Raw genomic sequence first — 57,164 nt, 5'->3', positions numbered from 1 at the left:
GTCTGGCGAGTCGGACCGCAAGCCCATGCGGCCATCGTCAGCGTCCTTGGCGAAGCCACTACGAGCGCCGACAGCATTCGTGAACGTCTTAAACCAGTGCACGAAGTCAGCCACCTGACGGTCGAATTTCGACCGGCCTGATCCCGCACCTCCCCACTCTTGTCTCCAAAGGAACCCCGAATGCCACCAGGCAAACGTGAACTGGCGCGGATCGAACGCCGGTTGATCACCACGCTCACCGAAGCGTGCGAAACCGCAAAAGGTGAAATCAAAGGCTTTGCCTGGCTCACCCACACCGCTGACCTGAATGCGTTGGCTGAAACCCTGAAGGTCATCTGGGTGTTCGAAACCCTGGCTGAAAGGCAGCTCGCCCAGGCTGATGCGAAGGCGCGCATCCTTGAGTTGACGGCCATCGCGTTGAATGAGGCCAACATCGACCTGACCCCTTCAGACCGCAATGTCCGTTTCGACTCTGAGGAGGAGTGCCAACGCACTCACGCTGGTGACTGGAAAAATCGCCTGGCTCAATCACGGGTGGCCAAAGGTGACTGACAATGGCTAAGGAAATCGAAAACCCCTGCATCTCGGTTTGCCAACTCAGTGGTGATCTGTGTGTGAGTTGCGGGCGAAGCAAGGAAGACATCAGAAAGTGGAAACGCATGAAGCGGCCTGAAAAAATGGCCGCTGTGCAACGGGCGAATGTGCGCTTGAAAGGGCTCAGGAAAGCACTGGGTTAACCAAAAAGCGTATTGCGTGTCGTTGATCTCAACGTTTGAATGCGCGCTTTGATCAAGCGCGCTGTTTCAAGGTTTTCTTTTGCAATGTAACTCGAGCGCACCGTATCCCCACGTGATTGTCGTCTCGGCCTGATGCTCCCAAAGGGTCTCATTGCGCCCAAGGTATTTTATGCCACTGCCGCCTGGCTGCTGGTACATCAGCGATACGCTATCGCCACGCTCTGCGATGAGCGTCGGCGGATCGGTTTTGAAGAACGTGGCCGAAACCTCATTAGCCGGGTTGCCGTCGCACTCGTAGTAAACAGGCCCTGTGCCCGATACCAGTCGGTACCGTGCCTGCAACTCGGCGATGCGCCGCTGGTACTCCAGGCGTACGCATGCACCCACGTCATCGCTCTTCCAGCAGTCATCGCGCCCCTTGATCCATCCACGTTGCTCTGCTTTCAGCGTGGGAGGATGCTCGTTGCCGGCCTTGATACTCGCACTGGCATACACTTGCGACAGCTTGCGATCGAGTGCGGACAAGTCCTCGTCCTTACAGATCATCGCTTCAATACCGCCGGGCTCCACCTTGGTGCAATCGTAGGAAGGGCCAGGTGGAACATTGACCGTCAGGGGTTTTCCGGCGTCGCTCCCGTTCGCCCCCATCGCCTTGGTCTGCTGATCAATGTACCTGCACCACTCTTCGGAGCTTCGTTCAGGGACGTTTGCCCCACCGCGAACCCCTAACTTGAATTCGATCACCGATTTCCATTCGTCGGAGCCCATATCCGGCCCGTGCCCTTGCGCATCGGCCGTTTGCAGTCTCTTGTCGATCGCTTGGTACCAGGCGTCAGAGCATAGGGATTGCGCCTGGGCAAATCCCGTGGCGCCAACAAGAAACAAGGCAAGATACTGGGTCATGTGCAGTCCTTTTAGATCCGGGCAGTCGTCAAACAACGGCATGGGCGGTTACTCCATTAACGAGCAGATCTTTGCGAGTTTCGCAGATCATCCGGCGGGTCGACCACAACGGGCTTGTTATAATCAGCAAGAACCAACAGAACCCCGACAATTGAATACCTGACCGCCAGCGCTGGAATGAAGCACTCAATGAAGCGTCCAGGGTTAAAAAGGACTTATCGCGGAATGTGGCCATATCTTGCTCCGACCCTTCTGACGTGCATCCTCCAACTGCTGGCAGCGAGCGCCAACGCCGCACAGCAGACGCATGAAACGCTGACGATCATGGTAGAAGATGCCGCCGCCCCCTGGTCAAACAGCGACGGTACAGGGTACGCCAACGACGTGGTCCTCGCCGCCTTCAAAGAGATGGCCGTGGAGGCCAGGTTAAAAGTGGTGCCCTATTCACGCTGTAAGTACATGGTGCTCAGCGGCCAGGTCGCCGCTTGCTTCAACATGAGCTGGCAACCCGAATTCCAGGGCAAGATCAAACTGGCGGCGCGACCGATATTCAAGGTCAGTAACGATGTTTTTGAATCCATCAAGGCGCCCTTGCCGAAGCCCCCGGACGGTCAATGTATTTTGCCGCCCGGCACCGTCGTCGGCATCACCAGAGATTACGAATACTCAGCCCAGGTCATCGCGCTCCAGACCTCAGGGGTCGTGTTCGAGAACTCCCTCTCAGACTTGACCAGCCTCCAAAAACTCGCTGCTCGACGCTTTCAGGCAGCCGTGATCATGAGCAATGACCTCGAGGTCAGAAACCGAAAGGCTCAGCAGTCAGGGACAGAAGATACCGTGCGCTTCGCCTTCAATTGCGGTCTGGTGAACTCGACGATAGGTTTTAGCCTGTCCCATCCAGACGGATTGCGAGCACTGGAGATGTATGACGAGGGCTATCGACGCATCGAGGCCAACGGTGTGCTTGAGAGGCTTCACCGGCGCTGGTTTCCTGAGTAGTGAATTGCCCCGTGTTTCATGGAATGAGGTTCTTCACGCATCCCCGGAAAACTGTAGGAGCCAGCCTGCTGGCGATGGACTCAAGTGCGCCGCGCTCATCCAGACCACACGCGTTATCGTTAACGACCATCGCTGGCAAGCCAGCTCCCACAAGGGACCGTGCCCACGCTGAAACTGTAGGAGCCAGCCTGCTGGCGATGGACTCGAGTGCGCCGCGTATATCCAGTTCACCCGCGTTATCGTTAACGACCATCGCTGGCAAGCCAGCTCCCACAAGGACTCTGCCCACGCTGAAACTACTGTAGGAGCCAGCTTGCTGGCGATGGACTCCAGTGCGCCGCGTTTATCCAGCTCACCCGCGTTATCGTTAACGACCATCGCAGGCTTCGCCAGCGCCTACAAGTGACCTCCAGCCCTGGCCACTACAAACCTTCATTGAAACGGAACGAAGCGCCATAAGCCGACGCTGGCAAATGGTTCGAACCGTCACCCCTTAACCGCGAGCGAAAGGTACCGCTTTGCGGTTGGGTCCGGTAGAGCCCACGTTTCTGCAATTCAGGGATCACCAGTTCTACGAAGTCCTCAAGACTGCCCGGGCTGATCAGCGGATTGATCATGTAACCGCTGGTACCGGAAATTCTGGCGTGTTCCTCAATGCGCTCGGCCACCTGTTGAGGGGTGCCCACGAGAATAAGATCACTGCCTCGGGTGACGTTGGCAAAACGCTGTTTGACGTCGCCTGCCGTCAACGGTTTGCCACTGCCATCGGGATGCATCACATAGGAGGTCATGCCCTCGGTGTAGGTGGAAAGCGCCTCACTGTCGGCATAGCGGCCGATATCAATGCCGGTGTCGCCCGCGTAACTGACCAGTTGCGCCTGCAAGTGATAGTTGCTTTGCAGTTCGTCGTACTTGCGCTGAGCCTCAATCTCGGTTTTCGCGGTGACGATTCGCAGCACTGTCAGGGACTTCACATCCTCACGCTGACGGCCACGTGCCTGGGCCTTGGCCCAGATTTCCTCCAGCCCCAGGCGAATTTCCTGCGGGTTGGACTTGGCAATGAAGATCAATTCGGCGTGCTTGGCTGCGAACTCACGACCGCGCCCCGACCAGCCCGCCTGAATCAACAAAGGCGTCCGTTGTGGCGAGGGGGACGTCAAATGCGGCCCGGCCACCCGGTAATGCTCACCCACATGATTGATCGGGCGTACGCGCTCGCCCCGAGCGTAGAGCTGGCGTGACTTGTCCGCGACCACGGCGTCGTCGGCCCAACTGCCCTCCCAGAGTTTGTAGACCACATCAAGAAACTCTTCGGCACGTTCATAGCGGTCATCGTGCTTGATCATCTGCTCCAGGCCGAAGTTCCGGGCGGCGCTGGACAGGTAGGAGGTGACGATGTTCCAGCCGACCCGACCGTTGGTGAGGTGATCCAGCGTGCTGAAGCGTCGGGCATGGGTAAAGGGATGTTCGTAGCTGGTGGTCACGGTAACGCCAAAGGCCAGGTTTTCCGTAACGGCGGCCAATGCCGGAATGATCATCAGCGGATCGTTCGCCGGGGCTTCCACGGCCCACTTCATCGCCGCATCGGCGTTGCCACCAAATACATCGTAGAAGCCCAGCACATCACCAAAAAACAACATGTCGAGGTGAGCCTGATCGGCAATGCGCGCCAGGTTCGACCAATAGCCCAGGGAATTGATCGCCAGTCGTTCGTCAGCGGGATGCGTCCAAAGGCTTGGCGCGCCGCCACAGCCCACACTGGCTTGCTCATAGAGCGCAAACAAAAGAGGTGTTGGATCGGACATCGTGGTTCCTGTAGATAAAGTCATTAAACGCGGCGGTTCACCGCTGATTGTTGAAACCTTTGCCGTAGTGGCGCTCAAGGCGGTGCTGTATCAATTCCAGCCCGATGGAAAGCAACCAATAGATGACCGCTGCGGTGGTGAGCATTTCGATGTAGCGATAGGAAGACCGCCCATAGGACTGCGCCAGAAACATGACCTCCCACACGCCCATCACCGAAATCAGCGATGAGTCCTTGAGCATTGAAATGAACTGGCTGGTTGTCGGCGGAATGATCGTGCGCATGGCTTGCGGCAGGATGATGTGCACAAAGGTCGCCCTCGGCCCAAGCCCCAGCGCCTTCGCCGCCTCACGTTGCCCGGGTGCTACCGCCAGGATGCCGGCGCGAAAGATCTCGCTCAGATAGGCACCATAGTTAAGCGAAAGCGCAATGATCCCCGCGCTGATTGCCCCGGGTACAACGCCCAACTGCGGCAAGCCCAGATAGATCAGCAGGATCTGGATCAGCAGCGGTGTACCGCGAAAAAAAGACGCATAGAAACTGGCAATACCGAATGCCACTGCGCTGCGTGACAGGCGCGCCAGCGCCGTCACAAAACCAAGGAGCAATGAAAGCCAGATCGAACAGAAACACAGGAACAACGTCAGCGCGGCGCCTTGCAGGAAACCGTTTGGCCCAAGGTGCAGGCCGACCAGATTGGGCCATTTCTCCAGGATGATCGAAAACTTCAAATCGAAGCTCATGAAGAACAGGACGCACAATCCAGACAACGCCGCCCAGGTCAAATACAGGCGAGTGCGAAATCCAAACAATTGGCTAAGGCGGCGCGTCTCGATTTCGGGGGCGGCAGTTGCCTTGGCCGGGTGTGGGTTGAGGGCTGTCATTGGCTGATGTCGGCACCGATCCACTTCTGCGAAATCTTGCTCAGCGTACCGTCAGTCTTGAGTTGAGTAATGACCTCGGTGACTTTGGCATTCCATTGCGGGTCGCCCTTTTCAATGGCCACGACGTTCGGTTCGGCATACAGCGTATCGCCGGCTATCTTGAAGCGCGGATCCTGGGCAATCCGCTCGCGAGCGGTGATGAGGTTGGTGACCATGGCATCAAGGCGCACGCCAGTGCCCAGCGCCAGGTCCTGGAAGGCCACTGTTTCATTGTCATAAGGGGCCACCTGGACGTTATCGAACGGATAGTTCAACGGCTTGTCCTCGGCACCCTCGATCACCAGATCCTTGTTCAAGTAGGCTTCGTAAGTCGACGCGCTGATCACACCGACTTTTTTACCGGACAAGTCTTTGCCCGCCGTGATGTCTTTGTCCTTGGCATTTACCACGATCACTGCCGGCGACTGGTAATACTCGACCGGAAAATCAAACACCTCGGCCCGTGCCTTGCTCGGGGTCATCGAGCAGACGCAGATGTCATAGCGCCCGCTCCAGCGGCCAGCAGCAATCACATCCCAGGACGGTGTTTCCAACTTGAGTTTGACCCCGAGGCGTTGCGCAACAGCCTTGGCAACATCCACGTCAAACCCGTCAAGTTGGTTCTGATCATTGAGAAACGAGAACGGCGGATAACTTTCCATCAGGACGCCGGTCAGCTCGCCTTTTTGTGTCACGCGATCCAGGGTCGCACCCGCGAAGGCCGTTGAACAGGTAGCGAGCAACGCCAAGCCAAGGGGTAGAAGCGCCATAGTTTTCAAAGACAAATGCTCCAATCAATTCAAAAAACCTGAATAGATTAAAACGCACTATAAAACGCATTTGTACTTTCTTTATGGAATATAAGGCTCGCTTCAGGCTATATCGAATCAATGGCCGGAACGTTCACGGGGCAGGCCTATATTATGTTATACAGTAACCAATCGTACTCTGTCGGTGGCTACTGGCAGAGCTCTCCACTCCCTGCCTGCGACTTTCGATGACACACTTCAATCAGATTCCGCCCACCACGAGCGTAAGCCAACGCCTGCTATCCATCGATGCCCTCAGGGGATTGGTGATCCTGTTGATGCTGCTCGATCACGTGCGCGAGACGTTCTTTCTACACCGCCAGGTAGCCGACCCGATGGCCATCGACACCACCGAACCGGCGCTGTTTTTCAGCCGGACTCTCGCCCATTTATGTGCGCCGGTGTTCGTTCTGCTCACCGGATTGTCCGCTTATCTGTACGGCGAAAAACACCAGGGCAAGAAAGCCGTGTCGATGTTCCTGTTCAAGCGTGGTCTATTCCTGGTTCTGCTGGAGTTCACCCTGGTGAATTTCGCCTGGACATTCCAGTTGCCGCCCAATGTGATCTACCTGCAGGTGATCTGGGCGATCGGCCTGAGCATGACGGCCCTCGCTGCACTGGTCTGGCTGCCTCGGCCGTTCCTGTGTGTGCTGGGCCTGGTCATCGTCGCCGGGCACAACCTGCTCGATTCTCTGCACTTCCCGGTCGGATCAGCGATGCACCTGCCCTGGGCAATCTTGCATGACCGCGGCTGGATCGAATTCTCCGACAGCTTGCGCCTGCGCACTTCCTATCCCCTGCTGCCGTGGATCGGTGTCATCGCCCTGGGTTACTGCATCGGCCCCTGGTTCGCACGCTCAGCCTCGGCCACCGTGCGTCAGCGCTATCTGCTGCTGGCCGGGGCCGGCGCATTGACCGGTTTCATCGCACTGCGCCTGGTTAACGGTTATGGCGAGGCACATTGGGTGCACTATGAAAGCGCCACACACACCCTCATGAGTTTCTTCAACATCACAAAGTACCCGCCTTCCCTGCTGTTCCTCTCGCTGACGCTAGGGGTGGGCCTGTTGCTTCTGCCTGGTTTTGAGCGGGCTCGGCAACGCAAGTGGATCAGCACTCTGGCGGTATTTGGCGCGGCGCCGATGTTCTTCTACCTGCTCCATCTTTACGCGCTGAAAATGCTGTATCTGACCCATGTGGCGTTGTTCGGTTTGAATCAGGGCAACTACTTCGGTTTCGACAGCATGTGGATGGTGTGGCTGACGGCAGCGCTCTTGGCTACAACGCTGTATCTACCTGTGCGCTGGTTTGCCGCATTGAAGGCTCGTCGTCGTGATATTGGCTGGCTCAAATACTTCTGATCGGGGTACAGGTTCGCCGCGGGCGGCCGGTAACAGCGCGTAGACAGCGACTCGCTATCAGGCGGCCCGCTCCAGTGCATCCAGCAAGCCCGCGTACTCCAGCGAGAGCTTGTGGCGCGGGGCCAGATGCACGATGGGAACAGACACTTCGTGAGACTCGCGCATCTTGACGGAACTGCTGAGATAAACCGGCAGCACTGGCAAGCCTTCGGCCAGCAGCTCATTGACGAGACTCTGGTGAAAACCGGTGTGTCCGGTGAACTGGTTCACCACCACCCCTTCCACTTCAAGCGACTCATTGTGATCGAGTCGCAGTTCCTCCACTTGAGCGATGACCCGGTACATCGCCTGGCGAGAAAAGCTGTCGCAATCGAATGGAATCAGCACCCGGTCTGCCGCCACCAAAGCGCTGAAGGTGTAGAAGTTCAGCGAAGGCGGCGTATCGATATAGATGCGCTCATAATCCTCGGACAGTTCAACCAGCAACTTGCGCAGCTTGTTGATCTTGAACTTGCTCTCGAGTCTTGATTGCAGGTCTGCCAGATCGGGACTCGCCGTCACCAGGTGGAGGTTGTTGTAATGGGTCTCGGTGATGGAAACCCGATTGCGCCTGCCTTCGAAACCGCCGGACAACGTCTGCTTGAAGAAATCGGCTATGCCTGCAGGAATAAGCTCGTCGCTCAGCCCCGTGAGGTAGTGAGTCGAGTTGGCCTGGGGATCGAGATCAACCAGCAGCGTTCGGTACCCTTCGGCAGCACTCACAGCGGCAAGATTGCAGGCGATGCTGGATTTTCCAACGCCGCCTTTTTGATTGAATACGACACGACGCATAAGGCTTGCTCATCCATGAAAAGGCCAAAGGCCATCTGTAGTAAATGTAAGCAGTCATGTCAATTCTATGACTGCATTATTACAGTTTCACGACAGTGGTTGCCGGAAGGCACGGACTAGAGCATTCCAACTTCCATTCACGACTTGAATCGTACTGCCGACTATTCTGAAGCCAAGTCTGATTTCAACCGCGCGACGTCTGACCTGAAGCTTTACTCAGGTCTCTGGGAAACCGATATGACAAATCCGCAAGATAAAGCCGAATCCGACGAGGGTTTAGCTCAGATGCTCATGGGGAAAGGTCCCTGCACCTATCTGTTGCTGCTCTTGCTGGGATTGATCCTGCTGTTTCCCTTTCTTGAGCAAGGTCTGTTTGCTCGTACGTTGCTTGGCATTCTGTTTTCAATCGTGCTGCTCGTGGGTGCTTTCGTCACCAGGCAGACTCGGCGGGGATTCATTCTCAAGCTGGGCCTGGCGTTGCTTGGGGTTGGCCTTCAATGGACGGCGTTGTGGGCTCAGAGTATCGCGATTCTCAACCTTGCCGGGATCGCTTATACGGCGTCTCTTGCCGTCTCGTTCAGCGGAGTGCTTCGCTATATTCTCAATCGCGGGCCAGTTTCTGCCGACAAGCTGCATGGCGCGCTTGCGGGTTACATCATGCTGGCCTTCGTCTGGTCCTTCGTATATGCCCTGGTCGAGATATCCAGCGCTGGTTCATTCGGCCCCGGCCACTTCGACTTCGAACAACCCGGCACGTTCTTCAAACTGATTTATTTCAGCTTCACGACGCTCACAACCACCGGTTACGGTGATTTTATCCCGATGACCAACCATGCCCGCTCACTGGTGATGGTCGAAGAATTTTCAGGCGTTTTTTACGTGGGTGTGGTGATTGCGCGGTTCGCCGGTCTTTATCCCTCGAACCAGGCCAAGTGACGCCTGTTGAAGCTGGCAACTCTGCCTTGCGCAAGCCCCGCTACCGACCTTGCCCGGTAAAAGAACCGAATGCATCAGGCTTTTTCGTCTAACGTGAATTGAAGCGTTTGCATGATCTATTCCCCTGAAAATGGAGTTCGACGATGAACACTATCGCTTCCTGGCTGTCGGTTACGTTTCTTGGGTTGGTGCTCGGCGGCTGTTCCGCGGTCGGTGCCGGGAGCGGAGGCGCTGGTGAGACGGAGATTCGTTCGGGGAAAATCGAGCAGATCTCACTCACCCAGATGCAGACCAATCACGATAGCGGCGTCGGCGCCATATTGGGCGGTATTGGCGGTTTGGCCTTGGGAAGCCTGGTTGGCCAGGGAACCGGTCGGGATGTCGCGATGGTTGCCGGTGCCCTCGCCGGCGGGGTGGGCGGCAATTACGTCGAAAAGAAAAAGTATGATCAGCCCGTGGAAGCTCAGCAGATCATCGTTCGGACCCAAAGCGGCGTACTGGTCCAGGTGACCCAGCCAATCAATCCGGCGCTGACAAAAGGCCTGAAGGTTTATGTCGAGGGCAGCGGTAACGAAGCGCGGGTAGTGCCGCAAAGTTAGTGGCGGCACCGTCCGAATGCCGCTCGACCCGCCCGCGATGAAAGTCGGTGTCATCTCCGACACCCACGGCCTGCTCCGCCCCGAAGCCATCGCCGCCCTGCTGGGCTGCGATTGCATCATTCACGCCGGCGACATCGGCAGCGCGCACATCCTCGAGCAATTGGCGGCCATTGCCCCGGTGCACGGGGTGCGTGGCAACAACGACCTGGACGCGCCCTGGGCGCGCGAGCTGCCCGACTGTCTGCGCCTGGACCTCAACGGCTGGAAGGTCCTGCTGGTGCATGACATTGCCGACCTTGCAATCCATCCAGTTGAGCGTATCGACCTGGTGATCAGCGGTCACTCCCATAAACCAGGCATCGAATGGCGCGGCGAACGACTGTTCCTGAATCCGGGCAGCGCCGGGCGTCGCCGCTTCAAGCTGCCGGTCACCCTGGCACTGCTGGACCTGTCTGCACAGTCCATCGAACCTCGGCTGGTGTCACTGCTCGACTGATTCATCTGCCAGGCACCTGCGCACGGGTCATACAGCGCCAAACCGAAAAATTGAAACATTGAACAATGACTGCCCCCTCGAACGCATGGGCCATCGATTCACGACTCGTCGGCAACCACTCTGACCCTGTGGCAGTCGGCCGGTCCAAGTTTCTGGCCGCTCGAGGAACGAACTTCAATCGGCATCAGGGTCTGGCCGCGCTCATTGTCCAGCAGCACAGAACGCGTCTCTTCGCGCTTGAACAGGAAACGCTCACCCCACTGCCGCAGGCTGACCACCACCGGAAAGATCTCCCGTCCTTTTTCCGTAAGGACGTACTCCTTGTAGGCACTGCCGTCTGACGCGGGTTGAACCTCGAACACACCGACCTCAACCAGGGTCTTCAAGCGTGATGCCAGTATGTTCTTGGCCACGCCCAGGCTTTTTTGAAATTCGCTGAATCGGCGAATGCCGTCGAATGCGTCGCGGATGATCATCAGCGACCATCGATCCCCAATGGCCTCCAGTGTTCTGGCTACCGGGCATTCGCTGCTGGGCGGTGAAGTGTCTTCGACCATCGTATTGACCTTCTGGATAAGGATTGCCGGGCCTGCCGTGCAGCTCCGAGCAAAGTGGTTGCAATTTAAAACCTGATTCGATAACAATTCAATCCAGTTTTTAATTAAAACCAGTTTAGCGCCACGGAGGCTCATGTGACAGCCGATTCAGCCACCCGCCCTTTCGCCACACAGGCTCCGGGCCTGCCCCCTACGGATAATGGAGAAAGTGCCCGCGCAGGCGGGTCTGCGGGGCTTTCTCCGTCACTTACGCTGTTGTTTTCCGTCACCTGCGCGCTAGCAGTCGCCAACGTGTATTTCGCTCAACCCCTGCTCGACTCAATGGCTCAGAGCCTGGGGGTTGCCTCATCGATGATCGGGATCGTGGTGACGGCTACCCAGGTCGGTTACGCGCTGGGGTTGCTGTTCATCGTCCCGCTGGGTGACTTGTTGAACCGCAAGGGGTTGATCCTGACGCAAGTGCTGCTGTCTGCGGTTGCACTGGCAGGAGTCGGTGCAGCGCAGCAATGGCTGACCCTGTTGGGCGCCATGGTCATCGTGGGATTGCTGGCGGTGATGGTTCAAGTGCTGGTGGCCTATGCCGCCGTGCTGGCAACGCCGTCACAACGTGGTCAGGCCGTGGGCACCGTCACCAGCGGCATTGTCCTGGGCATTCTCCTGGCGCGGTTTACCTCTGGGCTGATCGCCGATCTGGCCGGCTGGCGCGCCGTGTATTTCCTTTCGTCGGGCTTGATGCTGGCCCTCGCGGCGGTGTTCTGGAAAGTGCTTCCTGCCACAGTGTCACCACGCAACCGAAATACCTACACGGCACTCATCCGTTCGATGTTCAGGCTGTTCATGACCGAACCGGTCTTGCGCATCCGGGGCTTGCTGGCCTTGTTGATCTTTGCCGCGTTTTCGGTGTTGTGGACATCCATGGTGCTGCCACTGAGCGCGCCTCCGCTGTCGCTGTCGCACACAGCCATCGGCCTGTTCGGTCTGGCCGGCGTCGCCGGTGCCCTCGCCGCCAGAAGAGCCGGTCGCTGGGCCGACCAGGGGCTGGGGCAACGCGTGACCGGCATTTCGCTGGTGATCCTGACGCTGTCCTGGTTGCCCATCGCGTTTGCGCAGACATCACTGATCGCGCTGGTGTGCGCAGTGGTCCTGCTCGACTTCGCGGTACAAGCCGTACACGTCACCAACCAGAGCCTCATTTTTGCCGCACGCCCCGACGCCCAAAGCCGCATGGTGGGCGCCTACATGTGCTTTTACTCGGTGGGCAGCGCACTGGGGGCCGCGGCCGCGACCCAGGTGTATGCGCAATGGGGCTGGATCGCCGTCAGCCTGCTGGGTGCCTCGATCAGTGCGATGGCCTTGGTGCTGTGGTTGGTCACCTGGCGTAGGCACAGGTAGCGCTACGCCAGATAACCTCAGTGCCTGGTTTTGCGTTCGAGCATGCGCACGCCAAGTGAAAGTGGATAACACAGGGCAAAGTAGATCGCACCGACCAGGATGTAGATTTCCAGCGGCATGAAATACACCGAACTCAGATCCTGCGCCCGCAGCATCAAGTCCGGTGCCGCGATCAGCGAAGCCACGGACGTATCCTTCAACAGCGAGATCGCGACGTTGCCTATGGGCGCCAAAACGATGCGGATGGCCTGGGGCAACACGACCCAGCGCAGCACCTTGAGCTTGGGCATGCCAATCGCTTTCGCCGCTTCCACCTGTCCCTTGGGCACGGCCTCGAGCCCCGCACGGTAGATCTCTGCCAGATACGCCGCAGCGTTCAGTCCCAGGCCAATCATGGCAGCCTGGAACGAGCTGAAATGAACGCCGATTTCGGTCAGGCTGAAATAGACGATGAACAACTGCACCAACGCCGGGGTGCCACGGAACAGCTCGATGTAATAGAGCGCGGCGCGCCGCAATGCGAGGTTGCCGGAAAGTCGTGCCAGCGCCACCAGCAAACCGACGATCAAGCCGATGACCAACGCACCGAACGCCAACTGGAGTGTGGCCCAGGCGGCCGCCAGCAATTCGACATGGGTCGCGTCCCACAACTCGCCATAGCCCATCTCAATTCTCCTTGACGACTTTGAGGCGGCGTTCGGTGCGCGCCGCCCAGTGGGAAAGCACCAGGCTCAGGATCAGGTAGATCATCGCCAGCAGGAAGTAGATCAGGTTGGTCTGGTAGGTTTCGCTGACCAGCATTTTCGCCTTGAACGTCAACTCCGGCACCGCTGCCGCCGACGCCAGGGAGGTGTCCTTGAGCAGGCCGATGGCGAAGTTGGCCATCCCCGGAATCGCCACCTTGAACGCCTGTGGCAGCACGATAATGCGCATCGCCAAAGACCGGGTCATGCCGATGGAGAACGCCGCTTCGCTTTGGCCACGGTCAATGGTGCGGATGCTCGACCGGAAAACCTCCGACAGAATGGCCGCACCGTTCAGGCCGAAACCGATGATCGCCGCACCGATGGCCGGCAAGGTAATGCCGATATAGGTCAGGCCAAAGTACAGAATGAACAACTGGGTCAGGATCGGTATGTTGCGAAAGATCTCCAGGTAAACGCTGGCGATCAGGCTCAGGAAGCGGCTGCGCGAAAGCCGCATCAACGCCAGGCAAAAACCCAGCAACGCCGCTACTACAAACGCAGCAGCCGTCAGGCCGATGGTAGTCAGCGCCCCGACGCCCAGTACGTTCAGAAAGTACGGCAGCATCTCGATGGCTTTGTTCAGCGCAGTGGTATCGAACATCGATCAATGCTCCTGCACGGCGCGGATGAAGGAGCGGGTACGTTCGATCTGGCTCTCGCGGAAAATCTGTCGCGGCGGACCCTGTTCGACGATATTGCCGTCGGCCATGAAGATCACCTGGTCGGAAACGCTTTCGGCGAAGCTCATTTCGTGGGTGACGATGATCATCGTCATGCCCTCTTCCGCCAGTCTGCGCATCACGCCCAGCACTTCCCCGACCAACTCCGGGTCCAGTGCCGAGGTCGCCTCGTCGAACAGCATCAACTTGGGCTTCATCGCCAGCGCCCGGGCAATGGCGATCCGTTGCTGCTGCCCGCCCGACAGTTGCTCGGGAAAGGCATCGCGCTTGGCGAACATGCCGACCTTGTTCAGCAGGTCCTCGGCCAGCTCCACCGCTTCGGCGCGATTGCGCTGCTGCACCTTGAGCGGACCGAGGATGATGTTTTCCAGCACCGACAGGTGCGGGAACAGGTTGAAGCGCTGGAACACCATGCCGATTTCGGCGCGCATCCGCGCCAGTTCCTTATCGCTCATGGGCACTTTTCGACTGCCCACCAGGCGCTGGCCGATCAGTTCGTTGTCAATGTAGATGTCGCCTTTGGTCGGCTCTTCCAGGTAATTGACGCAACGCAGCAAGGTGGTCTTGCCCGAGCCGCTGGGGCCGATCAGCGAGATTTTCTGGCCCTGCTGCACGTTGAGGTCGATGCCTTTGAGAACGTCCAGGCTACCGAAGGACTTGTGCAGCCCTTCGATACGCACCAGTGGAGTGGATTCAACCATGGGTCAGGTCCTCGATTCAGGCAAAGGCCTGACTGAAATCACGGGCTGGATGCTCGAAGGGTCCAATGACATTGCCCTTCTCGTCGCGGTCCACACCGATGCGCGGGTCCTTGGCGGGCGGTACGAGGTAGTCCGGGTTCTTGATGCCGTACTTGGCCAGCACCGGTTTGATCTGATCCGTGGCTTTCAACCAGCGCAGCCCCTGGTTCACCCCATCGAACAGGTCCTGGTTCTGCGGATGAACGCCCCAGATCGCCTCGAACTTGGCGGTCAGGCTGGGGAATTTCTCGTCGTAGGCCATGGGGATCTGCTTGAGCTTGAGGCTGGGGTCCTGAAGGATCATGTAGTCGATGGTCGGCGCATCCAGCACGGCAAAATCCAGGCGCCCGGCGCGCACGTCGCGCAAGCAGGAATCGGTGTTGTCGTAGAGTTTGACCTCCTTCACACCCTCGATTTTCTTCATGTCGGGGATGGTGAAATAACCGGTGATGGCGCCGATGGTACGGCCCTTCACATCATTGACCGTGATCGAGGTATCGAACGGTTCGCTATCGCGCATGATCACGTAGGCACCGGTGTAGAACACCGGGTCGGTCAACAGCAGGATTTTCGAGCGCATGGGGTTCCAGGCGAAGTTGCCGCCGAACCAGTCGGCACGCCCGGACCGCACGGCTTCGACCACCGCCGGGAAGCCCATGGTCAGTACGTCGAGCTTGAGCTCGAGGCGGTCGGCAATCAGCTTGAGCAACTCCAGATCGGTACCGACCGGGACGCCTTCGCGCAGCGCGCCCAGGGGCATGTCGCCCAGGCAAGCCGCGGTCAGGTAACCGGGGCGTACGGTCTTGATCGGTTTGTCGGCAGCGAACGCGAACGACATCGGGCCCGTGGCACTGGCAGCCATTGCCGCCAATGAACCGTAGCCTGCGGCCTTGAGCACTGCGCGCCGGGAAACACCCTGGGTATTGAACTTGAAGTCGGACATACATCACCTATAGGCAAATTATTGTTGTGACCGGTACAAGCCTTGCTACTCAACCGCCGTCCGTGGCGCGATGCTTCCCGTGATTTATGACCGTGTCGGCAGACCCGCGAGGATGTCGATGGCATTGACGTGGGGGGTGGCGGCGGTTTGCCGTTGGCGCCTGAGGACCAGGTAAGCGACGGACACCACAGCGAGGCTGACGAGGCTGGCGAGGAACTGTGTACGCAAGGATTCCTGGAACGCCATGGCCAGCAAAACACCCGCAATCACTGCCACCACAGCATAGGACAGCCATGGGAACAGCCACATCCTGAGGGTCAGCCGCGCCGGCGCGGTGGCTTCGACCTGGCGTCGAACCTTGATCTGCGCCAGGGCTACCGCCAGGTACACGAACAGCATCACCGCACCGGAAGCGTTGACCAGGAACAGGAACACGCCCTGCGGAGAAATGATCGCCGCCATGATCGCGATGTAGCCGATCACACTGCTGAGCAGTACGGCGGCCCTGGGCACTTTGCGCCCGGTCAGCACCGACAGTTTTGCCGGGGCGTCACCGCGCTGGCTGAGGCCGAACAGAATCCGCGAAGACACGTACAGCCCGGAGTTCAGCGCCGACAGCACCGCGACCAGCACCACCGCCTGCATGATCATCGCCGCCCCTGGAATGCGCATGACCTCCAGCGCCGCCACGAACGGCGAATGACCGGCGACGATCTGGCCCCAGGGCACCACACAGACAATCAGGAAGATCGAACCGACATAAAAGGTAATGACGCGGAAGATCACCGAACGGGTCATGTTGGCGACGTTCTTCGACGGATCGTCGGACTCGGCGGCGGCAATCGTCGCAATCTCGGCGCCGCCGACAGCGAAGATCACCGTAGGCACGCCGGCCAGGATCGCACTCACGCCGTAAGGCATGAAGCCGCGGTCATTCACCAGGTTGCCCAGCAGCGCGCTGGTGCTCGGCGCGAACCCGAACAGGTAGGCGCCCACCACAAAGATGAAGACGATGATCGCGAAAACTTTCAATGAGGCGAACCAGTACTCGAACTCGCCATAGGACTTCACCGACAGGCAGTTGATGGCGGTCATGATCGCCAGCAGGCTCAGCCCGATCATCCAGGCCGGCAGCGGTATCCACTGTTCAAGGATATTGGCGCCGACCACCGCTTCCACCGCCACCACGATCACCCAGAAGTACCAGTACAACCAGCCACTGGTGAACCCGACCCAATTACCCAGGCCGATACGTGCGTATTCGGTAAAGGAGCCGACGCCGGGCAGCGCCACGGCCATTTCACCGAGCATGCGCATCACCAGCATCACCACGATGCCGGCAGCGAGATAACTCAGAAACGCGGCGGGCCCGATTGCCTGGATCGTAGCGCTGCTGCCGACAAACAGGCCGGCACCAATGATGCCGCCCAGGGAGATCATGGTGATATGGCGTTGACGCAGTGCCCCGCTGAGGCGTTGCTGGCCGGGTGTTGTCTTGCTTGGCTGGGCGTTGCTCATCGGAGGACCTCCGCTGCGGTGGATAGGGTCGATCGACCGGATAAATTCATCGAAGACTTTGCGCGAGGGGGACAACTCACCGGATACTCTGTGCCGCCCACTCTCGGGGGCAAGAGGCTTTGGTGTCGGGTAGCCAGGGCTGAGCCCGGCTGGAAAGTTTTATGAGTCATGTGCTTACCCGTTTGGGCTGGTCATCGCCAGCCATTTTCTTATTGTGTTGCATGACAAGCATTACAACTTACACACTAATCACGGTTTTTTAGCTTGTCAATGGGCTTTGTATCGGATAAAAAGCAATACAAATTCGCTTATTGTCTGGCTCAGAGCATGACAAGCAGGGATAAAGCACCATGAGTCAATTCGAACAACTGCTGGACGAACTCAAAGCCAGCGCGGCGTTGCAACGCGACAAGGCAGAAACCCTTTATGCCCAGCTGGCCGAATCGCTGGCCGAAGCGATCGGCAACGGCAAGCTCAAGCCGGGCGAACGCCTGCCACCCCATCGCGATTTCGCCAGCGCACTGGGGGTGAACATCACCACGGTCACCAAAGCCATGGCCGTGCTGCAGCAAAAAGGCCTGGTGGAAAGCCGCCCGGGACGCGGGACGCAGGTTGCACAGCCGCGGCATCCGGCGGCGCAGTTTCAGTCGGCCCCCAGCAATGACCCGGGCACCGTCGACCTGAGCGTCAATCGCCCCGCCACCCATGGCTTCAATCGGGTGTTGGCGCAGCTGTTGCCACGCCTGGCCAGCGATCCGCGTTTTGCCGACATGAAGGACTATCACCCGTCCGAAGGTCCGCTGTGGGCCCGTGAAGCGGCGGCGCAATGGCTGCGCCACACCGGCGTCGAGGCCCAGGCCTCGCAGATGCTGATTTGCGAAGGCGCCCAGCACGGGATCGCCAGCACCTTGCGCAGCCTGACCAACAGCGGCGATACCGTGCTGGCCGACAGCGTGACGTATCAAGGCATCAATGCCTTGTGCCGTTCGCTGGGGCTGATTCTGGTGGGGGTCGACGCCGATGAGCGCGGCATGTCCCCCGAAGCCCTGCGCCAGGCCTGCGTCGAACATCAGCCACGCCTGTTGTTTCTGGTGCCGTCGATCCACAACCCGACCGCCATCACCCTCGATGCCGAGCGCCGCAAAGAACTGGCGACAGTCATTCGGGAAACCAGCCTGTTGGTCATCGAAGACGATGTCTATCGTCCCCTGCTGGACAAGTCGCCGGCGCCTTTCGCCGCGCTGCTGCCGGAACGCACGATCTATATCTCGGCCCTGTCCAAATGCATCGCGCCGGGGCTGCGCATGGGTTTTGTCATGGCCCCGCAACCCCTGGTGCAGGACATCGCCGCCATGCAGCGCATCGACTGCTGGAGTACGTCCCCCCTGACGGCGCTGATTGCCGCCCGGTTGATCGAGGACGGTCATGCCGAGCAGTTGGTGGCGGAACAGCGCGAAGAACTGCGCATTCGCCAGGCACTGCTGGCCACGCACCTTGAAGGCCTGGAGTTCCAGCACAGCGCCACCGGCACCCACGCCTGGCTGGTACTGCCGGAGCCCTGGACCGGCTCGCGTTTCGCCCGCCTGTGCCAGGACCGCGGTGTGGTGCTGCTGGCCGGCGGCGCCTTCACCTTGCGTCCGGAACTCTCGCCGCAAGCCGTACGCATCAATATCTCCGCGGCCCTGTCACGGGAGCAGTTGATCAAAGCCCTGACCATCATCAGCCAGTTGGCACGTCAGGGTCACCTCCACATGCACAACCGGATCTGAGGACATGACACAGCCCGTTCATTGCGAAATTGCCGTTATCGGTGCCGGCGTTGTCGGCGTTGCCACCGCACTCTGGCTGCGCCGCCAGGGTTACCAGGTCGTGTTGCTGGAGCGCGACGCGATTGCCAGTGGCGCGTCCTATGGCAATGCCGGCACCCTGGCACCGTACGGCGTGATGCCGATTGCCCAGCCGTCGCTGCTGAAGGCAATTCCGTCACTGCTGTTTTCCAGGGAGTCGCCCTTCGTCATCAACTGGGCACGCCTGCCAAGGTTGATGCCCTGGCTACTGCGGTTTCTCAATGAATGTCGCGCTTCGCGCTGCGAGGCCAACACCCAGGCCCTGAGCAGGATTCTCCAGCACACCTACAGCGGCTATGCGCCGCTGCTGGCCGACGCTCCGCTGGCCGACCGGCATTTGCGTCACAACGGTTGCATCTATGCCTACGGCACCGAGCAAGGTCTGGCCGGTGCGCGACCGGCGATCGAACTGCGCCGCGCCCTGGGCATTGCCCAGCAAGTGCTGAACGCGGCGGATGTCGAACAACTGGAGCCTGCGCTGGCAGGCAAGGCGGTCGGCGGCATTCTGTTTCCCGAGTCGTCGCACATGGATGACCCGCGCGCCTTCATCGAAGCGCTGGCCGCGCCACTGGTCGCCGAAGGCGCAGTGCATCAGGCGACGATCACCACCGTGCAGCGCAAGAGTGACGGCCTGTACCTGGGCAGCGCCGAAGGGAAAAGCTGGCGCGCCGATCGCGTCGTGCTGTGTGGCGGCGCCTGGTCCGCGGCACTGGCGCGTCAGGTGGGTGATCACATTCCACTGGACACCGAACGCGGCTACCACATCGAATTCGATCTGCAGGACACCCTGCTCAACCGCCCCTGCTGCCCGGTGGAAAGTGCGTTCTACATGACGCCCATGGCGGGACGCCTGAGGGTCGCGGGCACGGTGGAACTGGGCTCGATCAATGACCCGGCCAATCCGCAACGCTTCGACTACCTGGAGCGCCACGTACGCCGGGTCATGGGCCTGACCCAGCCGGTCGCGCGCAAGTGGCTCGGGTTCCGCCCTTCCCTGCCTGACTCGTTACCGGTCATTGGACCGTCACCCAACGAACCGCGATTGATCTATGCCTTCGGCCATCAGCATCTGGGCCTGACCCTGGCCGGCGCGACGGGCCAGTTGGTGGCTGACTGTATCGCCGGCAAGGCGCCCCAATGGCTGGACAGCTTTTCCGTGCAACGCTTCTGAGCAATGCCTTCCAAAGGAGTGCAATTGATGCAAACAATCGAACGCAAGCAAACCAACCAGCGCATGAGCCAGATCGTCATCCACGGCAATACGGTGTATCTGGCCGGGCAAGTGGGGGAAGCGCGTCACGACATCACCGGTCAGACCCGCGATGCCCTTGCACGGGTGGATGACTTGCTGGCACAGGCCGGTTCATCACGGGAGCAGATGTTGCAAGTGACCATCTGGCTCGCTGACATGGCGGATTTCGCCGCCATGAATGCCGTTTGGGATGCGTGGGTACCGGCGGGCCATGCCCCCGCCCGCGCCTGTGGCGAGGCGAAACTGGCAGACCCGGCGCTGCGGGTAGAAATCATCGTCTGCGCCAACCGGGGCTGAGTCGGGACGGTTTCAGTCAGCCCCTTTGCGCACTGCCTGCCTGACCTCGGCCTGTATGGCATAGGCCGGAGCCTCCACGGCATTGAAGTCATGGGTATAGCGCTGGGCAAATCCCTGCACACCCCATTCCTGATATTGCTGCACATGTTTGAGCTCGTGAGCCCAGAGCGCGACGTCCGTTTCTGCGGCTTGGGGGTCGCGAAAGAGGATGATGTCGATCAGCGTCACGGCACCGACATCGGGGTTCTGCAGCATGGCAGTGGCGGCACTGAACTGGCCGTTGTCGCTGATTTTGTAGCGCGCGGCATCGAGGACGCCGGGATCGTACCAGGGCAGCAGTTGCTCACGGACGTGCGCAGGAATGGGTTGGGTGCCGGCGATGGCCGCTTCATCGCGGGCCTGGGTCAGCCACAGCGCCAGGGCCGGCGTCGCGATCTGGTAAACGTCCTCGGGTACCACGTCCGGCAGGCAGATGCAGCCGTCCAGGCACACCTGTCTCTCGCCAGCCGGGCAGTCGCTGGTCTGGGCCGGCACTTCAAGCGCCAGGCAAAGCACAAACAGCGCCACCAGGGGCGTGGTGATGGACGGCATTTGGTGCTCCATGCAGCGGACAGTGGTGAACCGTCTCCGGGTCAGGCATTGACCTGGAGTTCATGCAGAAGAAAACCCAATGATTCCGGGGCTGCGCAATGACTTCTTTCAGAGCGTTGTTCATCCCATGGCATCGCGTCTTCGGTGCAGAAATCGCCAATGCATTCCATGCTCAGCTCGGCGTCGAGCAGTCCGAGCGGAATCCAGAAATAAGGTGTTTCGCGAAGAACATTCGGCACGGTCGAGCCACATCGCGAGCAAAAGTCATTTCTGTAGCCGCTGGATTTGCGCCAACCGGTGATCGCCTCTTGCCCTTCTTCCCATCGAAAGTCGCGAGCATTGACCAGTGTGGCGAGATTATGGCCGACACCGGTTTGCTTGCGACACAACGTGCAATGGCAGCGATAGAAAAATCGTGGTTCTACCGCCAGGGAAAAGCGTACCGCCCCGCAAAGACATTGCCCTGATGCCATGAATCTCTCCTTGAAAAATGTTCATCCATATTGGGTTGCGCCATGAAGTCCGCTTGATCACTGGCGGCCGAGCAGTTCACTCGCCAACAGCGCTTTCAATGCCATCGGCCTGGCAAAGTGATAACCCTGGGCCTGCCCTGCACCCATTTCACGCAGCAGTTCCAGTGTCGCCTCATCCTCGACGCCTTCGGCCACCACACTCAGGTCCAGCGACTCGGCCATCCGCACGATCGCCCGGACGATCGCGCGACTGCGGGAACTGCTGGTCAGTTCGAGGATGAACGACTTGTCGATTTTCAAACCGCTGAAACGGTACTGATGCACATAGCTCAGGGAAGAAAACCCTGCGCCGAAGTCATCGAGCACCACCGACATGCCGTTGTCGGCCAGTTGCTGCATGGTCTGTCGGGCGATCGCCGGCTCGGCGACCAGCGCCCCTTCGGTCAGCTCCAGACAGATCCGCGACGGCGACACCTGGTGCTGCGCCAACAGTTCCAGTACCTCACTGGCGAAGCCGGGGCGCGTCATGCTGTAGCTGGAACAATTGACGTGCACCGCAGGCCAATTGGCGTGCTCGGGCTGCGCGAGGATCTGGGCAATGCTGGTCAGCATGTACAGGTCCAGTCGACCGATCAGGCGCAAGCCTTCGACGTCCGGCAGGAACTCGCCCGGCGCGATCACCCGGCCGCCCGGCTGATGCCAACGGATCAGCGCTTCCAGGGCCAGCAGCTCGCCGGTTTCGACGCTGACGATCGGCTGGAAATACGGCAGCAGTTCGTCAGTACGCTTGAGCGCGTTGCGCAAGGCCCCTTCCCGCTCGACCTGGTCCGAGACTTCACGGCGCACTTCCTGGTTGAACACCGCGTAGCTGTCGCGCCCGGCACTCTTGACCCGGTACATCGCTGCATCGGCATCGCGCAGCAAGTCGGCGGGCTCGTGATGGAACTGACTGTCGGCGCTGACGATACCGATGCTGCAGGACGAAAAAACCTCGTAGCCGTTGATGAAAAAAGGCAGGTCGAATGCCACCAGGATCCGTTCGGCAATTTCGATCATCACGTCCAGCGGGGCCTCGGGCGCCAGTACCGAAAACTCATCGCCCCCCAGGCGTGCCAGCATGTCGGTCTCGCGCAGACAACCGCGCAAACGCTGGGCCGCCTGCATCAACAGCAGGTCGCCAAAGTGGTGGCCGAGGCTGTCGTTGACCATCTTGAAGCGGTCCAGATCGATGAACATCACCGCCAGGTGCCCGCCTTCGCGGCCGAACCGCGACCAGGCCAGGTTGAGGCGCTGTTGCAGGTAGGTGCGATTCGGCAGCCCGGTCAGCGCATCGTGGGCGTTTTCGTGCTGCAACTTGGCGTTGGCGTGATCGAGTTCGCGGGTGCGGCTCTGCACCCGGGCTTCCAGCTGGAGGTTGGCGGCATGGATCGCTTCAGCGGCCGTGCGTCGCGACAGCGCCGTGTCGATGTGCCGCGATACGAACGTCAGCAGTTCCTGGTCACGCTGGGTATAGCGCACCTGTGAGGTATAGCTTTGCACCGCCAGCACGCCACGCACCGCGTCGTCTTCGAACAAGGGAATGCCCAGCCAGGAGTAAGAGCGTACAGACTCATGGGCAAGTTCGATTTCACCCTGCGCGGACAAGCGTTCGGCCTCGGCGACGTCAATCAGGCAAGGTCGGCGCTGACGGATCACATACTCGGTCAGGCCCCTGCGCCCTCGCCGTGCCGGCGGGCAGGTCGTCTGCCGCTCATCCACGTAATAGGGAAAGGTCACTTCGCCGGTGGCGTCGTCGAACAGTGCAATATAGAAGTTCTGCGCGAACAGCAGATCACCGACGATGCCATGCAGGGTCTTGAACAGCTCGGCCATGTCACCGGGCTGGCTGGACAGTTCGGCAATCTGGAACAGCGCGCTCTGCAGATGTTCGGCGCGTTCCCTTTCCGCCACTTCCTGGCGCAATGCATCGTTGAGTGCGGACAGTTCCAGGGTGCGACGCATCACCGTTTCTTCCAGGTCCTCCCGGTGCAGGATCCGGTCCAGCGCCATGGCCACGTGACGGGCGACCACCAGAAACAACGCGCGGTCTTCAGCGCTGTAGACACGCGAAACGTCGTAGACCTGCATCGCCAGCATGCCAAACACGTCGTCCGAGGCATTTTTCAACGGTGCGCCCATCCAGAACTCGGGACGATCACCCACGCAGTGGAAACGGTTTTGTGCCTGGGCCGCGAGAATGCCGGCGGCGTCGATCAGCAATGGCTGGCCACTGGTCAACACCTGCCCGGTCAACGACAGGCGCGAAGGGTCAAGGTATTCATAGTTTTCCGATTCCAGGGCATCGACGTCGATGATGTCGACGTAATACGGGTAATCGATCTTGCCAGTGTGCGGGTTATACAGCGCGAGATAGAAGTTCTCGGCGTCGATCAGGCTGGCCAGCAGCCGGTGAACCCCCACCAGGAACACTGAACGGTCACGGGTCGAACTGGCCAGATAGGTAATTTCATACAGCACACGCTGGGTGATCTGCGCACGGGCCAGGGTATTGGTCTGTAGCTCGATGCCCAGGCGCCGGGCAAAGTCCGCAAACGCGGGTTCAGCAGCTTCATTGACGGGTGCGAGCAGCCAACCCAGCTCACTTTCGCCTCTGCCGGTCGGCCAACGATGCAGGTTCGACGTCAGGCAAAAAGCTTCAAACGCCTCATTGGCAATGCTCGAAGGCCATTGCGCCCGCGGGTCGCCTTGCCCGACCCAATGCATTTGTTCGCCGGCGCGGTAGAACACCCAGGCAGTGCTGTGGGCCCAGTTGCGCGCCGAGTCCAGCACGTGTTCGATCGAGTCGTCGTTGCCAGCGTAAGCCATGCCGACCGTATCCGGATTCACTATGGGTTGGAGTGCGGTCTCTTCGCAATGGCTCGAATGCCGCCGGGAGTCGGTCAATGTACGAAAACTCATCAGGGCTCCCTTAGCCAAAAACCGCCGACACTCACTGACTGATTGCTAGCAATATGCCATCTATCATCTTATTTATAGCTTATAGCGTTTTTTTCAATGATTTGTTCACTTTAGTGCCAGGTATGAGACGGGCTGCAAATTATTCGCTGCGTATTGCCCGGGCCAGCGTCTCTACGGTGATACGTTCCATCAACCGGCCCAGACAAAGAAACGCCACTCTAGCGAGTGGCGTTCCTGTATTGCTGTCTATGGAGGGGACCATTGATCAGGCAATGTTGGCCTGAGGTGGCGCATCAACAAAAAACTGTCGATACCACTTTCTCAGTTCGAACAGCTGACCGTCCGCCTGGCACAACAGCGGCGACTCGCGATACACCTTGTTCTCCCAGATTTCGACATCCTCGTAGAACGCCTTATGGGCAAACCCGGCGTACTCCTCGGCAATGGCGTCAATATCCGCAATCGCATGATCATGGCGCAGCTTCAATCCGTAGCAAAGGTCCAGACTCTCGTGATCGACCGGCGTATGGAAGTTGACCTGGCGGCTTTCGTGGGTACCCTGCATTTCAACGTGCATGACGCCGGGTCCGAAGTAGGTGGCCACCGTCTCCAGTTGACTGCCCAGTGTGGGGTGCTGGCCAATCAAGGAAATCTGCCGCGCGATGTGCCTGTCGTATTCAACGGTGATCTTGTCGATGGGCGACTGGTGAACGATGGCGAAGTGCGGGGTATCCACCAGGTTTTCGATGATCTCCTTACCCTGGGTCTTGATCCTCCAGCGCTTGAAGTACCAACGCGTCCAGCCCTCCTCCCCGCTCATTTCGGCTGACCGCGGAACCTCCCATTCGGGCTCGCCACCTTCAGGGTCGAACCAGAGATGAATCATCTGGTTGAGTTCGCGTACGGGGTGCCATTTCAGGGCGCCTTCCTTCGCCTTGGGTGGAATACGCTCCGAGTACGGGATGGCGGTGCACTTTCCCTCCTGATCGAACTGCCACCCGTGGAAGGGGCAGCGAATGGTATTTCCTACGCAACTGCCGCCGCCAAGGTGGGCGCCAAGGTGAGGGCAATGCGCATCGAGTATCGCCACTTCCTGGTTTTCACCCCGAAAAGCCACGTAATCCCGATTGAAGTACTTGAACGATTTTATTTCCCCTGCGGCCAGCTCACTTGAAAAGAGCACACCAAACCATCCCTTGGGGAATCGTTCAGAAAAAAAGTCTTTTTTCACGGTTGTATCTCCAGGCTTTTATTGTTTTTTTGCGCGCCACCCTATGCGTCAGAACCAGACAGCAACCCCTCCCTTTGGCTGACTGCCTGGCCATCGAGCCCGACACCATGAACATCCAGAAGCCATTGCGCCGTATCCTCTCTTTCGCGAGAAACAAACACTCTTTTCTCGATGGACTTAAGGGGCACTTGCTCACGGTCCAGATAAAACTGGTCATACCATTCGCGCAACTGATATACCGGCCCGTCCCCGCCGCATAAAATTGGATTGTCCACGCGTTTTTTGTTATCCCAGATACGCAGATCCTGAAAGAAAGTTTCCTGCCCGTTGGCAATGTATTCAGCAATGAGCTTTTGATTCTCGGAAAAAGACAAGCACTCCAGCGCCCGCACTTTCATCCCGAAGTGCATCATGAAGCGATCATGATTAATCGGAACGTTACCAATCATCATGATGCATTCGAGCTTATAGCCCCACATTTCGGCTTCCATGTCCGCTATTACATAGGACGGCCCATAATAATAGGCAATACTGCGTAGCGAATCGCCCGTACCAATCAACTGATTTCCGCCCGTCAGCATCTGGCAGTATGTATGTCCTTGCGAAACATTGAGGTAACTACTGACGGGTGAGCCGTGGACCGGTTCAAAGTGATACACGTCGGCAAGGTTATCGATCAGTTCCCGGCAGTTGGTATTCGCCGGCTTGCTGATAACGGCCCAATCCGACCAGCCATCTTCAGTACAACATCTGTGAGCCGGTATTTTCTGTTCAGCAATCGGCCCCTGACCTTCGTGATCGTGCCAGATAAACAGAAGTTCGTTTTCGACCATGCTTTCCCACTGCCGGATCCGTGCTTTAGGCGGGATTTTTTCACAGTAAGGAATCTTTTCGCAGTAACCGCCATCGCCCCACTGCCATGAGTGAAACGGGCATTCCAGGGTATTTCCCTTGACGGTTCCGTTTGCCAGGTTCGCTCCCATATGGGGGCAGTAAGCATCGAACACCCGAATCTGTCCGTCCTCACCACGGAACGCCACCAGTTCTGTGCCAAAGGCCTCAAGAGAAGTTATTTCGCCCCGCTTGATATTTCTTTCAAGTCCAAAGCAATGCCAGCCACGTGCATAGCGATCAGGCAACTTCGAGATTATCCGTGCAAAATCAACCATCTTCCTTCCTCTATGAAGTTCACTTCCAGGGCCAACTGCTATACAGATGAACGTGAAGAAAACTAGTAGTGCAAGAATGCTGTGTAAAGGTTCAAATTTGCACGCAACAGTGCATTCTCGCACGCTGCAATCAAGTTGCCTTAATGCAGGCGTACACCGCAGGCGCCATGAGGCTACTTTGAGTTCCGGGTTTCCCGAATGGTTGATCGCTGCACCCATACGTGCTTTTATGCACAGCCTCGCCCCCCGTCAACCAGATACTGATCAAGCACAAGTAAACCCGTGTTTGAGGGGAAAGATCGGAAACACTATTAGAACAAAAAGGACCATCAAGAATGCTGGACTGGGACGATCTACGTTATTTCCTCGCCGCCGTTGAAGCGGGTTCCTATTTGGGTGGCGCAAAAGCGTTGGGGGTTAATCGAACAACTGTAGGCCGTCGTGTCGAAGCACTGGAAAAACGCATCGGCAGTCCACTCTTCAAACAATCGGCGTCCGGATATCATCCAACTGAAGTAGGCGTCAAAGTCTTGAAGTGTGCTAAGCAACTCGAAAAGCATGTCGCGCAGTTGTCAACCACACTCGTCAAACAACAAGGCGCACTGGAGGGGCATGTTCGCGTTGCCGTCGCAGCGGAACTGGGCAGCGACCTGCTCCCCGACATCATGCGTTTTCAACAGACCCATGCCGAAGTGACCGTTGAAGTTTCAAGCGTACGCGACCCGGGAATCGCTCTGACCCAACGCAAAGCCGACATCGCCCTGGGCGTCTTGAGGGCAAGACCTGAGTATTTGACAGGGCTTTGCCTGGGTAGATTGTCACTCGCGGTTTATGGCGCCGCGAGCCCCCCTCGTCCCCGTGTGGACCCGGAGCACTCAACCTGGGTTGGGTGGTCTGAAGACATGAACGGCTGCATGCTGGCAAGCTGGATGACCCGTCATCTCAAGGAAGACGCCCGGACCGGTAGCTGGGTAGACTCCTGGGCCGCGCTCAAGGCGGCCACTCAAGCGGGTCAAAATGTCGCGCTGATGTGGCAAGCCTTTGCCGAGTCCGACCCCGGGCTTGTTCAGCTTCCGGGGTTCATGACGGGGACAGGGCAAGGATCGGATCTCTGGCTTCTTTCACTCGAAGCGATTCCGCTGGATGCCTGCAAGAAAGAAATGTTCGATTTTCTGTTCTCCAGCCTCAGGCACAAGCTGCGCGGTGGGCCAGGTTTCACAGCAGCTCCCCACTAGCCCCCCCCGCATTTCAATGCGACCTGTCAGTCGTCATTGTCATCGCGATCACGGTAGCGACGGTGATCGCGATCATAGTCGCTTCGATCATAGCCGCGACGATCATAGTCACGGTCATCACCTCGATCATCGTTCCCTCTCCAGTCGTCACCACGTCGATGATCATGATCGTGATATCGCCCGTACCGTTCTCCGTCATCCCAATGCGGGCCGCAGCCTCCCAACAACACGGCGCTGGAAATGGCCAAGATCAAGATTGCTGCGCGATTCATGAAAACGTCCTGAATGTCGGAATTATGGAAGGGTCACGGCTGCTCGAAACGTTCATCCGGGCAGTGCTCAGACAGGCTTATGACCATTCTGTAACTCAATGATTCCGTTGGGAATTACAAACAAGTGACGGTCACTCTCAGCGACCACGCCATCAAGACCGACCGGACCTGTCATCAATAGCCAAGGGGCTGTCGTCGAATGAAAAGCGTCTGTGATGCGTGGGGCTTTTAATGGTTCCTCACGCAATCCCGTGAAACGCAATACCTGTAGGAGCCAGCTTGCTGGCGATGGTCGTTAACGATTACGCGTGTGAACAGGATTAACGCGGCGCTCTTGAGTCCATCGCCAGCAGGCTGGCTCCTACAGCTTTCCGGGAAGAAGTTGCCTGGAACACCAGGCAGGAGAACAACAATATGAAATTCGTGAAAAGTCTTCTGGCTGCCGTACCCCTCATGGCGCTGGCCATCGATGCCCACGCCTATGTATCGAACCAGGAAGCCGCCCGGCTGGGCAGCAGCCTGACGTGGGTGGGCGCCGAAAAGGCCGGTAATGCCGATGGCTCCATTCCGCCCTACAGCGGCGGCCTGACCACTGCCCCGCCCGGCTACAAGTCCGGCGACAGCATGCGCCCGGACCCCTTTGCGGGCGAAAAACCGCTGCTGGTGATCAACGGCAAGAACGTCGATTCGTACAAAGGCATGCTCACCGCCACCACCGTGGCATTGGCCAAGCGCTACCCCGGCTTTCGCATCGACGTGTACCCGACCCACCGCACGGCATCGCTGCCCCAGGCGGTACTGGACAACAGTCGCAGGAATGCCACCAATGCCAGGTCCCTCAACGGCGGGATCGCCATCGACAATGTGATGCCCGGGGTGCCGTTCCCGATCCCGCAATCGGGCGCCGAGGCGATGTGGAATTTCCTGCTGCGCTACCAGGGCGTCAACATCCACTCCAAGTACGACTCCTGGACTGTCGACACGGCCGGCGTACCGAGCCTGGCAGTCACCGGCGAGGCATTCGTCTCCTTCCCGATCTACGAGAACATGTCCAAGCCGTTCAACAGCTCGGACATTTATTATCAGTTGAAACTGTCCTATACCGGGCCTGCGCGCCGAGCCGGCGAGTCGATCATGCTCAAGAACGCCACCAATCCAACGGAGTTTCCTGGCCGCGCCTGGCAGTACATGCCGGCCCAGCGCCGGGTCAAACAGATTTCGATCCTGGCCTACGACACGCCCAACCCCGGTACTGCCCGTGCGCTCGAGCTGTATGACTGGACGCTGGTCGGCAAGCAAGAAATGATCGTGCCCTACAACACCTACAAGCTCACCTACGCTCGCAACGCCAAATCCCTGACCACGCCCGATTTCATTGCCCCGGATTTCGTTCGCTGGGAAAAGCACCGGGTCTACGTCGTGGAGGGCAACCTCAAGCCCGGTGCAAAGCACATCTACCAGAAGCGCCGCTTTTACCTGGATGAAGATACCTGGGCTGCGGTGGCCTCCGATCAGTACGACACCCGTGGCCAGCTGTATCGCGGCTCCTTCGCTTTCTTCAGCCAGAGCTATGACCAGCAAGTCCCGGATGCCACGCCCTTCATGACGTACGACCTGTCGAAAGGCACCTACAACATCAATGGCGTGGTGGGCCCTCATGGCGGTATCCGCTACATCGAGCCGCTATCGACGGCGCAGTGGGTGCCGGAGTCCATGGCGGGTGCAGGTATTCGCTGAGTTCGTGGTGGCAGAGCCCCCTTATTGGAAAAAGGGGGGCGTGAGCTGCGCGGATCAGCTCTCGCTGGTAACAACCGGGTCTTGAGCCGCTTCGGCAGCCAGCTTCAATCGGTCAGCCTTGCTGATGTACTTATCCTTGCTTTTCGGTGCCAGTTTGGCACTGGCCTTTTTGGCGTTAGCCTTTAACAACTGATTTATTTTCTTGCGACGATTCATGCTGTTCTGCTCAACCGGTATTTCTTGAATGATATCAGCTTAAACATTCAGACCGGGCTGCCACGTTCCCCATAACTGGGGTCCTTCACCCACCCTTCCGGGTAATCACCACCAAATTGGAGGAATATCCCCCGCTTCTGCTGCTGGACACCCAGTCAACAACCCGTTCATTTACCTGAGTTTTTTCTTTTCCCCGGTGATGGCTCATTAGTTGCACTCCCCCACTTGTGCCCACAACAGCGGTCGTCCCGGACATGGAGACGACGGGACATCAGCCGAGGGGTGAAAAAAATGAAAAGCGCGACACCACCATGCAATTCCTTCGACCGGCTGCGCAGATCAAGCCTGCCTTGTGCGATGCTCCTTTCCCTGGCCACGGCAGACGCCGCGCCGCTGGATGATTTCGGCCCGCCACCACCGACGGACCCCTCGGCGTTTACCAATCCGCCGGCCGATCCCCAGGCCGCGCTGGATGCCATAGAGGCCATGCCACCCACCAACACGGGCGCCTTCGCCCTGCCCAATGGCGTGTATGGTACCCGCACCACGCCGACGACCGACAACGTGCTGCCGCCAGCGCTGCAGACATCGTTCAAGATCCCCACCAACGGCAAGCCCAGCCCGTTGTTCGGGGCGCAGCCGTACACTCAGCAACTGCTGTTGTTCGAAGAATTCGGCACGGAAAAACTCGACCCGACACTGCCGCCGCCCACCCTGACCTTCCCGTCTCCGACCGTCGGCCCGGCGCCCGTGCAGGACCCGAACAGCATCGCCCGCAGCGGCCCTTCGGCCGCAGCGCTCGAAGCCTTCATGCGCCAGCCCGGGCTGTACCCGTTTCCGTCACAGTATTCCAACGTGCTGGACCGTAACCCGTGGAAAGCGCAGGTAGAAGCCTTCCTCAACCGCCATCCGGTCGGCTCGCCGGCCGAGGGGCGTCCGCCAGGAAAAGGCTGGTCGCATCAGCGCTGGAACGAGTTCTACCCACAGGTCGCCTTCAAGACCGCCCAAGCAGGCGCCAAGCTCAACGGCGGCATGCGCGACCGTCGCCAGCTGCACAACTACGCCGTCGGTGAGTTCGGGCCGGGCGGGCTCTACAACCAGACCTCGGACAACCCGATCATTGCGGGCACCACCAAAGGCATCGATACCCGTTTCCACCCCAACATGCCGATCCAGAACCACAAGGCGCTCTGGACCTTCGACGGCACCTTCCCGCCAAAACTGCTGATGGTGCGCTACGGCCAGCCGGTGCTGATGCGCCACTACAACGCCCTGCCGATCGACCCGGCGGCCAACATGGGTTTTGGCTTGCACACCCTCAGCACCCACGAACACAACGGCCACTCCCCGGCCGAAAGCGACGGCTATGCCAATGCGTTTTTCTTTCCGGGGCAGTACTACGACTATCGCTGGCCGATTCAGTTGGCCGGCTATGACAGCATCAATACCACTGCGCAGGATTCGCGCGCGGCGTTCCCCTGCGCCCCGGGTGAAACCCTGTACGTCAACGATGCCACGCCGGGCCTGAAGACCTGCAACAACGGCACCATCAAGATCCGTGGCGACTGGCGCGAAACCATGAGCACCCACTGGTTCCACGACCACATGCTCGATTTCACCGCGCAAAACGTCTACAAGGGCAGCGCGTCGATGATGAACTACTACAGCGCCATGGACCGCGGCAACGAAGCGCTGCAGGACGGTGTCAACCTGCGCCTGCCCAGCGGTTCGGCATTGCCCTGGGGCAACCGTGACTACGACGTCAACCTGATGGTGGCCGACAAGGCCTGGGATGCCAATGGCCAGTTGTGGTTCAACCCGTTCAACACCGATGGCTTCCTCGGCGATCAGATCCTGGTCAACTGGCAGTACCAGCCGCGCCTGAACGTGCGTGCGCGCAGCTATCGTTTCCGCATCCTCAATGGCTCGGTGTCGCGCTTCTTCAGGATCGCGCTGGTGCGTGAAGTCGCCGGCACCGGGGGTGAATTCCCCGGCCCGGCAGGTTCGGGCCTGTCCTATACCCGCGTGCCCTTCCACATGATCGCCAACGACGGCAACCTCATGGAACACGCCGTGCCGTTCGACGGCAGCATGGACCTGGACGCCGACGGCGATGTGCAGGACCACAACGCGATACTGCCCACCCAGGGCATTGCCGAGCGTTTCGACATCATCGTCAACTTCTCGAAGTACGGGATCAAGACCGGCGACAAGCTGTACTTCGTCAACCTGATGGAGCACCACGACGGCAAGGGTCCGGAGAATATTGCGCTGAGCCTGGCCGATGTGCTGTCCGGCAAGTACAAAGCGGTGCTCAAGCTGGGCAGCAAGGGGTTGGAATGGGACTTGGGTGACCCGGCGGTGGGCAAGTTCATGCAGATGGTGGTCCAGCCATATTCCGGCCAGGACGTGAGCATGAACCCCGCCGACTACGAACCCGCCAAGCCGGGCAAGCCGGTGGGTAAAAGCATGATCCCACTGACCCTTAACCGCGATGATCCGGTGGTGCAGGCCAAGCTCAAGGCTGCGCGCCATCGCGAGTTCATCTTCGGTCGCTCCGACGGCACCGACGAAGAACCCTGGACGATCAAGACCGATGGTGGTTTCGGCTACCAAATGGATCCTCGGATCGTCAGCGCCGCTCCGCAACTGGCCACCGGTCCGACCCCTGCCGGGTTCTCCGGCGATGGCACCCTGGAAGTGTGGAAAATCAGGAACGGCGGCAACGGCTGGAGCCACCCGGTGCACGTGCATTTCGAAGAGGGCATCGTCCTCAACCGCGACGGCAAGGCGCCGCCAGAATGGGAAAAATGGGCGCGCAAAGACGTCTATCTCATCGGTCAAGGCATCGACAGTTCGGTGGACGTTGACATTGCGATCCGCTTCCGCGAGTTCGCCGGGACCTACCTGGAGCACTGCCACAACACCCAGCACGAGGACACGTCCATGCTGATGCGTTGGGATGTCGAGCACCCCGGCCAGTTCCAGTTGATGCCAACGCCCCTGCCCGGCTGGGACGGCGTCACCTACGTCAATTCCGCCGCGCTGCCGACTTTCCGCACTGGCGATGAACGTGTCGAAGACCTCGCCAACCAGAAACCTGTCGCCAACCCCGACAGCGCCATCAGTAACACCGGCCAACCGGTGACCATCAACGTGCTGGCCAACGACAGCGACCCTGACGGCAACGTGCCACTTAAAGTGGTGGGTCTGGAGCAACCGGACTCCGGCAAGGGCTCGGTCAGCACCGACGGTTTGCGTGTGATCTACACACCACCGGCCACGATCCCCGCGCCGTTCACCGCGACCTTTACCTATAGGGCCAGCGATGCCAAGAACGCGGAGTCGGCACCGGCGACGGTGTCCGTGGCGGTCTCGGCAGGGGTCGTCGAGAACCTGATCGTCACCAGCGCCACCGTCACCGCCCGCAGCAGCGGCCGCTGGTATTGGGTGCTGTCGGGCACCACCTCGCGTGGCGCGGGCAATACCATCACGGCGACTGCCACGACCACAACCGGCACAGTGAACCTTGGCACCGCCACCTTGACCACTACGCCTACAGGCGCGCGCTGGAATATAGCGGTGACAACCGTCGGCAGCGGCCCGGCGGCTGCCCCGACGGCGACCATCAAGTCGGCGTTCGGCAAAACCGTGACGGTGCCGGTCGTGAAGAACTGAGTTTCAACCTGGCTTTAGCGACGAGGGCCTCAACGGATCTGAGGCCCGAATCGGTCAGTTCGGTGGGTCCCGTTCAACTTTGCGGCGCGATGATCCTGAGCCATGGCCAGCGAGCCTGATAACTTCTGGCCTTCTGATCGAACAAGTCCGGCCTGGGATTGCCTGGATTGATTCGAAGCAGCCCGTGCTCTGTGTCGGCCAGGCCGTTGGGGGCATAGACCTCGCCGGTGGCGACATCCCAACCTATGCAGGTACCGGCAACCAGGTAGCGGTCGATCCCGTCTCTGGCCGACTGAAGCCTGGGATACTCCCCGCCGAACCGCTGGCTGTACCACAGGTGTACGCGAGCCTGATTCTTCACCTCAATGTTCACGTCGAGGTCGTTGAACAGATGCCGGGCTGACTGGATGACCTCATTCTCTGCTTCCCAGGACAGATCATCATCGAAGTAAAAGACGTCGTAATCCTTCACGCCCCATTCTGGCGGTCGCTGCGACTGATGATTCCAGACGGCCTGGAACAGGCAACCGGCCGTGAGCATGCATTGGTTCAAGCCAAGCTCGGGCAAGCGTGTGTAAATTTCTGCGTTGACCGGGTTGGTCATTGCGATCCTGACCAGGCTTTCGGCCGTCAATGTCATCTTCATCCCTTCCCTATCGATCTGATCCTGGCGACCGACAATACCCCCGGCGCTTTACAAGTTCACGAAAAACACGGCCCGTTCCCTTATCCGGCCAATCAGGTGCCATTCAGCGTTATCTCGTCGGTACTGACTACGTGGATGACACTTTTGAAGTGAGCCGGCGCCGTGCCTGCCCCGATAATCGATAGCTTACTGACGAACTGTCGAGGTCAAGCATGACGAGCGCAAATACGGAACAAGTCAGCCCGCAAACACTGAGAAGAGTGATTGTCGCCGCCGGCATCGGCAATTTCGTCGAGTGGTTCGACTTTGCCGTCTATGGCTTTCTGGCCACCACCATCGCCCAGCAATTTTTCCCCAGCGGCGATGCCAGTGCCGCGCTGCTCAAGACCTTCGCCGTGTTCGCCGTGGCCTTCGCGTTTCGGCCCCTTGGCGGGATTTTCTTCGGCATGCTGGGGGACCGGATCGGCCGCAAGCGAACCCTGGCGATGACCATCCTGCTGATGGCAGGCGCGACGACCCTGATCGGTCTGCTGCCCACTTATGCGGCGATCGGGGTCACCGCGCCGATTCTGCTGTCGCTGATCCGTTGCGCCCAGGGCTTTTCCGCCGGGGGCGAATACGCAGGTGCCTGTGCCTACCTGATGGAGCATGCACCGAGTGACAAACGCGCCTGGTACGGCAGCTTCATCCCGGTGTCGACATTTTCCGCCTTCGCCGCGGCCGCCGTGGTGGCCTACGCGCTCGAGGCGTCATTGTCGGCCGAAGCCATGGGCAGTTGGGGCTGGCGCCTGCCGTTCCTGATCGCTGCGCCGCTGGGCCTGGTGGGGCTTTACTTGCGCTGGAAGCTCGACGAGACGCCGGCATTCCAGGCGGTGACCCAGGAACATGCGGTCGCCCACTCGCCACTCAAGGACACCTTGCGCAACCATGGGGCGGCGATCTGTTGCCTGGGGGCCTTCGTGTCACTGACCGCCCTGTCGTTTTATATGTTCACCACCTATTTCGCGACTTATCTGCAAGTCGCCGGTGGCCTGAGTCGCGCCACGGCGTTGCTGGTGTCACTGATTGCATTGCTGTTCGCCGCGGCGATCTGCCCGCTGGCCGGACTGTATTCGGACCGGGTCGGGCGTCGCATGACGGTGATGACGGCCTGCGCGCTGTTGATCGTTGTCGTGTATCCCTCATTCTTGATGGCCAGCTCCGGCTCGTTCGCAGCGTCCGTCGTCGGCGTCATGCTCCTGGCGATCGGCGCGGTGTTGTGTGGCGTGGTGACGGCGGCCTTGCTCTCGGAAACCTTCCCGACCCGCACTCGATACACCGCCTCGGCCATCACCTACAACATGGCGTACACCCTGTTCGGCGGCACCGCGCCGCTGGTGGCGACGTGGCTGATCAGCACCACCGGCAGCAACCTGTCGCCGGCGTTCTACCTGATCGCGATCGCATTGCTCGCGCTGGCGGGGGGACTGGCATTGCCGGAGACCTCGAGGATTTCCCTGCATGACGTGGCGGTGCAGGAGAAAGCCGAAGGCGTGGGTGCCTCCGCCTGACACACGAAACGGGCCGGCAGGCGTCAAGTCAGCGAGGTTTCCCTCAGAGGCCTTTGACTGGCAAGCAAAACCCTGCACAATCGCCGGCTGTTTTTGGGGCTTTCACTGGTTTGGAGGCCGCGGGCTTGCCAGCGATGGTCGTTAACGATAACGCGTGTTAACCGGATGAACGCGTTCCCATGTAGGAGCTGGCGCAGCCTGCGATCTTTTGGCGGGCTTGAGATCAAAGGATCGCAGCCTGCGGCAGCTCCTACAGACACACCCGATACCTTGGAGCTGGCCTGCCAGCGATGGTCGTAAACGATTACGCGTGTGACCTGGATGAACGCGGCGCGCTTGAGTGCATCGCCAGCAGGCTGGCTCCCACAGTTTCCCGGGAATGCGTAAAGAACTTTTTTCGACAGGACGTCACTCGTGCAACGGATTGTTATTCTGGGCAATGCCGGCAGCGGCAAATCCACCCTCGCCCGCGCCCTCGGCAAGCATCTGGGGCTGCCCGTGGTGCACCTCGATACCTTGTTCTGGGAGCCCGGCTGGATCGAACCCGACGCTGAGCAGTTCCGCGCGCGGGTCAGCGCAGCGATTGCAGCGGATAGCTGGATTTGTGAAGGCAACTATGCCCGGCGCACCTTCGACCTGCGCCTGCCCCGGGCCGACCTGATCATCTGGCTCGATACGCCGCGCCTCACCTGTTTCGCCCGGGTGATCCTGCGCAGCCTCATGAACCGTCCTCGCCCTGACCTTGCAGCCGGCTGCGCAGAGAAGCTCGACCGGGCGTTCCTGACGTTCCTTGAGTTCGTGTGGAATTTCGATCGAGGCTACCGCCCGGGTATCGAAGCGGTGCGCCTGGCCATCGGCCCGCGGATTCCCGTGGTGCATTTGCGCAATGGCCGGCAGATTGCCGCCTTTCTCCATGGCTTGCCCGCCATGCCTGGAACCTGCCTCGAATAGAGAGGCGACGACATCCGTCACCGGAGGTTATGCCTCGCGCCCCGAAACTCACTCGATTCGACGTCACCCATGATTCCACAGCGACATCGTGGATTTGTCATGAAATGAAAAGAAATTGTCGTCGAATGAATCTCCGTCAGCCTCCCCCCTCCATAAATTCCTCTTCGGGCCCGCGCGCGTTGAATCCCGCGATCTGACGGCGGGTCCGTTCTGGTTTACAGGCTCAACATCATAATAATAATCCGAGGGGCCGCATTGTATGCGCGTGAATTTACCCGTAACCGAACATGAAAGAGTATTTCCCGCCGAACAACGATTGATCTCCACGACCGATCTCGATAGCCGGATCACCTACTGCAATGAGGCCTTTGTTGCCATCAGCGGTTTCACCTACGACGAATTGGTGGGCCAGCCCCATAACCTGGTTCGACACCCCGACATGCCTCCCGGGGTATTCATTCACATGTGGCACACCATCAAGCAAGGCAAGCCCTGGATGGGCATTGTGAAAAACCGCGCGAAGAATGGTGATTTCTATTGGGTCAGTGCCTACGTCACGCCCATCCATGAAAACGGACGCCTGAGTGGCTACGAGTCGGTTCGTTCGCTGCCCAGCCGCGACCAGGTTCGTCGGGCAGCAGCACTCTATGCACGGATGCGGGCCGGCAAGCCCATCGTTTCGCTGAGCACGCGGATTTCCCGGCCGCTGCAACACGGGTGGCCGTTGCTGATCGCTGGCGCAGTTTCATTGCTCGCCGAGCAGTGGCTGCCCAATGCGGCGGCACAGGGGCTGATGGTGGCGAGCCTGTGTATGGCCTGGTACCTGATCGAGTCCCGGCATCGCAGAGACATCGAGCGCACCCTGGCCGAGCATCCGAAAGCTTTTTCCGATCCATTGGTCGCGCTCACCTACAGCGACAACCATGGTCCCCAGGGGCGCCTGGACATGGCCATGGTCAGTGAGGAAGCGCGCTTGCAGACCGCCCTGAGCCGACTTGTCGATGCCGGGGTCAATGTCAAGGCCAAGGCCGCGCAGTCATCCGAACTCTCCGGTTCCCAGGCGCAGTCGCTGGATCGTCAGCGCAGTGAAACCGATCAGTCTGCCGCCGCCATCTCACAGATGGCCGCCACCATCCAGGAAGTCACCCAGAACGTCATCAGCACCGCGCATGCCGCGTCGCAGGCGGACCAGTTGACGCGTGAGGGCAGTGAGCTGGCCCGGCAAAGCCTGAGTGCCATGGAAACCATGCATGAGGCGGTCAACGAGATCGGCAAGGCGGTCAACGCATTGGCCAGTGAAACGCAATCGATCGGCAGTGTCGTGGATGTCATCACGTCCATTGCCGAACAGACCAACCTGCTCGCGCTCAATGCGGCGATCGAGGCGGCCCGGGCCGGTGAGCAAGGTCGCGGCTTTGCCGTGGTGGCCGACGAGGTGCGCTCCCTTGCACAACGCACTCGCACCTCCACCGAACAGATCCACGGCATCATTGCCTCTCTGTACGACGGTGCCGATCGCGCAGTGTCCACGGCCAGCCGTGGTGAGCAGATGTCCCGCGAAAGCATGCAGCGTGTCGAGGCAGTGCAGTCGGCGCTGGTCGGCATCAGTCAGGCCGTCACCCGGATTACCGGAATGAGCCAGCAGATGGCCTCGGCGTCTGAAGAGCAAAGCCACGTGGCCGAAGACATCAATCAGCAGATCACGCGTATTGCCCAGCTCTGTGATCACAGCGCCGGGCAGGCCAAACAAGGTGCCGCAATCAGCCAGGATCTTGAAGTCATGGCCGAATACCTGCACAGCCTGGCCGAGCGTTTTAACCGTTAGTAGCGACAGGGCGATTCCTGCTTCGCCGTGGTCCTCGCCCATTGATGCTGATCATCTGTAGGAGCTAGCTTGCTCGCGAAGGTCGTCAACGATAACGCGTGCTCACTGGCTGAACACGGCGCTCTTGAGTCCATCGCGAGCAAGCTCGCTCCTACAGTAGCAATATGTCGGCGGACGGCCCGTTGCCAATGATTTCACTAAGGCAATGCATACACCCTGAACAGTCTCTTCACGGTAAGGTTGCTCCCGCCCAGATACTGGTCGTAGGCCTTTTCCACAAAGCCCGAGTAATAGGCTTCACTCAGGGCCGTATCGACCAGCAGGCGGAAGTCTTCGTCGTTGCGATCGACCATCATCGCCACCGGCGAGTACTCGAAGATGCGGTCCAGGATCATCAGGTTCTGCGCCGCACCTCCCTTGGCGATTTCGTTGCGCAGCAGCATGCGTTCGGAGAAGAAGGCATCGGCCTTGCCCTCGGCGACCAGCTTGACGCCCTCGTCATTGTTGGCCACGGTCACCAGCGAGGCGATCACATTGAGCAGGCGCATCCGTTCGCGAATCCAGTCTTCGGTCACCCCGCCCTCGAGGGTCGCGTAGGTCTGGTTGGCCAGGCCATTGTTGATGCTGGCACGCCAGGTCGGACCGCTATTGGCGACCTTGCCATTGAGCACATTGAGCAAGGGTTCGGCCGCATCGTTGCGCACCACGACCGAGAGGCCGGCGGTGTAGACCGGGATGGAATAGCTGATCATCTTGCGCCGTTCCAGAGTGGGCGCAGTCGGCGTGCAGAGGATATCCACCTTGCCCTGGCTCACGGCACTGACCTGGTCCGCAACCGTGACCGGCAGGTAGTGCACTTGCAGGTCGGGCAGGCCCAGTTCGCTCTTGAGCTTGTCGGCGACTTTCAGGCACAGGTCGATGGCATAACCGCTGGCCTTGTCGCCTTCCTGCTTGCTGAAGGGCGCCAGGTCCGGCAAGTAACCCAGGTTAAAGGTGTGGCTGCTGCGCACGCGTTCAAGGGTGTTGGCGCCGGCCATCAGTGGCAGCGTCAAGAGTGCGAAGGCAAGCAGCAGTCTGGTGGTTGTGGCAAATGGTACGTTCATGTCCGGTTTCCCCGTATGCAGATGTCTGTGCAGTCCTGATGGCTACGCCTGAGGGTTTGCAGGCCTGGCCTGGCTGGCCGCTGGCACTTCGGTGAAGCGCTTGGCGAGGAATCCGTAGAGCAGGTAGCCGACAGCGAGCACCAGGGTGCCGCCCATCACCGCGTCCTTGCCGCAGGCATACAGGGCGTACAGGGAGTACGTGACGGCAATCAGCAAGACCACCACGTTACGCGTGCGAATCGCTGATGAGACCCCGGCCTTGTGCATGATCACCAGCAGGCCGGTCAGCGCAGTGATATAGGGAATCAGATTGGTGACCGCCGCCAGGCTGACCAGCTTGCTGAACTGCGCGGCGGCGTCGGGGGAGATGGTCGACAGGGCCATGAGGGTTTGCAGTACGCCGCAGACGATCATGCCGACGACGGGCGCATTCATCGAGTTGACCTTGCTGAACAGCTTGAGGAACAGGTTCTGGTCAGCCGTCATCTTCGCCGTTTGCGCCAGGGTGAATTGCCAGCCCAACAGCGAGCCGACGCAGGCCATGACCGCCAGGGCCATGACGACATTGCCCACCATCGGACTGAATATCGTGGCGTAGACCAGCGCGAAAGGCGCCGAGGACTTGGCCAGTTCGGCATTGGGAATGATGCCCTGGATGACAGTGGTCGACAGCACATAGACCACGGCGGCACCGAGGGTGCCGAACAGGCAGGCCAGCGGCACATTGCGCTTGGGGTTTTCCACGGCATCGGTGGCCTGGGCCGCCGACTCCATGCCCAGGAAAGCCCACAGGGTCAGGGGAATGGCTTTGCTGATGGCTTCGGAAATCGGCAGGCTGTTGGGGTTCCAGGCGGCGGCCAGCACATCGGGCTTGAACCAGAACCAGCCGATGATGCTAAGGCCGGCTACCGGAATGATCACGCCCCACACCGTGAAGGCGCCGATCTTGCCGGTGATGCCAGGACCACCGAAGTTGGCGAAGGTGGTCAGCCAGATCAGCGAGATCGTGCCGATGCACAGTGGAATGGCACCCGTGCCCAGCCAGGGCACGAAGGCCGTCATGTAGCCCACTGCCGAAATGGCCACGGCCACGTTGGCGATGGCCAGGGACAGGAAGTACAGGTACGAGCAGAGGAAAAAACCCGACTTCGCATGGGCTTCTTCGGTGTAGGCGGACAAACCGCCGGAACGTGAACAGAAGACTCCGCATTGGGCAAAGCAGTAAGCGATGGCCATCGAGCCGATCGCGGTGAAGATCCATGACAGCAGCGAGACGGCACCCAGTTGAGCCATGTTGGTGGGCAACATGATGATGCCCGAGCCCATCATGTTGACCGTTACCAGCGTCGTGAGCCCCATCAGGCCCATTTTCTTGCTTGAATCAGCCATCGCAAACTCCTTGCCTTGTTCAGTGTTTTGAACCTGGGCCTGGCGACGTGCAGCACGGGGCCGGACAGGGCCAATGCTTGATCAGACCTTGAACCTGTAAACGCACCGCATTGCTGGCAGGGATTCTCAAAGCGTTCATCACCAGAATTTCTCGGTCTGTCCGACGTTGAAGTTCCTGGGATGAATATCTGGGGAGGCATCATGTCCCGGGGCCAGGAGCGATTGCCCTATTGGGTATAGTTCAAATTTACAATCTGTTACTTCTTGCTGATTTTTTCCTGGGCCTTTTGGGCATGGCGCATGGCGGTCAGACGCCCTTCTTTATCCAACCTATGGGGGGGGCACCCAACCTGGCTCACGGTGAGAAGGCTCCGGCGGAAGAGTTGGCGAGACCTTTTTATTTGAGCCTATCGACCTGTAGGAGCTGCCGAAGGCTGCGATCTTTTGATCTTGATTTTTGAATTGTGAAGATCAAAAGATCGCAGCCTTCGGCAGCTCCTACAGTGGGCCGGCAAGGTTTGAACGCTTGCCTGCGAAAACCCGTCCATGATTCTCAAGTGACGCCGGGGTGGATGACTTATCCAGCGCCCCTCGCTACCCTTTCGCACCCGGGTGCCTGACAGCGATTCAGGCCAGACCACACTCCATCCAGACGAACGAATAATGAAATCCTCCGCAGGTTTGCTGTTGTCGGGTATCGAACTGGACCGTGCCAGTTCCATCCCCTTGTACCGCCAACTCTACTTGCAGATTCGCAAACAGATTCTCAGTGGCAGGCTTCAGGGCGGCGTGCGCCTGCCGTCCACCCGGACCCTGAGCAAGGAGCTTGAGCTGTCGCGAATCAGCATTCTCAATGCGTTCGATCAACTGATTGCCGAAGGTTTCCTGACGTCGCGGACCGGGGCCGGGACTTACGTCGGCCATGAATGGGAAGGCCGCGGCATTGAAGACGATGAGCACAAGCGCCAGCCGCCTCGCCTGTCCGACCTGAGCCAGTCGATGCTGTCGCTGCGCAGCGATCATTTTCGCGGTGTTTCCTATGCTGACTGGGCGACCGGCAGCCCGACCTCGTTCCTGCCCAGTCACAGCGCTTACGATGCGTTCCCGCAATCGGTCTGGAAGCGCCTGCTGAACCGCCACCTGCACAAGCCGACCAAGGCCATGCTCGGTTATGGCGAACTGCAGGGGTTGCTGGCCCTGCGCGAGGCGATTGCCGAGTACGTCTTCGATGCCCGCGGCATTGATTGCAGTGCCGATCAGGTGGTCATCGTGTCCGGCGCCCAGCAAGCCTTCAACCTGCTGGGCATGCTGTTGCTCAATCCGCAGGACAGCTTCTGGATGGAAGATCCGGGGCATATCGCGGCGCGCATTGCGCTCCAGGCCCAGGGGGGCCAGGTCGTGCCTTTGCGTATCGACGAACAGGGGATCGATGTCCGGCAAGGCCTGGCGTTGTGTCCTGACGCCCGCCTGGTGTTTACCACCCCTTCTCGCCAGCATCCCCTGGGCGTCACCATGAGTTATGCGCGACGCCAGGAACTCATCGACTGGGCCGCCCGGAATCAAAGCTGGATCATCGAGGACGATTGCGACAGTGAGTTTCGCTACAACGGCCGCCCGCTGCCAGCACTCTATGCCATGGACCAGTGGGCCCGGGTCATCTACGCCGGGACCTTCAGCAAGGTGCTCTTCCCCTCGCTGCGACTGGGGTACGTGATACTGCCGAACGCCCTGGTCGAACCCTTCTGCACCTTGCGGGCGGTCATGGATCGCAGCCCGCCCACCCTGCTTCAGGCCGCCACGGCGGACTTCATGCGCGAAGGCCACTTCCTCGGCCATATTCGCCGGATGCGCGCCCTGTACCAGGCTCGCCAGCAGGCACTGGTCGAACAGCTGCAGAAACAGCTGGGGACTTTCTTCAGGATCACCCCGGTGGAAGCCGGCATGCACCTGATCGCCTGGTTACCCGCGCATCTCGACGGCGACGCCCTGGCCAGGGAACTCGGCCAGCATGGCATTCACACCTATCCCCTGAGTGACTATTGCCTGGAGCACGTCTTGCCGCCGGCGCTGCTGATCGGCTTTGCCAGCACCCCCGAAGACCAGGCCCAGGCGCGGGTCGAAGCGCTGGCCCAGGCCCTGGACACCATGGGCTACCTGCAATCGGCCACCTGACACCGGGCAAGTGGTCTTATGATTTAACTGATAATGGATCTATCGAGAGTTCCTGACTGGCGCGATAAAGGCTGCGCCGGTAGACCCGGTGTCTGAACCAGGAACGACTCGAATGAACAATAAGATCCAGGAACGATTCAACGCCTTGCTCAGCCATAAGGCTGTCGAGGCCGAGGCTCCCCCGCTACTGACCGAGGCACTGGCCCGCCAGTTGCTCGACCGACTTGGGCAACTGCGCCTGTTTGCCCATGCCTACCCCTTGCTGACCAACCTGACCCACGGCCGTGTCACCCCGGGCGACCTGCTGGACTTCGCCTATCGCCACGAACTGCAGGGCCTGAGCCTGCACCTGCTCGACGGTGAGGAAAACAGCCTGAGTCAAATGACGCCTACGCAGCTTCAGGCGTTCGCGGCCAAGGCCAATGCCCTCGGGCTGGACGTGCACCTGGAAATCAGCAGCACCCTGAAAAAAGATGTCGATCAAGTGATCGCCATTGCCAAGGCGCTGGGCACCCGCAACATCCGTGTCTACTCACGCTACGAAGGGGCACTGTCCCGGGTCATGGACGTGATCGAGTCGGACCTGCACTACCTCGCGCAACAGGCAGACGAGCACGACCTGTTCTTCGACTTCGAGCAGCACGAGGAACTCAAGAGCGGCGAAATCGCGCAACTGCTGAGCCGGCTGAACCATCCGCGCCTGCACGCCCTGTTCGACTTCGGCAACATGATCAATGCCTGCGAGCAACCCCTTGCGGCACTGCACGCCCTGGCCCCGTACATACGCCAGACCCACCTCAAGGGTGTGCGCATCGTGCCTGAGCAGAACGGCTTCGGGCATTACGGCGTGCTGCAAGGCAGTGACGAAGACGACCTGCCCAGCGCTCGCATGCTGTTCGAACTGCTGATGCTCGGCGAATCAACCCCGCAAGTGATCGCCTTCATTCTCGAGCAGGAAAACCACTACGTGGCACCGGCGTTCCGCCAGCTCGACGAAGCCGCCGACCCGTTCATTGCGTACCGGGAAATGAGTGAAACAGCGCTGCCGCAAGGCTACTCGCTGGAGCGAATGCTGGCCGATGAACACCGTTGGGCAAACAACCAGGTCGCCTATGTACGAGGTCTGCTGGCCGATTTCCGAACCCTGGCCGAGTTGACCCTGGCCCATTGCGCTGACGCCTGAACCTGACGTGCCGAGCGGCACTGCCTCCCCCAATACGCCTGGAGAACAATAATGACATCCCATGACAAGGCCAAATGGCTCAGATTCCTGATTCTCATCCTCGGTGGCGGCACCATCTACAAGCTGGCGAATCTCAAAGACGCCTTCTACATCCCCATGCAGGAATTCATGGGGCTGTCCCACACTGAAATCGGCGTGCTGCTGAGCGCCAACGCCATCATCGCCACCGCGCTGTTCGTAGTGGGCGGCATGCTCGCCGACCGGTACGACACGCGCAAGCTGATCCCCCTCGGCCTGATCGGTACCGGCGGGCTGGGGCTTTACCTGGCGACCTTTCCGCCCTTCAGCAACCTGCTGGTGGTGTTCTGCCTGCTGGCCGTGTGTGCCGATTGCCTCTTCTGGCCTTCGCTGCTCAAGGCCATCCGCAACCTGGGTGACGATAAGGAACAGGGGCGCCTGTTCGGTCTGCTCGAAGGCGGGCGTGGCGTCATTGATACCCTGGTCGCGTTTTCTGCGCTGGGCGTTTTCGTCGCCATGGGCTCCGGTGAAAACGGTCTGAAGTCGGCGATCCTGTTCTACTCGGTCATCGACATTCTTGCCGGTACCCTGACCTGGCTGTTGCTCAAGAGCGGCAAAACCCAGTCGACCGTCAAGCCGAAGAACGGACTGTCGAACCTGCTCGAGGCGATCAAGGTGCCGGGCATCTGGTTGGTCAGCCTCAACGTGTTCATGGTCTACATCGTGTACTGCGGCCTGACCTATTTCATTCCCTACCTCAAGGAAATGTACGAACTGCCCGTGGCCCTGGTGGGCGCCTACGGCATCATCAACCAGTACTTCCTCAAGATCCTCGGCGGCCCCGCTGGCGGCTTCATTGCCGACAAGCAGTTCAAGAGTTCCAGCCGTTATCTGAAGTGGGCATTCCTGGCGTTGTTGCCGCTGATGGGCGTCATCATGCTCATCCCGAAAAACCCGGGTTTCATCTACGCAGGCATGGCGGCCACCCTCTCCTTCGCGCTGATTGTGTTTTCCATGCGCGGTGTGTTCTGGGCACCGATGGGTGAAGTCGGCATTCCCCAGCACATCACGGGCTCGGCCTTTGGCATTGGGTGCCTGATCGGCTATGCGCCGGGGATGTTTGCCTACGTCATCTATGGCGCGATACTCGACCACTTCCCGGGTCAACAAGGCTACAACTACGTCTTCTCGTTGATGAGTCTGCTGGCCATTGTCGGGTTCATGGTATCGAGCCTGCTGTATCAAGCGGTCCGCAAGAACGTCGCGGTCACTGGCGAGGTCAGCGCCGCGCAAGCCTGAACATAGGTCGGGTTTATCCAATTCATACGCGTAATCGTTAACGACCATCGCAGGCAAGCCAGCTCCCACAGGGGACCCTGCCCACGCGGAAACTGTAGGAGCCAGCCTGCTGGCGATGGACTCCAGTGCGCCGCGTTCATCCAGTTCACACGCGTAATCGTTAACGACCATCGCAGGCAAGCCAGCTCCCACAGGGGACCGTGCCCACGCTGAAACTGTAGGAGCCAGACTGCTGGCGATGGACTCCAGTGCGCCGCGTTCATCCAGTTCACCCGCGTTATCGTTAACGACCATCGCAGGCAAGCCAGCTCCCACAAGGGTACGTGCCCACGCTGAAACTACTGTAGGAGCCAGCCTGCTGGCGATGGACTCCAGTGCGCCGCGTTCATCCAGTTCACACGCGTTATCGTTGACGACCATCGCTGCGATGCGGCGACCCGACAAGCCAGCTCCCACAGGGGACCCTGCCCACGCTGAAACTGTCGCCTCGACATGCAGTGAACTACTGTCAGTCATGGGCCTGGCGTCAATCTCGGGATTTGCGTTGAACTGCCGGGTTTCCAGCCGACCTGTCTCGATGATCAGGGAGCCGGACCTATGGCAAAAGATGCAAAAGTCGAATCGGAAAACCAGACGTTTCCCGCGCAGGAGGCCGGGGCGATGGACGAACCAGCCCCTGTTAGCGATGCAAGTCGCAATGGCCTCTGGCGTACATGGATGAGGGTCCGGGCACACAGGCTGAGTCACTCGACCCAGTTTGTCATTGCCGCTGCGGTGATCCTGGGGCTGACCATGTTTTTCGTCGGCAATCTGGTGAGCGTACGCATAGAAAGTGCCGCGGTTCATAGCGCAGCAGAAGCAGGCGCTCAGTACATGGATACGTTTCTGGAGCCCTTTGTGCAGGAGTTGAGCCGGGACAACACCCTCTCGGCAGCAAGTGTCCAGTCCCTGGACCGCCTCACGGAAAGTCGTTCGCTGAAACAGCACATTGTCTCGATCAAGATCTGGCGAGCAGATGGCACCGTGGTCTACAGCACGAACAAAGACATCACCAACGTTCAATTCCCGCTGGATGAGATCACTGAGGCACTCAAGGGCAAAGTGGTCACCGATCTTCAGGAACTGACCCAGGATGAGAACGCGTTCGAGCGCACGCTCAATGTGCCGCTCTATGAAATCTACGCGCCCCTGCGGGATTCACGCTCCGGGAAAATCATCGCGGTCGGCGAATTTTATGAAAAGGCCGATAGCCTCAGGCGCGAGATCAATCGGGTCCGGGAGGAAGTATGGGGGGTTGTCGGCGCCGCGACACTGGCCATGCTGACCCTGCTTTTCTTCATCGTGCGACGCGGTGACAGGATTATCCAGCAACAACAGGTGGCACTGCACTTGCGGCTGATAGAGCAAACCCGTTTGCACATCAGCAATGCTGAACTGCAGCACAAGATGGCAACGGCTACCCAGGAGTTTTCCCGAGTCAACGAACTCACCTTGAGGCGCATTGGCGCAGACCTGCACGATGGGCCGGCGCAGCTATTGACCTTGATTCTGATCCGGCTCGACGACCTGGCCGAAAACTGCACGGCGGTCGATCAGGAATCCCTGGAAACCATCCGTGGCGCCGCCACCGACGCATTGCGTGAGGTCCGGGATTTATCACGAGGCCTGGCACTTCCGGAAATCAACGACGTGAGTCTGGTGGAAGAGTTGCAACTGGTGGCGCAACGGCACGAGCAACGCACGGGCACCAAGGTTACATTGACCCTGGGGCAGCTACCGAAGGCCGCGCCATTGCCGTTAAAACTCTGTCTGTACCGGTTTGTGCAGGAAACCCTCAACAACGCATACCGGCATGCCAACGGCGAGGGTCAGGTCATCCAGGCGAAGTACATTGATGGCGTATTGAACATCAGCGTCAGGGACAGTGGTCCAGGCATGGCGGCGGACGCAATGCAGCTCGAGAAATCCGGTAGAACCCGATTGGGCCTCGCCGGTTTGCGTTATCGCGTCGAATCCCTGGGCGGGTTGTTCAGCATCGACTCCTGCGACACGGGTACGTCGGTCAATGCACAGTTCAAACTCTAGTCAGGCGCCGCTTCGGCATCCCTTGGCGCTTTCGCCGCGCCGATGTGAAGGTGCCCGATCGCTTCGCGCTCCCGGTAGTGGCGCAGAGCCGTGACCGCTTCGACTCGATTTCGCGCGTTGAGCTTCTGCATCACGCAGCCCATGTGATGCTTGACGGTTTTTTCGCTGATCAGCAGCCTTGCCGCCACCTCCCTGTTGGTCAGCCCCTTGGACACTTCAAGAATGACCTCTTCCTCGCGATGGGTCAGGTCGAACTTGCGGGTTTCCGCTTCGTGCTTCTTGATGTTGCTCAGCAGTTTGTTGGCAAACTCGGGGGTGATATACGACTCACCCCGGGCAACCGTCCTGATTGCCAGGACCAGTTCCGGCCCGCTGACACCTTTCAACACATACCCGCGTGCGCCGGCCTCCAGTGCCAGGAAGGCGTCATCCTCGGATTCCGAAACGGTCAGCATCAGCACCTTCACATCCGACAGCTGCGTGGAAATGAACCGCACCGCGGCGAAAACATCGCCCGGCATATTGACGTCCATCAACATCACGTCCGGACGCTCCCTCTGCGCGATATCCATGGCATCCTGCGCGTTGGCGCCCTGCTCCACGACCTGAAGATCCGGCCGTTTTCTCAGCGTATTGGCAACGCCCTCACGCAACATCGGATGGTCGTCGGCAATACCGATGCGAATGAATGGACTCATGAGACGCTCCCGCAAGGATAAGCATTCGGATACACATTGATTAATAGCAGGGAACCCGGGAAGGCGCCGGTCATCAGTCGCATGTCCCGGGCTCCAGGCGTACGGATATCAGACTCAGGTCGGATGCAATCAGAATTCTAACCAAGGATAAATCTTACAAAACACATTACCTTTACCTCCCAACTATCTGTTTTTTTTGAATTAAATGCATAAAAAACAGAAACCCTCATAAAACCGGATCCGTCTTTCATCCGACCACAGCACCAGGCATAGCCAGGCACAACGTCAAACGCGACAGATTTCCAACGTGGCGCGTAAACCGCCAGCGATGCGGTTCTCCAGTCTGATCTGTCCTCCCAGGCGATCGGCAATGGCCTTGACGATGGTCAGCCCCAACCCTGCCCCCTGATCGTTTGCGCGACTGTAGAACCGCTCGAAGAGCCGATCACGATCCTGCTCATCGATACCCGGCCCCTCATCTTCGACAGACAGTTCGTAGCCGTTTCTCTTTTCGACCAGCTTTACCGTGATCACGCCGTGCCGGGGGGAGAAATTCACCGCGTTGGTGACCAGGTTGTTCAAGGCAATGTCGATAGCCGCAGGGTCGACCCTCACAAGGCCGATGTCGTCGCTGACATCGAAAACCAATTCAAGATCCTTGCTCAACAACCAGGGCGTCAATTGAACCAGGCTGTCGCGAACCGTGGCTGCCAGGTCAATCGGTGCAGGCGGTCGCGCGCCTGCTTGAGGCTCGATACGTGCCATCGTGAGCAATTGATTGACCAGCCGACTGGTACGGTCCACTCCGGCAATCAAGTGTTCAAGCGACGCACGACGCTCCCCTTCGCTCCCCGCTTCCATCAGGTTCTGCGCATGCACCCTGAGCACGGCCAGGGGGGTGCGCATTTCGTGGGCGGCATCCGCGATAAAACGGCGCTCACGTCCCATGACTTCCTGAATCTGCGCAAGCATACGGTTAAGGGCTGCCTGCATCGGCTCAAGCTCGGTAGGCAGCGGCGTCAATTGCAGGGGTTCGAGTGAACCGGGATGCCTCGCCCGCAGTGTCGCAGCCATGTTGACCAGAGGTTTCAATCCCCAGCCGATGGCCAGCCAGAGCATGGCGGCCAGTATCAAACTCCCCAGAATGTTAGGCCACAAGGTGTGGCGTACGATGCGGTCCACCAGGTCCGTGCGCACGTCGTCCCGTTCCCCCACCCAGATACGCAGGTTGTTCTGCTTGTCTTCAAGCAGGAAGGCGCGCCAGTGCCGGTTGTTCAGGTCGACTACATCGCTGAAGCCTGGTGTGACCGGGGGTTGGTTGAAAGACGGAGAACTGGCGGTATGCACCAGCACTTCATTCCTGGCATTCCAGACCTGAAACGCAATCTTCGTTTCATACGGATGCCCGTCGGCCCTGGGCGTCGCCTCGTTCAGGGCCTGGTTGAAAGCCCTGTACAGATCTGCGTGATCCTCGCTCACCATGGGCATACGCATGACGCCTTGCAGCAGGCGAGCATTCTGGGCCAGTTGGGCATCATAGACTTCGGCAATTTCATGGTTGCTGTCGTGCAGGTTCAGCACGCTGATCACCGCCAGACCTGCGAGCATCAGGCCAATGATCAGGGTCAGGGTGCGCCGGCGGATCGAGGTCATCGACGCTCCTCCACCAGATAACCGATACCACGGACGGTGCGAATCAGATCGGTGGAGAGCTTCTTGCGCAGGTGATGGATGTGCACTTCCAGCGTGTTGCTTTCAGCCTCCTCGCTCCAGCCGTACAGCAACTGCATCAGATGATCGCGAGTCATTACCCGGCCCGGTGGCGAGAGCAGCTCGTGGAGCAACTGGTATTCCTTGGGTGTCAGGGCCACCGGTTCGCCTTTGTAGCTGACTTGCTGGGTGCCGGGGTTCAGGCTGATGCCCGCGTGCTCGATCAGCGATTGCCCACGCCCGGCGCTGCGCCGAAGCAACGCACGTATGCGCGCCTTCAATTCTGCCAGGTCGAAGGGCTTGATCAGGTAGTCATCGGCGCCGGCATCCAGGCCGGCGATACGGTCTTCGGTGGCATCGCGCGCCGTCAGGATCAGCACCGGCAGGTTGGAGCCGCTGTCTCGCAAGCGCCTGAGCACTTCGAGACCGTCCATGCGTGGCAGGCCAAGGTCGAGCACCGCCAGATCGAAGATTTCACTGAGCAGCGAGTGCAAGGCACTGTTGCCGTCCTGCAACCAGTCGACGGTATAACCTTCACGGCGCAGGGCCTGATGAATGCCCTCGCCGAGCGCCACGTCATCCTCTACGAGTAATAAACGCACAGGGTCTCCTGTCAACCGAGTTTCTTGTTCACGTCCACCAACAGCGTTTCGATCTCCTTGCGGCGCCCGGCGTCAGCGCTCTCGCGGCCAGGACGGGGCGCAGCCTGCAAGGCTTTTTGCAGCGCGGCCCTGGCTTCGACATACCGCTTCTGACGGTAGAGGTGATCGCCCCAGAAGTACAGGCTGTCGATGCCGTTGGGGTTTATTTGCAATGCCAGCTTGAGCAACTGCTCGGCCTTGTCCGAATCGCCGAAACCGATGGGCCAGCCCGGTACGCGGTCATAGAGGGCCCCCAGACTGGTATAGGCTGAGCCTTGCAGAGCCTTGGGGTCCAGGGCCAGGGCTTTTTCCAGATCGGCCTTGGCATCTTTGACCTTGCTCAGCGCACCCAGTCCACCCTGGGCACCCGCCCAGCTACTGGTGACGATGCCAGACCAGATCCAGGCCTCCGCCACCGTTTGACGTTCCTGCTTGAAGCTCGAAGCCTGGGCCGCCAGCTTTTCAAAAGCCGCAGTGCGTTGTCCCTCGGGCAACTCGTACTGAATGTGCGCCCAGCTTTGCTGGATACCGTTGAGACGCTGCTGGTCGGCAGCATCCAGCGCCCAGACACCCTGGCTCAATGCGCCCAGCAGCAGGCAAGCGATGATCTTTTTCATGGTTCGAGATTCTCCTGGTCGGGTTTCTGGCTCAGGCGGCGGATCAGTGGCAGTTGCTTGCGCAATCCACGGTCCACCAGATGAGGCAGGAGGCTGTTCAGGCGTACAAAAAAACGCTCGGGCCAGCCCAGGTACAAGTCGCGACGGTCACCGGCAATGGCGTGAATCACCGCGGCCGCCACGGTTTGCGGATCGTCGACATTGGCTTTGAGCGCATCATTGAGCGCTTGGGCTGCCGGGCTGTTCATGCCGGTACGGGTCGCTCGCGGGGCGACGTAGAGCACACTGACCCGGGTATCTGCCAACTCTCGGCGCAGGGCTTCGGAGAACCCGCGCAGGGCAAACTTGGTGGCGCAGTAACTGGCGTAGCCTGGGTAGCCAATGGAGCCATAGGTCGAACCGACGTTGACCACCATGGCACTGTCGGCTTGCTTGAGCAGCGGCAACATCAGTTTTGTCAGGCACATCGGCGCACTGATGTTCACCGCGAGCATCGAATTGATCTCACTGTCGTCGAGCTGTTCGAGCATGGCGAAATGGTTGACTCCGGCGGCATTGATCAGCAGGTTGATGCCGCCGATGTTCTGGGCCCGCGCCAGCACCTCGCGGCGGTCGGAGAGCAACGTCAGGTCTGCACGGATCCAACACAGATTATTGGGATAAAGCTCGAGCAACGGCACCAGGGGCTCCCGATGGCGAGCCACGGCCAGCACCTGGGCACCACTGGCGCACAGTGCAGTGGCGATGGCCAGGCCGATGCCGCCGCTGGCACCGGTCAACACGACGCGGGCTTCAGACAGGCGCATGCAGGTTCTCCCCGTTACGCGGCAAGCCACGAAACATATCGGTGTAGAGCCGGTACACCACTTTGGAGGCATGAATGACCGCGGCTTGGTCGCCCGGGTCATCCAGACGGTTCATCAGTCGACGGTAGGTCTGCATATGTTCGATATCCAGCGAGCCGTGGGAACTGAGGTAGCTGAACGCGCTTTCGGGCAAGTCCAGACGCTGGCGAATACTGCCGGCGGCGTGGGTCGCCAAGGCAATGCTCGTGCCTTCGAGTACGTTGACCATGCCGAACAGTCCCACCGGATTGTCCCTGGCGATCAGGTCGTAAAGGAAGCTGACCATCAATTCGATCGGCAATGACGGGCGCCCATCGCGTACAGCGTCCCTGTCACCGCCGCAGGCTTGAATGTCATTGAGTACCCATTGTTCGTGGCCGTATTCGTCCTCGATGTATTCACACACCGCTTCGCGCAACCATTCCAGGCGCGTAGGCAGGCGCGCACCGCAGGCCATCATCAACGGCACGGTATGGCGCACGTGGTAATAGGCCTGTGCCAGAAAGGCCCGGTAACTTTCCAGGCTGACATCGCCCTGCAGCGCATCACGGATGATCGGCAGGTTGAACAGCTCATTGCGTTCTTGCTCAGTGGCTTGTTGCAAGGTGTCAAAAAAACTCATGGTGCGGATTCCTCGGAAAATGCAGATTCGGTCAATTGCCGCCGGTAGCGCTCGATGATGGCGTCACGGCGGGGCCGGCCATTGGCGGTGAGCAAACCGTTGGTGGCAGTAAAGGGTTGCTCGAGCCGACTCCAGTGGCGGACCTGGGCGTACTTGGGCAAGGCCTCGTTGGCCTGGGCCACGGCGGCGGCCAGCTGGTCGTCGGTACAGTCCGGGTGATGCGGCCAGAGCAGCGCATGGTTGTGAGGCATCGCCTCGCCATAGACGAAGGCCTGAGCAATAGGCCCCCGCTGAGTCAACTCGGCTTCCACCCACTCGGGGTTCACGTTGCGCCCGAAACTGGTCACGAACTGATGCTTCTTGCGCCCCTTGAGGTAGAGAAAACCTTCGGCGTCGAACTCGCCGAGATCGCCGCTGGGCCACCACGGGTCGGTGTGCGGTGCCTCTCCCAGATAGCCCAGCAAGGTTGCCCCCTTGATCAGCACTTCTCCGTCATCCGCCAGGCGAATCTCCACATGGGGCAATGGCCGTCCGACACTGCCGGGGCGCCGAGCTTGCGGGCGATTGAGGCAGACCACCGATGCGCACTCGGACAACCCGTAACCTTCATAGACGGGTATGCGCACGCGTTCAGCGCGATGCAGTAGATCTTCACTGACCCGGGCACCGCCAACGGCGGCAAAACGCAGGTGCTGTGGATCGAAAACCTTCTGCTCGGCAGCACCGACCAGCATCAGTAACAACTGCGGCACCAGGACCAGGCTCTGAGGCGAGCGGCTGGCCAGGCATCCCAACAATTTCGGCACCTCCACACCGCTGGCGCCTGCAATCCCCAGGGTTTTCTGGCTGGGCAGGCTCAAGGTGGCTCCGGCATACAGTGCGGCGTAACAACCGATGTTCTCCAGCAAAATGGCCAGCGGCAGCAGCGCCAGGTGGTGTTGCGGGTCAGTGGGTTTGCTGGCCTGATCCAGCTCGCGAGCGACCCCCAGAATGCTGTCGGCACTCAGGCACACGCCCTTGGGTGTGCCTGTGGTGCCGGAGGTGAAGGTCAACTTGGCGGTGCCGTCGGGCATCCGGTTCGGGCCACTGAACGTGCGGTGCCAGAACTCGCCGCACTTCTGATATCCAGCGTCTTGCAGTTCGTCCTGCAATGGCGGTTCGGCAATGACGTGTTCGGCCTGGCTTTGCTCCAGGCAATGCTTGCGTTGCGCCGGACTGAAAAAAGGCGGCAAGGCCACGCAGGTCAACCCCTCGAACAACGCGGCCAGGTCCCACAGCAGGGCTTCGATACCATTGTCCAGGGCCAGGGCGACCACCCTGACTCGTTCATCGCGCAGGCGCTGCTGACGATAAATGACCTCGGCATAGAGCGTGGCGTAGTTGAGCTGGCGAAGGTCATCCCACAAGGCAATGGTGTTGGTTTTTTGCTCAGCATGATGACGCAGGATCCGTTTGAAACGCTCCATTTCAGGCGACATGGCAGGCCCCTTCAATGGAAGTCGGCAAGCCCAGGCGACTGAACAGGCCGGTGTTGCGTAAATGAATGAAACCGGAGCGAATATTGCCGAAATGAACCCACGGTTTGCTTTCGTAGTAACTGCCCCAGGCGTGGCGGTCTTCGCCAAGACGCGCCGGGTCGGCAGCACACAGGGTCACGGGCTTCAAGCCAAGGCGATGAAAGCTATTGACCAGCCCCAGGTTTCCGGTGAAGGCGACCCATTCCAGCCCCCCCATGGCGAGCAGGTAGGTCATCGCAATGATGCTCATCCGTGCGCTGCCGGTGTCGCTGGCAGCCAGGTTGCCGACCTCGACGATGGCTGAGCGGCTTACGGTCTGGTCGGCCGCGGCACTGATCAGCGGATCGATCGCCTCGTCCAGGTAACCTTCCAGAAACAGCGGTCCGCCGCTCGCCAGACGCACGCCAACCACCGCGCATAGCGTGCCGGACGCATCGCTCATGCCAAACAGCTCCGGCATGAAGTGGCGAACATCGGCACCGTGGGCCCTGCGAAACCGTTGCTGGATAAAGGCTTCGAAGCCCTCCCTTTGCGGGGCGTCCGGCAAGGCCCTGACAAGATGCATCTGCTGTGCTTCGGTCAGGCCAAAGCGCAGTGGCAACTGAACGTTCCAGTTGAAATCGGACATTGAAAAACATCTCCCCGGATCAATTGGGGAGCAGTATCAAAGACTATTCTTAACGAAGTCTGAAGGTGACAAAACGGTTCTTTTCAGTGGTCTTCGGATTGTCACCTTGCATGACCGGGGCCACCCCGACAACCGGCAGGCTGGTCGACAGGGGTACGCTCTGCGTGACGTTGGCCATCCGGGTGATTTCCACCTGCACCTTGTCCTTGCCGAGCAGGTAGTCGGCCAGCTTCTGCGAAAACGGCCAGTAGTTCAGGTCGGCCGTCAGGGTCAGCGGTCCGACGGCGTCGGCCGGCACCAGGAAGGAGAATTCCCCGATATCGTAGCCCTTGGGCAGAATGCGGTTGTCCGAGAGAATTTGCGTGGCATTCCAGACCTCGACGTCCAGCGGGTTGCCGTCCTTGTCGCCTATGTGCACTTTGAAATTTCGCGTGTTGACTTCGGTCTTGCCGTCCTTGATCGACCCCAGCCGGTAGATCTCGCGACCCGTGGCATCCCGCACGCGGAAATCGATCCACATCTCCCGTCCCTCCGGAAAGCCGGTCGGCAGCTTGTGCCCTGCGCCGACATTGGACACCTTGACGGCGACCGAGGTGTATTGCCCGGCAACGATCGCTGCCGGCAATTGCTCGAAGGTTATTTCCCCCGCGCGCGCGAGCATGTTGCGAGCCCGTTGCGCGCCCTCTTCCTGACCGAGATGGTTGAGCATCATCGCGTTGGCTCCGCTGAACCAATGCGAGGCGACCTCCTCGCGATCCGGCCCCATGATCGCAGCCTTACCCTTGAAACCCGGCATGTGGCAGCTCTGGCAGGTGATGTCGTTAAGGCTGTAGGTGCTCTCCTGCCATTCGTCATAGGTGCGCTCCACCGCCACGCTGCTGAACGGGTGCGTGACGTTGTGGCAGGTGCCGCAAAAGTCCGAGCGGGTGTGCAAGGCCGAGTACACCGTGTCGTGATAAGGCGAAACGGCGTCCTTGCGCGGGCCGAACTTGGTTGGTTTACCGTTTGCCCGCGGACTCAGAACATAGGCGCCGTTGTCCAGGCCCGTGCGGGCACTGATGTTGTGGCAGGTTTCGCAATCGACCCCAGGCATCGGAGTGTTCTTCGCGCTGTCTTCAACCGAGGAGCGGTTGACTTGCGAAGTGATCTGCCCGGTCGTGAGACCGATCGGCGTATGGCAGCCGGTGCAGAAGTTATCGACCTTGCCCTCGGTGGCCGCACTCGCACGCTTGAGCAAGGCCCGATAGATGGGTTCATCCCAGGCCTGGGACATCATCGACGAGCGCCACTGTTTGTAGATCTCCGTATGACAAGCGCCGCAGACCTGGGCATTGTCGAAGTCCTTCACATTCAAGACCAGGTTACCGGTGGTATTGGCCCGGTGCGGGAAGAACGGCATCCCGCCAGTCACATGCATGAGCCTGGAGCGTGCCGGCTCCAGCCACTTGTCATTGCTCTGATTGTCATTGCCCTGATTGTTATTGCTCGGGGGTTCGTCAGCCGCCACCAGCGTCACCGTCAGCAGGCAGGCCAGAAAGAACAAAAAACGGCGAGCCAGAGGTTTGAGCGCCAGGAACAACGGTATGAACAATGACACCAGGGAAATGTTCAAGTCGACAATAGCCAGCTTGACGCCTGGCGGTACGTTGAACATTGCCATGTAAGAGCCGGCGCTGATCGTCCAAAGAACAATCAAGGCCGATAGCCCATGCAGCGCTAACTGTGCACACGTTGG

The 57,164-nt window shown here is 59.6% G+C and carries 51 protein-coding genes and 2 pseudogenes (2 of these 53 cut by a window edge); 23 read left to right on the top strand and 30 right to left on the bottom strand.

Annotated features, from left to right (window positions below; genetic code table 11):
- The 3 genes in view from dmeF to KW838_RS20615 are tightly spaced (at most 39 nt apart) and all read left to right on the top strand, a layout consistent with a single transcriptional unit that may run on beyond the window.
- Positions 1–141, top strand: the final stretch of a protein-coding gene (dmeF, locus tag KW838_RS20625; RefSeq protein WP_218503188.1) for a CDF family Co(II)/Ni(II) efflux transporter DmeF. The gene continues 813 nt to the left of window position 1, outside the view; the window shows 141 of its 954 coding nt (coding positions 814–954); the start codon falls outside the window, past its left edge; its stop codon occupies positions 139–141.
- 39 nt (positions 142–180) lie between these two features.
- The gene (locus KW838_RS20620) at positions 181–552 is read left to right on the top strand and encodes a hypothetical protein (protein ID WP_218503175.1); all 372 of its coding nucleotides are present in this window, start codon (positions 181–183) and stop codon (positions 550–552) included.
- A gap of 2 nt (positions 553–554) precedes the next feature.
- Complete coding sequence (locus KW838_RS20615) at positions 555–737, top strand: DUF1289 domain-containing protein (protein WP_102699576.1); 183 nt, start codon at positions 555–557, stop codon at positions 735–737.
- Between the two features lie 66 nt (positions 738–803).
- On the opposite strand, the gene KW838_RS20610 is transcribed toward KW838_RS20615, so the two are convergent.
- Complete coding sequence (locus tag KW838_RS20610; RefSeq protein ID WP_256358918.1) at positions 804–1,682, bottom strand: MliC family protein; 879 nt, start codon at positions 1,680–1,682, stop codon at positions 804–806.
- A gap of 183 nt (positions 1,683–1,865) precedes the next feature.
- On the opposite strand from KW838_RS20610, the gene KW838_RS20605 reads away from it, so the two are divergent.
- Positions 1,866–2,639, top strand: a complete 774-nt coding sequence (locus KW838_RS20605; RefSeq protein ID WP_218503172.1) for an ABC transporter substrate-binding protein — start codon at positions 1,866–1,868, stop codon at positions 2,637–2,639.
- Between the two features lie 422 nt (positions 2,640–3,061).
- Here the strand turns inward: KW838_RS20605 and KW838_RS20600 are convergent, their stop codons facing one another.
- From KW838_RS20600 to KW838_RS20590, 3 genes are read right to left on the bottom strand one after another with little or no spacing between them, the layout of a single operon-like run.
- Positions 3,062–4,444, bottom strand: coding sequence for an LLM class flavin-dependent oxidoreductase (locus tag KW838_RS20600; RefSeq protein ID WP_102699573.1), 1,383 nt, complete (start codon positions 4,442–4,444; stop codon positions 3,062–3,064).
- A gap of 37 nt (positions 4,445–4,481) precedes the next feature.
- Positions 4,482–5,327 carry an amino acid ABC transporter permease gene (locus KW838_RS20595; RefSeq protein WP_102699572.1) on the bottom strand — a complete coding sequence of 282 codons (846 nt, stop codon included), beginning with the start codon at positions 5,325–5,327 and terminating at the stop codon, positions 4,482–4,484.
- The gene (locus tag KW838_RS20590) at positions 5,324–6,145 is read right to left on the bottom strand and encodes an ABC transporter substrate-binding protein (RefSeq protein ID WP_218503170.1); all 822 of its coding nucleotides are present in this window, start codon (positions 6,143–6,145) and stop codon (positions 5,324–5,326) included. Before KW838_RS20590 ends, KW838_RS20595 begins: the two co-directional genes overlap by 4 nt.
- Before the next feature lie 218 nt (positions 6,146–6,363).
- On the opposite strand from KW838_RS20590, the gene KW838_RS20585 reads away from it, so the two are divergent.
- Positions 6,364–7,536, top strand: coding sequence for a DUF1624 domain-containing protein (locus KW838_RS20585; RefSeq protein WP_218503166.1), 1,173 nt, complete (start codon positions 6,364–6,366; stop codon positions 7,534–7,536).
- Between the two features lie 57 nt (positions 7,537–7,593).
- Here KW838_RS20585 and KW838_RS20580 read toward each other — a convergent pair whose 3' ends face one another.
- Positions 7,594–8,367, bottom strand: coding sequence for a ParA family protein (locus KW838_RS20580; protein WP_102699569.1), 774 nt, complete (start codon positions 8,365–8,367; stop codon positions 7,594–7,596).
- Between the two features lie 237 nt (positions 8,368–8,604).
- Between KW838_RS20580 and KW838_RS20575 the strand changes: the two genes are divergently transcribed.
- From KW838_RS20575 to KW838_RS20565, 3 genes are all read left to right on the top strand, one after another.
- Complete coding sequence (locus KW838_RS20575) at positions 8,605–9,303, top strand: potassium channel family protein (protein ID WP_218503480.1); 699 nt, start codon at positions 8,605–8,607, stop codon at positions 9,301–9,303.
- Between the two features lie 143 nt (positions 9,304–9,446).
- Positions 9,447–9,902: a glycine zipper 2TM domain-containing protein gene (locus KW838_RS20570; RefSeq protein ID WP_218503164.1), complete on the top strand. Its 456-nt coding sequence runs from the start codon at positions 9,447–9,449 to the stop codon at positions 9,900–9,902.
- A 37-nt stretch (positions 9,903–9,939) separates the two neighbouring features.
- A complete protein-coding gene (locus KW838_RS20565) occupies positions 9,940–10,398 on the top strand; it encodes a metallophosphoesterase family protein (RefSeq protein ID WP_218503479.1) in 459 nt (152 codons plus the stop codon).
- A gap of 98 nt (positions 10,399–10,496) precedes the next feature.
- Here the strand turns inward: KW838_RS20565 and KW838_RS20560 are convergent, their stop codons facing one another.
- Entirely contained in the window at positions 10,497–10,955 is a 459-nt protein-coding gene (locus tag KW838_RS20560) for a helix-turn-helix domain-containing protein (RefSeq protein ID WP_218503478.1), read from the bottom strand.
- A 183-nt stretch (positions 10,956–11,138) separates the two neighbouring features.
- Between KW838_RS20560 and KW838_RS20555 the strand changes: the two genes are divergently transcribed.
- Positions 11,139–12,347 carry an MFS transporter gene (locus KW838_RS20555; RefSeq protein WP_218503477.1) on the top strand — a complete coding sequence of 403 codons (1,209 nt, stop codon included), beginning with the start codon at positions 11,139–11,141 and terminating at the stop codon, positions 12,345–12,347.
- A gap of 17 nt (positions 12,348–12,364) precedes the next feature.
- On the opposite strand, the gene KW838_RS20550 is transcribed toward KW838_RS20555, so the two are convergent.
- The 5 genes from KW838_RS20550 to KW838_RS20530 all read right to left on the bottom strand — a co-directional run bounded on the left by KW838_RS20550 (position 12,365) and on the right by KW838_RS20530 (position 16,974).
- The gene (locus KW838_RS20550) at positions 12,365–13,012 is read right to left on the bottom strand and encodes an amino acid ABC transporter permease (RefSeq protein WP_218503151.1); all 648 of its coding nucleotides are present in this window, start codon (positions 13,010–13,012) and stop codon (positions 12,365–12,367) included.
- Between the two features lies 1 nt (position 13,013).
- On the bottom strand, positions 13,014–13,694 hold the full coding sequence (locus tag KW838_RS20545; RefSeq protein WP_218503148.1) for an amino acid ABC transporter permease: 681 nt from the start codon (positions 13,692–13,694) through the stop codon (positions 13,014–13,016).
- Between the two features lie 3 nt (positions 13,695–13,697).
- Positions 13,698–14,474: an amino acid ABC transporter ATP-binding protein gene (locus KW838_RS20540; protein ID WP_256358917.1), complete on the bottom strand. Its 777-nt coding sequence runs from the start codon at positions 14,472–14,474 to the stop codon at positions 13,698–13,700.
- Positions 14,475–14,490: 16 nt separating this feature from the next.
- Entirely contained in the window at positions 14,491–15,456 is a 966-nt protein-coding gene (locus KW838_RS20535) for a transporter substrate-binding domain-containing protein (protein WP_102699561.1), read from the bottom strand.
- Positions 15,457–15,540: 84 nt separating this feature from the next.
- A complete protein-coding gene (locus KW838_RS20530; protein WP_218503146.1) occupies positions 15,541–16,974 on the bottom strand; it encodes an amino acid permease in 1,434 nt (477 codons plus the stop codon).
- 350 nt (positions 16,975–17,324) lie between these two features.
- Here KW838_RS20530 and KW838_RS20525 point away from each other — a divergent pair, with 350 nt between their 5' ends.
- The 3 genes from KW838_RS20525 to KW838_RS20515 are packed head-to-tail and all read left to right on the top strand — an operon-like array spanning position 17,325 to position 20,370.
- A complete protein-coding gene (locus tag KW838_RS20525) occupies positions 17,325–18,743 on the top strand; it encodes a PLP-dependent aminotransferase family protein (RefSeq protein WP_218503144.1) in 1,419 nt (472 codons plus the stop codon).
- 4 nt (positions 18,744–18,747) lie between these two features.
- The gene (locus KW838_RS20520; protein WP_218503141.1) at positions 18,748–19,992 is read left to right on the top strand and encodes an FAD-binding oxidoreductase; all 1,245 of its coding nucleotides are present in this window, start codon (positions 18,748–18,750) and stop codon (positions 19,990–19,992) included.
- A 27-nt stretch (positions 19,993–20,019) separates the two neighbouring features.
- Complete coding sequence (locus KW838_RS20515) at positions 20,020–20,370, top strand: RidA family protein (protein WP_102699557.1); 351 nt, start codon at positions 20,020–20,022, stop codon at positions 20,368–20,370.
- Between the two features lie 12 nt (positions 20,371–20,382).
- On the opposite strand, the gene KW838_RS20510 is transcribed toward KW838_RS20515, so the two are convergent.
- The 5 genes from KW838_RS20510 to KW838_RS20490 all read right to left on the bottom strand — a co-directional run bounded on the left by KW838_RS20510 (position 20,383) and on the right by KW838_RS20490 (position 26,792).
- Complete coding sequence (locus tag KW838_RS20510; RefSeq protein ID WP_218503139.1) at positions 20,383–20,961, bottom strand: DUF4157 domain-containing protein; 579 nt, start codon at positions 20,959–20,961, stop codon at positions 20,383–20,385.
- Positions 20,962–21,002: 41 nt separating this feature from the next.
- Positions 21,003–21,434 carry a GFA family protein gene (locus KW838_RS20505; protein WP_218503137.1) on the bottom strand — a complete coding sequence of 144 codons (432 nt, stop codon included), beginning with the start codon at positions 21,432–21,434 and terminating at the stop codon, positions 21,003–21,005.
- 57 nt (positions 21,435–21,491) lie between these two features.
- Entirely contained in the window at positions 21,492–24,392 is a 2,901-nt protein-coding gene (locus KW838_RS20500) for an EAL domain-containing protein (RefSeq protein WP_218503135.1), read from the bottom strand.
- A 265-nt stretch (positions 24,393–24,657) separates the two neighbouring features.
- A complete protein-coding gene (locus tag KW838_RS20495; protein WP_218503133.1) occupies positions 24,658–25,575 on the bottom strand; it encodes a Rieske 2Fe-2S domain-containing protein in 918 nt (305 codons plus the stop codon).
- A gap of 89 nt (positions 25,576–25,664) precedes the next feature.
- Positions 25,665–26,792 carry a Rieske 2Fe-2S domain-containing protein gene (locus KW838_RS20490; protein ID WP_218503112.1) on the bottom strand — a complete coding sequence of 376 codons (1,128 nt, stop codon included), beginning with the start codon at positions 26,790–26,792 and terminating at the stop codon, positions 25,665–25,667.
- A 335-nt stretch (positions 26,793–27,127) separates the two neighbouring features.
- On the opposite strand from KW838_RS20490, the gene KW838_RS20485 reads away from it, so the two are divergent.
- The gene (locus KW838_RS20485; protein WP_218503093.1) at positions 27,128–28,027 is read left to right on the top strand and encodes a LysR family transcriptional regulator; all 900 of its coding nucleotides are present in this window, start codon (positions 27,128–27,130) and stop codon (positions 28,025–28,027) included.
- A 26-nt stretch (positions 28,028–28,053) separates the two neighbouring features.
- On the opposite strand, the gene KW838_RS29595 is transcribed toward KW838_RS20485, so the two are convergent.
- Positions 28,054–28,299: a hypothetical protein gene (locus tag KW838_RS29595; RefSeq protein ID WP_256358916.1), complete on the bottom strand. Its 246-nt coding sequence runs from the start codon at positions 28,297–28,299 to the stop codon at positions 28,054–28,056.
- A gap of 414 nt (positions 28,300–28,713) precedes the next feature.
- Here KW838_RS29595 and KW838_RS20475 point away from each other — a divergent pair, with 414 nt between their 5' ends.
- Positions 28,714–30,036 (top strand): DUF1329 domain-containing protein, encoded by a 1,323-nt coding sequence (locus KW838_RS20475; protein ID WP_218503089.1) that lies wholly within the window; start codon positions 28,714–28,716, stop codon positions 30,034–30,036.
- 54 nt (positions 30,037–30,090) lie between these two features.
- On the opposite strand, the gene KW838_RS20470 is transcribed toward KW838_RS20475, so the two are convergent.
- Positions 30,091–30,252, bottom strand: a complete 162-nt coding sequence (locus tag KW838_RS20470) for a DUF2986 domain-containing protein (protein ID WP_218503086.1) — start codon at positions 30,250–30,252, stop codon at positions 30,091–30,093.
- Between the two features lie 291 nt (positions 30,253–30,543).
- On the opposite strand from KW838_RS20470, the gene KW838_RS20465 reads away from it, so the two are divergent.
- Entirely contained in the window at positions 30,544–33,930 is a 3,387-nt protein-coding gene (locus KW838_RS20465) for an Ig-like domain-containing protein (RefSeq protein WP_218503084.1), read from the top strand.
- A gap of 73 nt (positions 33,931–34,003) precedes the next feature.
- Here the strand turns inward: KW838_RS20465 and KW838_RS20460 are convergent, their stop codons facing one another.
- Positions 34,004–34,570, bottom strand: coding sequence for a nucleotidyltransferase family protein (locus KW838_RS20460; protein ID WP_218503072.1), 567 nt, complete (start codon positions 34,568–34,570; stop codon positions 34,004–34,006).
- 218 nt (positions 34,571–34,788) lie between these two features.
- On the opposite strand from KW838_RS20460, the gene KW838_RS20455 reads away from it, so the two are divergent.
- From KW838_RS20455 to KW838_RS29940, 4 genes and pseudogenes are all read left to right on the top strand, one after another.
- Positions 34,789–36,126, top strand: a complete 1,338-nt coding sequence (locus KW838_RS20455; RefSeq protein WP_218503070.1) for an MFS transporter — start codon at positions 34,789–34,791, stop codon at positions 36,124–36,126.
- 414 nt (positions 36,127–36,540) lie between these two features.
- Positions 36,541–37,077, top strand: coding sequence for an AAA family ATPase (locus KW838_RS20450; protein ID WP_218503059.1), 537 nt, complete (start codon positions 36,541–36,543; stop codon positions 37,075–37,077).
- A 259-nt stretch (positions 37,078–37,336) separates the two neighbouring features.
- Positions 37,337–37,615 (top strand): annotated as a pseudogene (locus tag KW838_RS29945) (PAS domain-containing protein); the annotation flags it as partial.
- A gap of 312 nt (positions 37,616–37,927) precedes the next feature.
- Positions 37,928–38,902 (top strand): annotated as a pseudogene (locus tag KW838_RS29940) (methyl-accepting chemotaxis protein); the annotation flags it as partial.
- A gap of 197 nt (positions 38,903–39,099) precedes the next feature.
- Here the strand turns inward: KW838_RS29940 and KW838_RS20440 are convergent.
- Together KW838_RS20440 and potE are read right to left on the bottom strand one after the other, a co-directional pair.
- Entirely contained in the window at positions 39,100–40,005 is a 906-nt protein-coding gene (locus tag KW838_RS20440; protein ID WP_102699545.1) for an amino acid ABC transporter substrate-binding protein, read from the bottom strand.
- A 42-nt stretch (positions 40,006–40,047) separates the two neighbouring features.
- Positions 40,048–41,394 (bottom strand): putrescine-ornithine antiporter, encoded by a 1,347-nt coding sequence (gene potE, locus KW838_RS20435; RefSeq protein WP_102699544.1) that lies wholly within the window; start codon positions 41,392–41,394, stop codon positions 40,048–40,050.
- Between the two features lie 663 nt (positions 41,395–42,057).
- Here potE and KW838_RS20430 point away from each other — a divergent pair.
- The 4 genes from KW838_RS20430 to KW838_RS20415 all read left to right on the top strand — a co-directional run bounded on the left by KW838_RS20430 (position 42,058) and on the right by KW838_RS20415 (position 48,151).
- Positions 42,058–43,566, top strand: a complete 1,509-nt coding sequence (locus KW838_RS20430) for a PLP-dependent aminotransferase family protein (protein WP_218503046.1) — start codon at positions 42,058–42,060, stop codon at positions 43,564–43,566.
- 112 nt (positions 43,567–43,678) lie between these two features.
- Positions 43,679–44,749 (top strand): sugar phosphate isomerase/epimerase, encoded by a 1,071-nt coding sequence (locus KW838_RS20425; protein ID WP_218503044.1) that lies wholly within the window; start codon positions 43,679–43,681, stop codon positions 44,747–44,749.
- 51 nt (positions 44,750–44,800) lie between these two features.
- A complete protein-coding gene (locus KW838_RS20420; protein WP_218503042.1) occupies positions 44,801–46,066 on the top strand; it encodes a nitrate/nitrite transporter in 1,266 nt (421 codons plus the stop codon).
- 597 nt (positions 46,067–46,663) lie between these two features.
- A complete protein-coding gene (locus KW838_RS20415) occupies positions 46,664–48,151 on the top strand; it encodes a sensor histidine kinase (RefSeq protein WP_218503040.1) in 1,488 nt (495 codons plus the stop codon).
- Here the strand turns inward: KW838_RS20415 and KW838_RS20410 are convergent.
- The 9 genes from KW838_RS20410 to KW838_RS20370 all read right to left on the bottom strand — a co-directional run.
- Complete coding sequence (locus KW838_RS20410) at positions 48,148–48,849, bottom strand: response regulator transcription factor (RefSeq protein ID WP_218503038.1); 702 nt, start codon at positions 48,847–48,849, stop codon at positions 48,148–48,150. The genes KW838_RS20415 and KW838_RS20410 overlap by 4 nt on opposite strands.
- 285 nt (positions 48,850–49,134) lie before the next feature.
- On the bottom strand, positions 49,135–50,502 hold the full coding sequence (locus tag KW838_RS20405; protein WP_218503036.1) for a HAMP domain-containing sensor histidine kinase: 1,368 nt from the start codon (positions 50,500–50,502) through the stop codon (positions 49,135–49,137).
- Positions 50,499–51,161, bottom strand: coding sequence for a response regulator (locus KW838_RS20400; protein ID WP_126045920.1), 663 nt, complete (start codon positions 51,159–51,161; stop codon positions 50,499–50,501). The genes KW838_RS20405 and KW838_RS20400 overlap by 4 nt, the downstream gene beginning before the upstream one ends.
- A gap of 11 nt (positions 51,162–51,172) precedes the next feature.
- Entirely contained in the window at positions 51,173–51,817 is a 645-nt protein-coding gene (locus tag KW838_RS20395; RefSeq protein WP_102699536.1) for a tetratricopeptide repeat protein, read from the bottom strand.
- Positions 51,814–52,623, bottom strand: coding sequence for an SDR family oxidoreductase (locus KW838_RS20390; RefSeq protein ID WP_218503034.1), 810 nt, complete (start codon positions 52,621–52,623; stop codon positions 51,814–51,816). The genes KW838_RS20395 and KW838_RS20390 overlap by 4 nt, the downstream gene beginning before the upstream one ends.
- Entirely contained in the window at positions 52,610–53,284 is a 675-nt protein-coding gene (locus KW838_RS20385) for a TenA family transcriptional regulator (RefSeq protein ID WP_218503032.1), read from the bottom strand. Before KW838_RS20385 ends, KW838_RS20390 begins: the two co-directional genes overlap by 14 nt.
- Positions 53,281–54,762, bottom strand: coding sequence for an AMP-binding protein (locus KW838_RS20380; RefSeq protein ID WP_218503030.1), 1,482 nt, complete (start codon positions 54,760–54,762; stop codon positions 53,281–53,283). Before KW838_RS20380 ends, KW838_RS20385 begins: the two co-directional genes overlap by 4 nt.
- Positions 54,752–55,429, bottom strand: coding sequence for a thermostable hemolysin (locus tag KW838_RS20375; RefSeq protein WP_218503028.1), 678 nt, complete (start codon positions 55,427–55,429; stop codon positions 54,752–54,754). The genes KW838_RS20380 and KW838_RS20375 overlap by 11 nt, the downstream gene beginning before the upstream one ends.
- Before the next feature lie 49 nt (positions 55,430–55,478).
- Positions 55,479–57,164, bottom strand: partial view of a cytochrome c family protein gene (locus KW838_RS20370; protein ID WP_218503026.1) — the 3' portion only. 15 nt of this gene lie beyond the right edge of the window; 1,686 of the gene's 1,701 nt are visible here — the last part of the coding sequence; its start codon lies beyond the right edge, outside the window — the gene reads right to left on this strand; its stop codon occupies positions 55,479–55,481.

The organism is Pseudomonas sp. PDM27, from assembly GCF_019219205.1.
GTDB classification, from domain to species: Bacteria; Pseudomonadota; Gammaproteobacteria; order Pseudomonadales; family Pseudomonadaceae; genus Aquipseudomonas; species Aquipseudomonas laurylsulfatiphila.
Note: the sequence above shows the minus strand (reverse complement) of the source record. Positions and strands in the feature narration are given on the sequence as shown.

Bases quoted from the DNA above. Each gene is read 5' to 3' on its own strand.
- KW838_RS20460 (WP_218503072.1), bottom strand. From the start codon at position 34,570: ATGACATTGACGGCCGAAAGCCTGGTCAGGATCGCAATGACCAACCCG.
- KW838_RS20470 (WP_218503086.1), bottom strand. From the start codon at position 30,252: ATGAATCGTCGCAAGAAAATAAATCAGTTGTTAAAGGCTAACGCCAAA.
- KW838_RS20390 (WP_218503034.1), bottom strand. From the start codon at position 52,623: ATGCGCCTGTCTGAAGCCCGCGTCGTGTTGACCGGTGCCAGCGGCGGC.
- KW838_RS20375 (WP_218503028.1), bottom strand. From the start codon at position 55,429: ATGTCCGATTTCAACTGGAACGTTCAGTTGCCACTGCGCTTTGGCCTG.
- KW838_RS20380 (WP_218503030.1), bottom strand. From the start codon at position 54,762: ATGTCGCCTGAAATGGAGCGTTTCAAACGGATCCTGCGTCATCATGCT.
- KW838_RS20540 (WP_256358917.1), bottom strand. From the start codon at position 14,474: ATGGTTGAATCCACTCCACTGGTGCGTATCGAAGGGCTGCACAAGTCC.
- KW838_RS29595 (WP_256358916.1), bottom strand. From the start codon at position 28,299: ATGAATCGCGCAGCAATCTTGATCTTGGCCATTTCCAGCGCCGTGTTG.
- KW838_RS20385 (WP_218503032.1), bottom strand. From the start codon at position 53,284: ATGAGTTTTTTTGACACCTTGCAACAAGCCACTGAGCAAGAACGCAAT.
- KW838_RS20490 (WP_218503112.1), bottom strand. From the start codon at position 26,792: ATGGTTGATTTTGCACGGATAATCTCGAAGTTGCCTGATCGCTATGCA.
- KW838_RS20600 (WP_102699573.1), bottom strand. From the start codon at position 4,444: ATGTCCGATCCAACACCTCTTTTGTTTGCGCTCTATGAGCAAGCCAGT.
- KW838_RS20525 (WP_218503144.1), top strand. From the start codon at position 17,325: ATGAGTCAATTCGAACAACTGCTGGACGAACTCAAAGCCAGCGCGGCG.
- KW838_RS20520 (WP_218503141.1), top strand. From the start codon at position 18,748: ATGACACAGCCCGTTCATTGCGAAATTGCCGTTATCGGTGCCGGCGTT.
- KW838_RS20405 (WP_218503036.1), bottom strand. From the start codon at position 50,502: ATGACCTCGATCCGCCGGCGCACCCTGACCCTGATCATTGGCCTGATG.
- KW838_RS20425 (WP_218503044.1), top strand. From the start codon at position 43,679: ATGAACAATAAGATCCAGGAACGATTCAACGCCTTGCTCAGCCATAAG.
- KW838_RS20550 (WP_218503151.1), bottom strand. From the start codon at position 13,012: ATGGGCTATGGCGAGTTGTGGGACGCGACCCATGTCGAATTGCTGGCG.
- KW838_RS20510 (WP_218503139.1), bottom strand. From the start codon at position 20,961: ATGCCGTCCATCACCACGCCCCTGGTGGCGCTGTTTGTGCTTTGCCTG.
- KW838_RS20615 (WP_102699576.1), top strand. From the start codon at position 555: ATGGCTAAGGAAATCGAAAACCCCTGCATCTCGGTTTGCCAACTCAGT.
- KW838_RS20570 (WP_218503164.1), top strand. From the start codon at position 9,447: ATGAACACTATCGCTTCCTGGCTGTCGGTTACGTTTCTTGGGTTGGTG.
- KW838_RS20515 (WP_102699557.1), top strand. From the start codon at position 20,020: ATGCAAACAATCGAACGCAAGCAAACCAACCAGCGCATGAGCCAGATC.
- KW838_RS20535 (WP_102699561.1), bottom strand. From the start codon at position 15,456: ATGTCCGACTTCAAGTTCAATACCCAGGGTGTTTCCCGGCGCGCAGTG.
- KW838_RS20610 (WP_256358918.1), bottom strand. From the start codon at position 1,682: ATGCCGTTGTTTGACGACTGCCCGGATCTAAAAGGACTGCACATGACC.
- KW838_RS20410 (WP_218503038.1), bottom strand. From the start codon at position 48,849: ATGAGTCCATTCATTCGCATCGGTATTGCCGACGACCATCCGATGTTG.
- KW838_RS20560 (WP_218503478.1), bottom strand. From the start codon at position 10,955: ATGGTCGAAGACACTTCACCGCCCAGCAGCGAATGCCCGGTAGCCAGA.
- KW838_RS20420 (WP_218503042.1), top strand. From the start codon at position 44,801: ATGACATCCCATGACAAGGCCAAATGGCTCAGATTCCTGATTCTCATC.
- KW838_RS20505 (WP_218503137.1), bottom strand. From the start codon at position 21,434: ATGGCATCAGGGCAATGTCTTTGCGGGGCGGTACGCTTTTCCCTGGCG.
- KW838_RS20475 (WP_218503089.1), top strand. From the start codon at position 28,714: ATGAAATTCGTGAAAAGTCTTCTGGCTGCCGTACCCCTCATGGCGCTG.
- KW838_RS20415 (WP_218503040.1), top strand. From the start codon at position 46,664: ATGGCAAAAGATGCAAAAGTCGAATCGGAAAACCAGACGTTTCCCGCG.
- KW838_RS20430 (WP_218503046.1), top strand. From the start codon at position 42,058: ATGAAATCCTCCGCAGGTTTGCTGTTGTCGGGTATCGAACTGGACCGT.
- potE (WP_102699544.1), bottom strand. From the start codon at position 41,394: ATGGCTGATTCAAGCAAGAAAATGGGCCTGATGGGGCTCACGACGCTG.
- KW838_RS20620 (WP_218503175.1), top strand. From the start codon at position 181: ATGCCACCAGGCAAACGTGAACTGGCGCGGATCGAACGCCGGTTGATC.
- KW838_RS20545 (WP_218503148.1), bottom strand. From the start codon at position 13,694: ATGTTCGATACCACTGCGCTGAACAAAGCCATCGAGATGCTGCCGTAC.
- KW838_RS20605 (WP_218503172.1), top strand. From the start codon at position 1,866: ATGTGGCCATATCTTGCTCCGACCCTTCTGACGTGCATCCTCCAACTG.
- KW838_RS20455 (WP_218503070.1), top strand. From the start codon at position 34,789: ATGACGAGCGCAAATACGGAACAAGTCAGCCCGCAAACACTGAGAAGA.
- KW838_RS20395 (WP_102699536.1), bottom strand. From the start codon at position 51,817: ATGAAAAAGATCATCGCTTGCCTGCTGCTGGGCGCATTGAGCCAGGGT.
- KW838_RS20565 (WP_218503479.1), top strand. From the start codon at position 9,940: ATGAAAGTCGGTGTCATCTCCGACACCCACGGCCTGCTCCGCCCCGAA.
- KW838_RS20500 (WP_218503135.1), bottom strand. From the start codon at position 24,392: ATGAGTTTTCGTACATTGACCGACTCCCGGCGGCATTCGAGCCATTGC.
- KW838_RS20595 (WP_102699572.1), bottom strand. From the start codon at position 5,327: ATGACAGCCCTCAACCCACACCCGGCCAAGGCAACTGCCGCCCCCGAA.
- KW838_RS20465 (WP_218503084.1), top strand. From the start codon at position 30,544: ATGAAAAGCGCGACACCACCATGCAATTCCTTCGACCGGCTGCGCAGA.
- KW838_RS20580 (WP_102699569.1), bottom strand. From the start codon at position 8,367: ATGCGTCGTGTCGTATTCAATCAAAAAGGCGGCGTTGGAAAATCCAGC.
- KW838_RS20440 (WP_102699545.1), bottom strand. From the start codon at position 40,005: ATGAACGTACCATTTGCCACAACCACCAGACTGCTGCTTGCCTTCGCA.
- KW838_RS20530 (WP_218503146.1), bottom strand. From the start codon at position 16,974: ATGAGCAACGCCCAGCCAAGCAAGACAACACCCGGCCAGCAACGCCTC.
- KW838_RS20485 (WP_218503093.1), top strand. From the start codon at position 27,128: ATGCTGGACTGGGACGATCTACGTTATTTCCTCGCCGCCGTTGAAGCG.
- KW838_RS20585 (WP_218503166.1), top strand. From the start codon at position 6,364: ATGACACACTTCAATCAGATTCCGCCCACCACGAGCGTAAGCCAACGC.
- KW838_RS20575 (WP_218503480.1), top strand. From the start codon at position 8,605: ATGACAAATCCGCAAGATAAAGCCGAATCCGACGAGGGTTTAGCTCAG.